The 57,671-nt window shown below is 70.7% G+C and carries 48 protein-coding genes and 1 riboswitch (2 of these 49 running past the window's edge); of the genes, 19 read left to right on the forward strand and 29 right to left on the reverse strand.

Annotated features, from left to right (window positions below; genetic code table 11):
* Positions 1–533 carry the 3' portion of a class II fructose-bisphosphatase gene (glpX, locus tag IEX47_RS09610; protein WP_188783801.1) on the forward strand. Its footprint begins 490 nt before the window's first position, so 533 of the gene's 1,023 nt are visible here — the last part of the coding sequence; its start codon lies off the left edge, out of view; its stop codon occupies positions 531–533.
* An 82-nt stretch (positions 534–615) separates the two neighbouring features.
* Positions 616–1,518, forward strand: a complete 903-nt coding sequence (locus IEX47_RS09615) for an alpha/beta fold hydrolase (RefSeq protein WP_229662765.1) — start codon at positions 616–618, stop codon at positions 1,516–1,518.
* A gap of 119 nt (positions 1,519–1,637) precedes the next feature.
* Here the strand turns inward: IEX47_RS09615 and thiC are convergent, their stop codons facing one another.
* The 12 genes from thiC to IEX47_RS09675 form a co-directional block, all read right to left on the reverse strand.
* Complete coding sequence (gene thiC, locus IEX47_RS09620) at positions 1,638–3,425, reverse strand: phosphomethylpyrimidine synthase ThiC (RefSeq protein WP_188783802.1); 1,788 nt, start codon at positions 3,423–3,425, stop codon at positions 1,638–1,640.
* Positions 3,422–4,282 carry a bifunctional hydroxymethylpyrimidine kinase/phosphomethylpyrimidine kinase gene (thiD, locus tag IEX47_RS09625; protein WP_229662766.1) on the reverse strand — a complete coding sequence of 287 codons (861 nt, stop codon included), beginning with the start codon at positions 4,280–4,282 and terminating at the stop codon, positions 3,422–3,424. Before thiD ends, thiC begins: the two co-directional genes overlap by 4 nt.
* Positions 4,276–4,869 carry a thiamine phosphate synthase gene (locus IEX47_RS09630; protein ID WP_188783803.1) on the reverse strand — a complete coding sequence of 198 codons (594 nt, stop codon included), beginning with the start codon at positions 4,867–4,869 and terminating at the stop codon, positions 4,276–4,278. The genes thiD and IEX47_RS09630 overlap by 7 nt, the downstream gene beginning before the upstream one ends.
* On the reverse strand, positions 4,866–5,645 hold the full coding sequence (locus IEX47_RS09635) for a thiazole synthase (RefSeq protein ID WP_188783804.1): 780 nt from the start codon (positions 5,643–5,645) through the stop codon (positions 4,866–4,868). The genes IEX47_RS09630 and IEX47_RS09635 overlap by 4 nt, the downstream gene beginning before the upstream one ends.
* Before the next feature lie 2 nt (positions 5,646–5,647).
* Positions 5,648–5,851, reverse strand: coding sequence for a sulfur carrier protein ThiS (thiS, locus tag IEX47_RS09640; RefSeq protein ID WP_188783805.1), 204 nt, complete (start codon positions 5,849–5,851; stop codon positions 5,648–5,650).
* Positions 5,848–6,879: an FAD-dependent oxidoreductase gene (locus IEX47_RS09645; protein ID WP_188783806.1), complete on the reverse strand. Its 1,032-nt coding sequence runs from the start codon at positions 6,877–6,879 to the stop codon at positions 5,848–5,850. Before IEX47_RS09645 ends, thiS begins: the two co-directional genes overlap by 4 nt.
* 76 nt (positions 6,880–6,955) lie before the next feature.
* Positions 6,956–7,066, reverse strand: a riboswitch (TPP riboswitch).
* Between the two features lie 54 nt (positions 7,067–7,120).
* Positions 7,121–8,179 (reverse strand): 2,3-butanediol dehydrogenase, encoded by a 1,059-nt coding sequence (locus tag IEX47_RS09650; protein WP_188783807.1) that lies wholly within the window; start codon positions 8,177–8,179, stop codon positions 7,121–7,123.
* Between the two features lie 25 nt (positions 8,180–8,204).
* Complete coding sequence (locus tag IEX47_RS09655) at positions 8,205–9,365, reverse strand: hypothetical protein (RefSeq protein WP_229662767.1); 1,161 nt, start codon at positions 9,363–9,365, stop codon at positions 8,205–8,207.
* Positions 9,366–9,599: 234 nt separating this feature from the next.
* Entirely contained in the window at positions 9,600–10,220 is a 621-nt protein-coding gene (locus tag IEX47_RS09660) for a thiamine phosphate synthase (RefSeq protein WP_229662768.1), read from the reverse strand.
* 22 nt (positions 10,221–10,242) lie between these two features.
* A complete protein-coding gene (locus IEX47_RS09665; protein ID WP_188783808.1) occupies positions 10,243–11,115 on the reverse strand; it encodes an RNA polymerase sigma-70 factor in 873 nt (290 codons plus the stop codon).
* A complete protein-coding gene (locus IEX47_RS09670) occupies positions 11,112–11,714 on the reverse strand; it encodes a carboxymuconolactone decarboxylase family protein (RefSeq protein ID WP_188783809.1) in 603 nt (200 codons plus the stop codon). The genes IEX47_RS09665 and IEX47_RS09670 overlap by 4 nt, the downstream gene beginning before the upstream one ends.
* A gap of 138 nt (positions 11,715–11,852) precedes the next feature.
* Complete coding sequence (locus tag IEX47_RS09675) at positions 11,853–12,866, reverse strand: LacI family DNA-binding transcriptional regulator (RefSeq protein ID WP_188783810.1); 1,014 nt, start codon at positions 12,864–12,866, stop codon at positions 11,853–11,855.
* Positions 12,867–13,001: 135 nt separating this feature from the next.
* Between IEX47_RS09675 and IEX47_RS09680 the strand changes: the two genes are divergently transcribed.
* Genes IEX47_RS09680 through IEX47_RS09695 form a run of 5 tightly spaced genes read left to right on the forward strand, consistent with a single transcriptional unit; the run spans position 13,002 to position 18,161 of the window.
* The gene (locus tag IEX47_RS09680) at positions 13,002–14,291 is read left to right on the forward strand and encodes an extracellular solute-binding protein (protein WP_188783811.1); all 1,290 of its coding nucleotides are present in this window, start codon (positions 13,002–13,004) and stop codon (positions 14,289–14,291) included.
* A complete protein-coding gene (locus IEX47_RS17955; protein WP_229662769.1) occupies positions 14,288–15,295 on the forward strand; it encodes a carbohydrate ABC transporter permease in 1,008 nt (335 codons plus the stop codon). The genes IEX47_RS09680 and IEX47_RS17955 overlap by 4 nt, the downstream gene beginning before the upstream one ends.
* Positions 15,292–16,143, forward strand: coding sequence for a sugar ABC transporter permease (locus IEX47_RS17960; RefSeq protein WP_229662770.1), 852 nt, complete (start codon positions 15,292–15,294; stop codon positions 16,141–16,143). The genes IEX47_RS17955 and IEX47_RS17960 overlap by 4 nt, the downstream gene beginning before the upstream one ends.
* A gap of 7 nt (positions 16,144–16,150) precedes the next feature.
* Positions 16,151–17,245 carry an ABC transporter ATP-binding protein gene (locus IEX47_RS09690; RefSeq protein ID WP_188783812.1) on the forward strand — a complete coding sequence of 365 codons (1,095 nt, stop codon included), beginning with the start codon at positions 16,151–16,153 and terminating at the stop codon, positions 17,243–17,245.
* Between the two features lie 19 nt (positions 17,246–17,264).
* A complete protein-coding gene (locus IEX47_RS09695) occupies positions 17,265–18,161 on the forward strand; it encodes a carbohydrate kinase family protein (protein ID WP_188783813.1) in 897 nt (298 codons plus the stop codon).
* 4 nt (positions 18,162–18,165) lie between these two features.
* Here IEX47_RS09695 and IEX47_RS09700 read toward each other — a convergent pair whose 3' ends face one another.
* From IEX47_RS09700 to pulA, 3 genes are read right to left on the reverse strand one after another with little or no spacing between them, the layout of a single operon-like run.
* Entirely contained in the window at positions 18,166–19,191 is a 1,026-nt protein-coding gene (locus IEX47_RS09700; RefSeq protein ID WP_188783814.1) for a LacI family DNA-binding transcriptional regulator, read from the reverse strand.
* Entirely contained in the window at positions 19,192–20,937 is a 1,746-nt protein-coding gene (locus IEX47_RS09705; RefSeq protein ID WP_188783815.1) for a glycoside hydrolase family 13 protein, read from the reverse strand.
* Entirely contained in the window at positions 20,934–26,369 is a 5,436-nt protein-coding gene (gene pulA / locus IEX47_RS09710) for a pullulanase-type alpha-1,6-glucosidase (protein ID WP_229662772.1), read from the reverse strand. The genes IEX47_RS09705 and pulA overlap by 4 nt, the downstream gene beginning before the upstream one ends.
* Positions 26,370–26,540: 171 nt before the next feature.
* Here pulA and IEX47_RS09715 point away from each other — a divergent pair, with 171 nt between their 5' ends.
* Entirely contained in the window at positions 26,541–28,604 is a 2,064-nt protein-coding gene (locus IEX47_RS09715) for a carbohydrate-binding module family 20 domain-containing protein (RefSeq protein ID WP_188783817.1), read from the forward strand.
* A 49-nt stretch (positions 28,605–28,653) separates the two neighbouring features.
* The gene (locus IEX47_RS09720) at positions 28,654–29,322 is read left to right on the forward strand and encodes a YdeI/OmpD-associated family protein (RefSeq protein ID WP_188783818.1); all 669 of its coding nucleotides are present in this window, start codon (positions 28,654–28,656) and stop codon (positions 29,320–29,322) included.
* A 1-nt stretch (position 29,323) separates the two neighbouring features.
* Here IEX47_RS09720 and IEX47_RS09725 read toward each other — a convergent pair whose 3' ends face one another.
* Positions 29,324–30,379 (reverse strand): NAD(P)-binding domain-containing protein, encoded by a 1,056-nt coding sequence (locus IEX47_RS09725; RefSeq protein WP_229662800.1) that lies wholly within the window; start codon positions 30,377–30,379, stop codon positions 29,324–29,326.
* Positions 30,380–30,491: 112 nt separating this feature from the next.
* On the opposite strand from IEX47_RS09725, the gene IEX47_RS09730 reads away from it, so the two are divergent.
* Together IEX47_RS09730 and IEX47_RS09735 are read left to right on the forward strand one after the other, a co-directional pair.
* Positions 30,492–32,177: a fumarate hydratase gene (locus tag IEX47_RS09730; protein WP_188783820.1), complete on the forward strand. Its 1,686-nt coding sequence runs from the start codon at positions 30,492–30,494 to the stop codon at positions 32,175–32,177.
* Between the two features lie 177 nt (positions 32,178–32,354).
* Positions 32,355–34,172 (forward strand): flagellar hook assembly protein FlgD, encoded by a 1,818-nt coding sequence (locus IEX47_RS09735; RefSeq protein WP_188783821.1) that lies wholly within the window; start codon positions 32,355–32,357, stop codon positions 34,170–34,172.
* On the opposite strand, the gene IEX47_RS09740 is transcribed toward IEX47_RS09735, so the two are convergent.
* The 3 genes from IEX47_RS09740 to IEX47_RS09750 all read right to left on the reverse strand — a co-directional run bounded on the left by IEX47_RS09740 (position 34,157) and on the right by IEX47_RS09750 (position 36,999).
* Complete coding sequence (locus tag IEX47_RS09740) at positions 34,157–35,917, reverse strand: AMP-binding protein (protein ID WP_188783822.1); 1,761 nt, start codon at positions 35,915–35,917, stop codon at positions 34,157–34,159. The two genes, IEX47_RS09735 and IEX47_RS09740, sit on opposite strands and share 16 nt — an antisense overlap.
* Before the next feature lie 112 nt (positions 35,918–36,029).
* The gene (locus IEX47_RS09745; RefSeq protein ID WP_188783823.1) at positions 36,030–36,548 is read right to left on the reverse strand and encodes a DoxX family protein; all 519 of its coding nucleotides are present in this window, start codon (positions 36,546–36,548) and stop codon (positions 36,030–36,032) included.
* Between the two features lie 130 nt (positions 36,549–36,678).
* Positions 36,679–36,999: a hypothetical protein gene (locus IEX47_RS09750; protein WP_188783824.1), complete on the reverse strand. Its 321-nt coding sequence runs from the start codon at positions 36,997–36,999 to the stop codon at positions 36,679–36,681.
* Positions 37,000–37,047: 48 nt separating this feature from the next.
* Here IEX47_RS09750 and IEX47_RS09755 point away from each other — a divergent pair, with 48 nt between their 5' ends.
* On the forward strand, positions 37,048–37,764 hold the full coding sequence (locus tag IEX47_RS09755) for a spermine/spermidine synthase domain-containing protein (protein WP_188783825.1): 717 nt from the start codon (positions 37,048–37,050) through the stop codon (positions 37,762–37,764).
* A gap of 140 nt (positions 37,765–37,904) precedes the next feature.
* Positions 37,905–39,305 (forward strand): class II fumarate hydratase, encoded by a 1,401-nt coding sequence (locus tag IEX47_RS09760; RefSeq protein WP_188783826.1) that lies wholly within the window; start codon positions 37,905–37,907, stop codon positions 39,303–39,305.
* Between the two features lie 210 nt (positions 39,306–39,515).
* Here the strand turns inward: IEX47_RS09760 and IEX47_RS09765 are convergent, their stop codons facing one another.
* From IEX47_RS09765 to IEX47_RS09775, 3 genes are all read right to left on the reverse strand, one after another.
* Entirely contained in the window at positions 39,516–40,166 is a 651-nt protein-coding gene (locus IEX47_RS09765; protein WP_229662773.1) for an aggregation-promoting factor C-terminal-like domain-containing protein, read from the reverse strand.
* A gap of 222 nt (positions 40,167–40,388) precedes the next feature.
* A complete protein-coding gene (gene phoH2 / locus IEX47_RS09770; protein ID WP_188783828.1) occupies positions 40,389–41,765 on the reverse strand; it encodes an RNA 5'-3' helicase PhoH2 in 1,377 nt (458 codons plus the stop codon).
* A 486-nt stretch (positions 41,766–42,251) separates the two neighbouring features.
* Positions 42,252–43,025 (reverse strand): isoprenyl transferase, encoded by a 774-nt coding sequence (locus IEX47_RS09775; RefSeq protein ID WP_188784044.1) that lies wholly within the window; start codon positions 43,023–43,025, stop codon positions 42,252–42,254.
* 59 nt (positions 43,026–43,084) lie between these two features.
* On the opposite strand from IEX47_RS09775, the gene trhA reads away from it, so the two are divergent.
* Together trhA and IEX47_RS09785 are read left to right on the forward strand one after the other, a co-directional pair.
* Complete coding sequence (trhA, locus tag IEX47_RS09780; protein ID WP_188783829.1) at positions 43,085–43,945, forward strand: PAQR family membrane homeostasis protein TrhA; 861 nt, start codon at positions 43,085–43,087, stop codon at positions 43,943–43,945.
* 46 nt (positions 43,946–43,991) lie between these two features.
* A complete protein-coding gene (locus tag IEX47_RS09785) occupies positions 43,992–44,672 on the forward strand; it encodes a hypothetical protein (protein ID WP_188783830.1) in 681 nt (226 codons plus the stop codon).
* On the opposite strand, the gene IEX47_RS09790 is transcribed toward IEX47_RS09785, so the two are convergent.
* A complete protein-coding gene (locus tag IEX47_RS09790) occupies positions 44,650–45,528 on the reverse strand; it encodes a DUF1353 domain-containing protein (RefSeq protein ID WP_188783831.1) in 879 nt (292 codons plus the stop codon). The two genes, IEX47_RS09785 and IEX47_RS09790, sit on opposite strands and share 23 nt — an antisense overlap.
* 68 nt (positions 45,529–45,596) lie before the next feature.
* Between IEX47_RS09790 and IEX47_RS09795 the strand changes: the two genes are divergently transcribed.
* Genes IEX47_RS09795 through IEX47_RS09805 form a run of 3 tightly spaced genes read left to right on the forward strand, consistent with a single transcriptional unit; the run spans position 45,597 to position 47,822 of the window.
* On the forward strand, positions 45,597–46,217 hold the full coding sequence (locus IEX47_RS09795) for a DUF4956 domain-containing protein (RefSeq protein WP_188783832.1): 621 nt from the start codon (positions 45,597–45,599) through the stop codon (positions 46,215–46,217).
* Entirely contained in the window at positions 46,210–46,980 is a 771-nt protein-coding gene (locus tag IEX47_RS09800) for a polyphosphate polymerase domain-containing protein (protein ID WP_188783833.1), read from the forward strand. The genes IEX47_RS09795 and IEX47_RS09800 overlap by 8 nt, the downstream gene beginning before the upstream one ends.
* On the forward strand, positions 46,977–47,822 hold the full coding sequence (locus IEX47_RS09805; protein ID WP_188783834.1) for a phosphatase PAP2 family protein: 846 nt from the start codon (positions 46,977–46,979) through the stop codon (positions 47,820–47,822). Before IEX47_RS09800 ends, IEX47_RS09805 begins: the two co-directional genes overlap by 4 nt.
* 6 nt (positions 47,823–47,828) lie before the next feature.
* On the opposite strand, the gene IEX47_RS09810 is transcribed toward IEX47_RS09805, so the two are convergent.
* Entirely contained in the window at positions 47,829–49,856 is a 2,028-nt protein-coding gene (locus IEX47_RS09810; RefSeq protein WP_188783835.1) for a thioredoxin domain-containing protein, read from the reverse strand.
* Between the two features lie 106 nt (positions 49,857–49,962).
* Between IEX47_RS09810 and IEX47_RS09815 the strand changes: the two genes are divergently transcribed.
* Positions 49,963–51,369 (forward strand): site-specific integrase, encoded by a 1,407-nt coding sequence (locus tag IEX47_RS09815; RefSeq protein WP_188783836.1) that lies wholly within the window; start codon positions 49,963–49,965, stop codon positions 51,367–51,369.
* 6 nt (positions 51,370–51,375) lie between these two features.
* Here the strand turns inward: IEX47_RS09815 and IEX47_RS09820 are convergent, their stop codons facing one another.
* The 5 genes in view from IEX47_RS09820 to IEX47_RS09840 are tightly spaced (each overlapping or abutting the next) and all read right to left on the reverse strand, a layout consistent with a single transcriptional unit that may run on beyond the window.
* Positions 51,376–52,023 (reverse strand): hypothetical protein, encoded by a 648-nt coding sequence (locus IEX47_RS09820; protein ID WP_188783837.1) that lies wholly within the window; start codon positions 52,021–52,023, stop codon positions 51,376–51,378.
* On the reverse strand, positions 52,023–55,079 hold the full coding sequence (locus IEX47_RS09825; RefSeq protein WP_229662774.1) for a type I restriction endonuclease subunit R: 3,057 nt from the start codon (positions 55,077–55,079) through the stop codon (positions 52,023–52,025). Before IEX47_RS09825 ends, IEX47_RS09820 begins: the two co-directional genes overlap by 1 nt.
* On the reverse strand, positions 55,076–56,278 hold the full coding sequence (locus IEX47_RS09830; protein ID WP_188783838.1) for a restriction endonuclease subunit S: 1,203 nt from the start codon (positions 56,276–56,278) through the stop codon (positions 55,076–55,078). The genes IEX47_RS09825 and IEX47_RS09830 overlap by 4 nt, the downstream gene beginning before the upstream one ends.
* The gene (locus tag IEX47_RS09835; RefSeq protein WP_188783839.1) at positions 56,275–57,192 is read right to left on the reverse strand and encodes a restriction endonuclease; all 918 of its coding nucleotides are present in this window, start codon (positions 57,190–57,192) and stop codon (positions 56,275–56,277) included. Before IEX47_RS09835 ends, IEX47_RS09830 begins: the two co-directional genes overlap by 4 nt.
* Positions 57,192–57,671 carry the final stretch of a type I restriction-modification system subunit M gene (locus IEX47_RS09840; protein WP_188783840.1) on the reverse strand. 1,092 nt of this gene lie beyond the right edge of the window, so the window shows 480 of its 1,572 coding nt (coding positions 1,093–1,572); its start codon lies beyond the right edge, outside the window; its stop codon occupies positions 57,192–57,194. Before IEX47_RS09840 ends, IEX47_RS09835 begins: the two co-directional genes overlap by 1 nt.

Here is a 57,671-nt window from a genome sequence, read left to right on the forward strand (position 1 = left end):
AGGGCTCGACCCCGGAGGACGTCACCGTCGTCCTGCTCGACCGCCCGCGCCACGACAAGATCGCCGAGGAGATCCGCGCCGCTGGCGCCCGGATCAAGTTCATCTCCGACGGCGACGTCGCCGGCGCGATCATGGCCGCCCGCCCCGACACCGGCATCGACCTGCTGCTCGGCATCGGCGGCACCCCGGAGGGCATCATCGCCGCCTGCGCGATGAAGTGCACCGGCGGCACCATCCAGGGCCGCCTCTGGCCCAAGGACGACGAGGAGCGCCAGCGCGCCCTCGACGCCGGCCACAACCTCGACCCCGACTTCGTCCTCCACACCGACGACCTGGTCACCGGCGACGACTGCTTCTTCGTCGCGACCGGCATCACCGACGGCGAGCTCATGAAGGGCGTGCGCTACCGCGCCGGCTTCGCCAGCACCGACTCGCTGGTCATGCGCTCCCGCTCGGGCACGATCCGCCGGATCAGCTCCGAGCACCGCATCGGCAAGCTCCGCGCGTACTCCGCCATCGACTTCGAGCACTGATCCCCCACCTCGTCTGCTGAGACGTCGACCACCTTCGGCCCGCGACCCTTTGGTCGCGGGCCGTTGGTGCTTCACTGGGAAGGTGACCGACTCCATCACCGTCTCCGAGGAGCTCTTCGCTCCGGCCGGCCCCGGCCAGGAGCTCTGCTACCAGACGTTCGGCGACCCCAGCGGTGAGCCGCTGCTCCTCGTGATGGGCCTCTCCGGGCCGATGACGTGGTGGCCCGTCGAGTTCTGCGAGGGGCTGGTCCGGGCCGGGTTCTTCGTGATCCGCTACGACAACCGTGACGTCGGCCGGTCGTTCCGGGCGTCGGGTCGCGTGCACCGGGGCGACCTGGTCAAGGCGTTCCTCGGGCGGCCGGTGGACGCGCCGTACACGCTGGCGGACATGGCGGGCGACGGCATGGCCGTGCTCGACCACCTCGGCATCGACCGCGCGGACGTCTGCGGCATGTCGATGGGCGGCATGATCGTGCAGACCATGGCGCTCGAGCACCCCGGGCGCGTGCGCTCGGTGACCTCGGTGATGTCGACCACCGGCAGCCGCCGGGTCGGCTGGCAGCACCCCTCGCTCCTCCCCCGGCTGCTGCGGTCGCCGGGCCGCGGCCGTGAGGCGTACGCCGAGGCGACGGCGACGTTCTGGAGCTACATCGGCTCCCCGGGCTACCCGACCGACCGCGAGGAGGTGCGCCAGCGCGCGCTGGAGACCTACGACCGCGGCATCAGCGCCTCGGGCGTCCTGCGCCAGATGATGGCGATCCTCACGCAGCCGAACCGTACGTCGCGGCTCGCCGCCGTCGAGGCGCCCATGACCGTCATCCACGGTCGCGCGGACAAGATGGTGCACGTGTCGGGTGGTCGCGCCACGGCGAAGGCCGCCGGCGCCGACCTGCTTCTCATCGAGGGCATGGGCCACGACCTCCCGCGCGAGCTGTGGCCCGAGATCACCGACGCGATCCGCAAGACCGCCGACCGCGCGAAGTAGCACCCCCCACCCGCCGAGGCGGCAGATGTGGTGCGCCGAGGCGGCAGATGGTGCGCAACATCTGCCGCCTCGGCGCTCATCTCGTGCCGCCTCGGCACACCACTTGTGCCGTCTCGGCGTCAGGCGTTGGCCTGCGCCGGCTCGACGTAGACGGACTTGCCGAGCTCGACGAACTCCTGGCTCTTCGCCCGCATGCCCGCCTCCGCGGCAGCCGCGTCCGCCACCGCCGCGTCGGCGGAGCCCGGCTGCAGGTCGGCGCCGAAGCGGTCGCGGACGTCCTGGCTGATCTTCATCGAGCAGAACTTCGGGCCGCACATCGAGCAGAAGTGCGCCGTCTTGGCGTTGTCCGCGGGCAGGGTCTCGTCGTGGAACGCCTCGGCCGTGTGCGGGTCGAGCGAGAGCGCGAACTGGTCACGCCAGCGGAACTCGAAACGGGCGTGCGAGAGGGCGTCGTCCCAGTCGCGGGCGTTGGGGTGGCCCTTGGCGACGTCGGCCGCGTGCGCGGAGAGCTTGTAGGTGATGACGCCGGTCTTCACGTCGTCGCGGTTCGGCAGGCCGAGGTGCTCCTTCGGCGTGACGTAGCAGAGCATCGCGGTGCCGTGCATGGCGATGGTCGCGGCGCCGATCGCCGAGGTGATGTGGTCGTAGCCGGGCGCGATGTCGGTGACCAGCGGGCCGAGCGTGTAGAACGGCGCGCCGTGGCACCAGTCCTGCTGCAGGACGACGTTCTCCTCGACGAGGTTGAGCGGCACGTGGCCCGGGCCCTCGACCATGACCTGGACGTCGTACTTCCACGCACGCTCGGTCAGCTCGGCCAGCGTGCGGAGCTCCGACAGCTGTGCCTCGTCGTTGGCGTCGGCGGTCGCACCGGGGCGCAGGCCGTCACCGAGCGAGAAGGCGACGTCGTACTGCTGGAAGATCTCGCAGAGCTCGTCGAAGTGGGTGTAGAGGAAGTTCTCCTGGTGGTGCGCGAGGCACCAGCCGGCCATGATCGAGCCGCCGCGCGACACGATGCCGGTGACGCGGTTGGCGGTCATCGGGACGTAGCGGAGCAGCACCCCGGCGTGGATCGTCATGTAGTCGACGCCCTGCTCGGCCTGCTCGATGACGGTGTCGCGGAAGATCTCCCAGGTCAGCTTGTCGGCCTCGCCGTTGACCTTCTCCAGCGCCTGGTAGATCGGCACGGTGCCGATCGGGACCGGGCTGTTGCGGACGATCCACTCGCGCGTGGTGTGGATGTCGTCGCCGGTCGACAGGTCCATGACCGTGTCAGTGCCCCACTTGATCGCCCAGGTCAGCTTCTCGACCTCCTCGGCGATGGAGGAGGTGACGGCCGAGTTGCCGATGTTGGCGTTGACCTTCACCAGGAACCGCCGGCCGATGATCATCGGCTCGGACTCCGGGTGGTTCACGTTGTTGGGGATGATCGCGCGGCCGGACGCGACCTCGCTGCGGACCAGCTCGACGCTGCAGCCCTCGCGCGCGGCGACGTACTCCATCTCGGGGGTGACGATGCCCTGCTTGGCGTAGTGCATCTGGCTCAGGTTCTTGCCCGGCTTGGCCCGGCGCGGCTTGTACGCGCGGCCCTGCCACTGCTCCCGGTGTACGCCGGAGCGCAGCGCCGCCTTGCCGTTGTCGAGCAGCTGGACCTCGCGGCCGTCGTACTCCTCGGTGTCGTCGCGGTCGAGGATCCACTGCTCGCGCAGCAGCGGCAGGCCGACCTCGGGCTGCGAGCCCGGCCCCTCGGTGGTGTAGCGGTCGAACGTCGCGCCGTTGGTCAGCTCGACGCGCGTCACCGGCACGCCCAGCTCGCCCTTGAGGACGCGCGTGTGCGCCGGGTGGACGGGCTCGTGGAACGGGCTGGACTCGACGCGCTCGATGGTGCGCTCGGCTTCGGTGGCGGTCATGCGATCTCCTCGGTGAGTGGGACAGGGGTTCGTGGGGCGGAGTGGTTCAGGGGACGGGTGGTGGAAGAGGTGTGGGCGACCGGGCCGCGGCCACGGCCGAGCTGCCAGCTCCGGCTCACGGCGAGCTGGGCGGTGACCCAGGCGGCCGCGCCGACCGCGGCGGCCTCGAGGTCGTCGCCCCGGGCGAGGTACGCCGCGAGAGCGCTGGCGTGGGTGCAGCCAGTGCCGTGGTCGTTGGTCGTGGCGACCGCGGGATGCCCGAGTGCGAGAGGCTCCTGGCCCGGCCGGGCGAGCCAGTCGGTGCAGGTCGCGGCCGGGTCCGCCTCCGGACCACCGGTCAGCAGCACGGCCGGACCGCGGAGCAGCCGGGCAAGCCTGACCGCCAGCTCGCGTGCCGGTGTCGCACCGTCGGCCGTGAGCCCCAGCAGCACCCGGGCCTCGGCGGCGTTGGGCGTGACGACCGTGGCCACGGGCAGCAGGGCGGACCGGTAGGCCTCGACCAGCTCCGGCCCGGCGAGCGTGGCACCGGTCGTCGCCCGCAGGACGGGGTCGACGACGAGTGGCAGGCCGGCGCAGCGACGCCCGACGAGCTCCGCGATCTCCGCGGTCCCGAGCATGCCGGTCTTCACGACGGCCGGCGCGAGGTCGGCGAGCACCGCGTCGAGCTGCGCCTGCACCACGGAGAGCGGCACGGCATGGATCGCGTGCACCGCCGTCGTGTCCTGGGCGGTCACCGCAGTGACGACGGAGGCGCCGTGCACCCCGAGGGCGGCGTACGTCGTGAGGTCGGCCGCGATGCCGGCTCCCCCGCCGGCGTCGGTGCCGGCGATGGCGAGGACGACGGGAGGGGTCACCACGGCGCCTCTTCTACGACGTCCAGGAGCGCCCGCACGATGGCAGCCGGGTCGGCGGCGCGCATCACGGAGCCCATGACCGCGAGCCCGTCGGCCCCGGCGCCGATCGCGTCGGCGGCGTTGTCCGGGGTGATCCCGCCGAGCGCGTAGACCGGCACGCCGGCCGCGGCGGCGGCCCGGAACTCCTCGCGCGCGATCGCCGCGTGGCCAGGCTTCGACTCCGTCGCCGCGAACGGCGAGAGCGTCACCCACGACGCGCCCGCCGCCGCGGCCAGGTGCACCTCGGCCGCGGCGTGGCACGAGCGGCCCCACGGCAGGTCGGGCGGCGCGACCGCGGCCGGATCGGCAGGCAGGTGGACGCCCGCGGCGCCGTACAGCGGGGTGTGGGCGGAGATCACGGTCGCGCCGGCCTCGGTCAGTGCGGCCACCAGAGCGGCACGGCCAAGGGGCGTCTCGTCGAGCTCGCGGACGACGACGTGGGTGAGCCCGGCGTCGATGCACTCCTCGACGAGCGCCACCAGCGAACGTCCGAGCGGCAGCTGCGAGCGATCGGTGAGGAGCAGGAGCCGCGGGAGCTCGAGGCCGCTCATGCCACCCCTCCGACCAGGCCGGTCGTCGGCGACGACGCCCGGGCCGTCGCGCGGCGCGGGATCCGGCCGGCGGTGCGGGCGGCGTACCCGGCCTCGACGCCGAGGCGCAGGGCGGTGGCCATCCGGACCGGGTCGTCGGCGCGGGTGATCGCGGTGGCGGCGAGCACGGCGTCGCAGCCGAGCTCGAGCGCGAGCGCCGCGTCGGAGGCCGTGCCGACCCCGGCATCGAGCACCAGCGGCACGGACACGGCCGCGCGGACCGCCGAGATCGCGTAGGGGTTGAGCACGCCGAGCCCCGAGCCGATCGGGGAGCCGAGCGGCATCACCGCGACGCAGCCGGCGTCCTCGAGCCGGCGGGCGAGGACCGGGTCGTCGGTGGTGTACGGCAGCACCTTGAAGCCCTTGCGGACCAGGGTCTCCGCACCCTCGAGCAGCTCGATCGCGTCGGGCATCAGCGACACCTCGTCGCCGATCACCTCGAGCTTCACCCAGTCGGTCTCGAGCGCCTCGCGGGCGAGCTCGGCGGTGAGCACGGCCTCCCGCGCGGTGCGGCACCCGGCCGTGTTGGGCAGGACCTTGATCCCGAGCCGGTGGATCGTCTCGAGCACGCCGCCCTCCGACGTACCGGGGACACGGCGCATGGAGACCGTCACGAGAGCAGGCTGGGCGGCCTCGATCACCGGCTCGAGCAGGGCCGGCCGCGGCAGGCCGCCGGTGCCGAGGAAGAGACGCGAGGAGAGCTTCTCCCCCGCGATCACGAGTGCGTCGGCTGACATGGTCATCCTCCCTGGACGGCGGCGACGACCTCGACGACGTCGCCCTCGGTGAGCGGGGTGGTGGCGTGGTCGGCGCGGAGCACGACGGTGCCGTTGAGCGCGACCGCATGGCCGCGTGGGTCGGCGGGCAGCAGGTCGGCGACGGTGGCGCCGGGCTCGAGGGCCCGGGACTCGCCGTTGACGACGACCGTCATCGGGGCGGTCATGCCGAAGCCTCCTGACGGGCGAAGCGGGACGGGTCGACGGCCGGGTCCGGGGCAGCACCCTCGAGGCCGTCGGCGAGCAGCTGCGCCGTGATCGGCGCCAGCAGTACGCCGTGGCGGAAGTGCCCGGCGGCCAGCCAGGTGTCGTCGGAGGTGGGGCTCGAAGGGACCCGACCGACGAGCGGCAGGTTGTCGCGGGTGCCCGGCCGGTCGCGGGCCGTCACCTCGACGACCTCGGCGCGGTCGAGCGCGGGAAGCAGGATCCGCGCGGACTCGAGCAGGCGGAAGACACCCTCCACCGTCGGCACCGGCGGGGTGTCGTGCTCCTCCGACGTCGCGCCCACGACGATCTCGTCGGAGCCGGCGCGCGGCACGACGTACACCGGCATGCCGTGGACCAGGCCGCGCACGGTGTGCAGCGGCGCCTGGCCCGCACCCGTCGACCGGAGCCGGATGACCTCGCCGCGGACGGGCCGCACGAGATCGGCCCACGGCGAGGGCAGGTGCGCGCCGGTGGCGATCACGGTCGCGTCGGCCGGGGCGCCGGAGGCCACCGCCATGACGGGCACCCGCGCCAGCAGCGCGCGCACCACCGAGCGCGGGTCGACGGAGTGGTCCTCGGGCAGGAAGGCGCCCCCGACCACGCGCCCGAGCCCCGGCTCGCGGGCGGCCAGCTCACGGCGTCCCAGGGCCTGGGCCCGCTCCCCGGCAGCCGCGAGCAGCTCGAGCTGGCGGTCGACCTCCTGCAGGTCACCGGCATCGGCGGCCGCGAGGACCGTGCCCGACGCCGCCAGGGGCACGCCCAGCCGCGCGGCGTACGCGGGCCAGAGGTCGGCCGAGGCGCGGCCGAGCCGGAAGAGGTCCGCCTCGCCGTGCCAGAGCTCGCCGGCCGGGGCGAGCATCCCCGCCGCGGCGTACGACGCACCCGAGCCCGGCGCGGGGTCGACGACCTCCACGTCGTGGCCGCGACGGAGCAGCTCATCGGCACAGGCGAGGCCGATGATCCCGGCCCCGAGGACGCGGACCCTCACGGCGCTGCAGCGGGTGCCGGCCCCACGGGGGCGCGGTCATGGGCGGTCGGATCGACCAGGGGTGAAATGCAGGAATACACCGAAAGCTCCTCGCTTCCTTCGCCGGCATGACCCGGATCAGGTTCAACGGTCGGAGCGGCCTCAGCCCCATCTCAGCCCGCTGCCGCGGACTCCCGTGGTGGATTGCGACGACAATAACAAGTCACACCGGGTCCGCGGCAGGTGGTTCACGCGCCAGCGCTCAGGAGGGCTGCACGAGGATCTTGACGTTCTCCTCCTTGTTCTCGATCAGCTCCTTGAAGCCCTTCTCGACGATGTCGTCCAGGCCGATCCGCCCGGTGATGAACTGGTACGGATCGACCTTGCCGTCCTGGATGAGCCTGATCGTGTCCGCGTGGTCGTTGCAGTAGGCGAGGCTGCCGACGACGCTGACCTCCCGGAAGACCAGGTCGTTCATCGCGACCGAGGCGTTGTGGCCCCAGATCGCCAGGTTCACGACCGTTCCTCCCACCCGGGTCGCCCGGATCGCCGACGAGAGGACAGCGTCGACACCGGCGCACTCGAAGGCGACGTCGGCGCCACGGCCCTTGGTCAGCTCCATGACCGCCTCGACCACGTCGCCGTCGTTCGGGTCGATGACCGCGGTGGCTCCGGCGCCGGGAGCCTTCGCCTTGCGCACTGCTGCCGGCTCGACCACGAAGACCTCCTCGACGCCCACCGCGCGCAGCGACGCGGCGGTGACCAGCCCGATCGGCCCGGCCCCGAAGACGACGCCGGTCTGCCCCGGCCTCACCCCCGACAGCCGTACGCCGTGGTACGCCACCGCCAGCGGCTCCACGAGGGCGCCGACGTCGGTGCCGAGCTCACCGAGGGGATGGATCCACCGGCGCTCCGCGACGACGTACCGGCTGAAGCCACCGCCTCCTCCGGAGAGTCCGACGAAACCGAGCGCGGCGCAGACGTTGTAGCGACCCTGCTGGCAGGCGTCGCAGCGTCCGCACACGATGTACGGCTCGACCACCACGCGGTCGCCGAGCCGCAGGTCGCTCACGCCCTCGCCGAGCTCGACCACCACCCCGGCGAACTCATGACCGAGCTGCATCGGATAGCTCTCACCCGTCAGCGGGTGCGGCGCCTCCGGGGTCGGCGCGAAGATCGGCCCGTCGAGGTACTCGTGGAGGTCGGTGCCGCAGATGCCGCACCACTCGACCTCCACCTTGACGGTGCCCGGGCGGGTCGCCGGCTCGGGGACGTCGTCGATCCGGATGTCGCCGCGGCCGTGGAAACGTGCTGCCTTCATCGTTCTTCTCCTTGCCTGTGCATGGTCAGTTCTGGCCGGCCGCGTGAGCGGTCGGATGGTCGACGGGCAGCGCCTCGGTGGGCTGGTCGGCAGAGGGCGCGTGCAGCCCCCACGACCCGAAGCCGACGATGTAGAGGAGGGCGACGAGGGCCACCCAGTCCATGAATCCGAGCGCGTCGCCGGCAAGCGACGTGTGGGCGATGGCCGGCTCGTGGAGGACGTGCTCCGCGAGCACGAAGTAGTAGGCCACGAACGTGCCGCAGGCGAGGGCGAACGTCACGACGGCGCGGATCGCGAGGCTTGCGGCATCGCCCAGCCCGACCGGCTTGTTGCCGAACACGTTGGCCCACAGGATCATCCAGACCACCCAGCAGACCCCGAGCTCGGCCGGGTAGAGGTTGATGCCGGCGCCGAGCGCGGCGGCGTTCGTGGACCCGACCAGGAGGTGCGCCACCTCGCGCAGGCCGACGTACAGGACCGTGCCGAGGACGACGTTGCCGGCGGTCGCGGCCAGCGCGAGCCGGGCACCGGTGCCTGCCAGGCGCCACGGCCAGTTCTCCCCGACGACGCCGGTCAGCACGATCGCGATGATCAGGGAGTAGTACCAGCCGAGAAGGGTCGGAACGCCCATCACTGCCGACTCGGGATGCGCGACGGCGGGAATGCCCAGGACGGCCCACAGCAGGATCGTCGGCACCATCAGCAGCGCGATCGAGCCGAGCCCGACGTACGGCTGCCCGGTCATGGCACCCGCGACCGGCCACTGACCCCAGTTGACGACGCTCATGATGTACGTCGAGAAGCCGAACAGCACGAAGAGGGCGGCGACGAAGTAGGCGGAGACGCCCAGCGGCCCTGAGGGATCGAAGTCCGGGTTGACGGATCCGAGGCCCCGGGAGAGAAGCCAGGTGACCGCGACGCCGCCGCCGATCGTCGCGGCCGTGAAGGCAATGCCGCAGAGCGGCTGCGGGAGCCGGGAGAACCAGCTCATCTCGAGGTTGAAGCCGAGCCACACGACGAACATCAACGCCCAGAAGAGCGCGGTGTTGAACGGCAACGGATAGATCCCGAGGGGGCTCGTGCGCGGGTCAGCCAGCAGGTACCAGCCGGACAGGGACACGACGGCGATGACCGCGACGTTGAGCAGACCGAAGGTCCACCAGCGCGGCGACGGGGAGGGAGGCATGGCGGGGTCCTTCTCACGGGCGTTCGGGAGGATGGGCCCTGCCAGCAGAGCGCCTGCCCCGACCATGCGGCGACGGTTGCGCGGTGTTGCGGCTGCCGTGGAGGTCGACGATGTCGCGACGCCGCAGCTCCGGCAGCCTGCGCAGCGGCGCACCGGGACCGTCCGGCTCCGGCCTGTCGGAGCCACAGCCGGCCCGCCGGCGGCAAGCTCAGAGATGCCGGACGGAGAGGAGGGTCAGCGCACGACGGCCGCGAGCGCGCGTGCGGCGGCGACGGGGTCGGCCGCACGCCAGATGCCACCGATGACCGCGACCCCGTGCGCTCCCGCGGCCACCACCTCGGCGGCGTTGTCGGCGTCGATGCCGCCGATCGCGAGCACCGGCACTCCCCCGTGCACCACCGCGGCTCCCAGACCCTCCACCCCGAGAGGATCGGGCAGGCCGTCCTTGGAGCTGGTCGCGAAGACCGGCCCCACCCCGGCGTACGCCGCCCCCGCGTCGCCGGCAGCGCGCACGTCGGCCGCGGTGCGGCAGGTGGCGCCGATCAGGAACCGGTCGGAGAGGAAGCCGCGCGCCTGGGCCCGGCCGACCATCGCGGCGACCTCGGCGACCGGCAGGTCGGAGGCGCCGACGTGGACGCCGTCGGCGCCGGTGATGACGGCGACGTCGATGCGGTCGTTGACGATCACCCTGGCGGCGGGGACGAGGTTCATCACGTGGTTGGTCAACGCGATCAGCCCGTCGCGCTCGAGCGTCTTGTCGCGCACCTGGATGGCGTCGACGCCCGCCATCGCAAGGGCGGGGAGCCGGGCGAGATCGTCGCCCGAGGAGACCAGACACATCAGCCGCGGAACCATCGCGGCAACCCTAGGGCATGGCCTAGCGGGCGAGCTCGGTCTCCTCGGCCAGGCGCGCCAGCTTCTCGGGGTTCCGCATCGCGAAGATCCGGGTGATCCGGCCGTCCTGCACCTCGACGCTGACCACCGTCTCGCCCGCCTTCTCGCCGTTGAACCAAGCCGCCGGGGCGCCGTTGACCCAGAGCGTGGCGGTGCGCGCGTCGGGCACGAGCGTGGCGAACTTCGCCAGCAGCCGCGCCACCTTGCGGCCCCCGTTGAGCGGCACCAGCGCCGCCGGGGCGATGCCGCCGCCGTCGGCCACGAGCACGACGTCGGGCGCGAGGACGTCCATCAGCGCCTGGACGTCGCCTCCGGTCACCGCCGCCAGGAACCGCTCCACCACCTGCTGCTGCTCGCTGCGGGTCACCTCCATGCGCGGCCGCCGCGCCTCGACGTGGGCCCGCGAGCGGTGCGCGATCTGGCGCACCGCCGCGGGCGACTTGCCCACGGCCTCGGCGATCTCGTCGTACGGCGCGTCGAAGACCTCGCGGAGCACGAAGACCGCGCGCTCGGTCGGAGCGAGCGACTCGAGCACCGTGAGCATCGCGATCGAGACGCTGTCGGCGAGCTCGACGTCCTCAGCCACGTCGGGGGCGGTGAGGAGCGGCTCGGGCAGCCACTCCCCGACGTACTCCTCGCGGCGACGACTCAGCGTGCGGAGCCGGTTGAGCGCCTGCCGGGTGACCGTGCGGACCAGGTAGGCGCGCGGGTCGCGGACGGTCGCCCGGTCGACCTCCGCCCACCGCAGCCACGACTCCTGCACGACGTCCTCCGCGTCGGCCGCGGAGCCGAGCATCTCGTAGGCGACCGTGAAGAGCAGGCTGCGGTGGGCGACGAAGGGATCGACCTCGCTCATGCCGGCGACGCTACTCCCGCGCGCTGGGCGGCGTCGGGCCGTGCCGCCAGCGGCTTCATGCCGCACGCGTCGGCGAAGCCCTCCGACTCGATGCCCATCGCGACGTTGCCGCGGGTGGTCAGGTTCGCGAAGCCGATCACGCTGGTCAGCTCGACCAGGGCCGCGGCTCCCAGCGCCTCCAGCAGCCGCGCCGAGAGCTCGTCGGTCACGGCGACGGGCGTGGCGCTCATCGCCTCGGCGTACTCCAGGACGTCGCGCTCGAGCGGCGTGAAGACGTCGGACTCGCGCCACCGCGGCACCTGCTGCGCCTTCTCCAGGTCGAGCCCCTCGTGGCGGGCCATGAAGTAGTTGAAGTCCAGGCACCAGCTGCACCCGATGTACGACGCGACCGCCATGTGCGCGAACGCCTTGAGGCCCGGGTCGCAGCGGTCCCACTTCGTCAGCTTCTGGCCGAAGCCCATCGAGGCCTTGAGCACGGGCTGGTTGTGCCACATCACGCCCATCGACTCGGGCACCTTGCCGAACATCCGCTTGCTCATCGTCTTGACGATCGCGCCGAAGAGGCCGTCGATCTCGGCGGCGGGGATACGGGTGGTCATGGCTACTCCCTCATCTCGTCGCGGCCCTCGTGGCCGCGCTCGACATGAAGACACCGCGCACCGGCGCGGTGTGACAGCCGGCGGGGAGATTCCTGGCGCGCCCGCAGGTCGGGCGCCGGCCATGCTCAGGCAGCGCGCTCAGGCAGGCGCCGGTCCGGTCGACTGCCGCAGCACCAGCTCGGGCTTGAAGACGTACTCCCGTGCGGGCACCGGCTCGCCGCCGATCGCGTCGGCGACCGCGGCCACTGCCGCCGAGCAGAGCGCGTGGACCGGCTGGCGCACGGTCGTGAGCGGCGGGTCCAGGAAGCCGATCAGGATCGAGTCGTCGAAGCCGATCACGGAGACGTCACCGGGCACCGAGAGCCCGACGTCGCGGACGCCGCGGACGGCGCCGATCGCCATCATGTCGGAGGCGCAGACGATGCCCGTCGCGCCCCGCTCGACGAGGCTCCGCGCAGCCGACGCGCCTCCCTCGACGCTGAAGAGGCTCTCCTCGACCCAGCTCTCGGCCTCCGCCTCGGAGAGGTCGAGCAGGCGGCGCAGCGCGCCGACGAAGCCGGCCCGCTTCCGCTGCGACGGCGTGAAGCGGCCGGGGCCGGTCGCCAGCCCGATCCGGCGGTGGCCCAGCTGCACGAGGTGCGCGACCGCGATCTCCGTCGCGGCCGCGTCGTCGGTGGAGAAGAACGGCGCCGGGATGTCGTCGACGTAGCCGTTGATGAAGGCGACCGGCATGCCGCGCTGGACCAGTGCGCGGTAGCGCTCGTGGTCGGCGCCCGCGTCCGCGTGGCGGCCGGAGACGAAGAGGATGCCGGCGACGCCGTGGTCGAGCAGCGACTCGACGTACTCGTCCTCGGAGACGCCACCCGGCGACTGCGTGCAGAGCACCGGGGTGAAGCGCCGTTGGGTCAGCGAGTCCTCGATGACCTGCGCGAACGCCGGGAAGATCGGGTTGTCGAGCTCGGGTACGACGAGGCCCACGAGCCCGGCACTGCGCCGCCGCAGCTTCGCGGGTCGCTCGTAGCCCAGGACGTCGAGCGCGGTGAGCACGTTCTGCCGCGCGGAGTCGCTGACTCCGGGCTTGGCGTTGAGCACACGGCTGACCGTGGCCTCGCTGACGCCAGCTTCGTGTGCGATGTCCGCGAGGGTGCCCATGGCCCCATCAAACACCTCTGCAAAAGTTGCCGCAATCTCTTTCAATTCCTTGCAAGTTCTTGCTACGGTCCGTGATGGCCGTCACAAGAGCGGCCGCACACCGGTCCCGAGCCGCTGTCCCCAAGGAGCCCCCACATGCGCCGCACCCTTCCCGGCCTCACCGGCCTCGCCGCCGTCGCCCTCGTCCTCTCCGCCTGTGGCGGCGGAGGCGCGGCGAGCCCGTCGGCCGACAAGACCGACCACGACGCCCTCAAGGCGACCCTCACCTGGTGGGACACCTCGGACCCCACCAACGAGGCCCCCGCGTTCAAGCAGCTGATCAAGAAGTTCAACGCGGAGTACCCGAACGTGAAGATCAACTACCAGTCGGTCCCGTTCGGCGAGGCGCAGAACAAGTTCAAGACCGCCGCCGAGGCCGGCGAGGGTGCGCCCGACATCCTGCGCGCCGAGGTCGCCTGGGTGCCGGAGTTCGCGGCTGCCGGCCACCTGTACGCCCTTGACGGCAGCGACGTCCTCAAGGACAACCACTACCTCGACACGGCGCTCTCCTCCGACGTCTACAACGGCAAGACCTACGGCGTCCCGCAGGTCACCGACACCCTCGGCCTGATGTACAACAAGAAGCTCTTCAAGGAGGCCGGCATCGACGAGGCCCCCACCACCTGGGCCGAGGTGAAGGCCGACGCGAAGCTGCTCAAGCAGAAGGCGCACGTCGACGGCATCTACCTCAACAGCGGGGGCTACTTCCTCCTCCCCTTCATGTACGGCGAGGGCGGCGACCTCGTCGACACGAAGAGCAAGACCATCGAGGTCGCGTCGCAGGCCAACAAGGACGGCATCAAGGTCGCCCAGGACATGGTGAAGTCCGGCGCTGCTCCCAAGCCCGACGCCAACGACTCCTACGGCACGATGATGACGCTCTTCAAGGAGGGCAAGGTCGGCATGGTGATCAACGGCCCGTGGGAGGTCGCCAACGTCTCCAAGGACCCGAAGTTCGGTGGGTTCGACAACCTCGGCATCGCCCCCGTCCCGGCCGGCTCGAAGGGCGCGGGCGCCCCGGTCGGCGGCCACAACTACGTCGTCTACTCCGGCATGGACGAGAAGAAGGCCGACGCCGCCACGGCGTTCCTGGAGTTCATGACCTCGGCGAAGTCCGAGGCGTTCATCGCCGACAAGCTCGGCCTGCTCCCCACCAACGAGGACGCGTACGACCTGGTCAAGGACAACCCGCGCATCACCGCGTGGAAGGCCGCGCTCGACGTGGCCAAGGCCCGTCCGTGGATCCCGGAGGGCGGCCTCTTCTTCGGCCCGCTCGACGAGATGGCGACGAAGGTCCTGGTCCAGGGCGCTGACGTCGACAAGACGCTCGACCAGACCGCGGCCAAGTACAAGTCCGACGTCGTCCCGGCGTACGACCTGCCATGAGCCTGAGCACCGCAGCGGGGTCCGGCGTCACGCCGGGCCCCGCCCGCCGCGGTCGACTGCGGCGGACCTTCGACAAGCACTGGTACGCCTGGGCGATGGTGGCTCCCACCATCTTCGTGCTGGGCGCCCTGGTGCTCTACCCCCTCGTCCGCGGCATCCTCCAGTCGTTCACCAACCTCACGGAGACCAACCAGCGCGCCGAGGTCTGCAGCAAGACCCTCGGCGGCGCCGAGTCATGCACGCCCAACCCGGACCGCTGGCACTGGGTCGGCCTCCACAACTACACCGACCTGCTCACGGGCGAGCGCGGCCACTTCTGGCTCCTGCTCGAGAACACCATCGTGTGGACCCTCGCCTGCGTGCTGCTCCACTACCTGATCGGCCTCGGCCTGGCCGTGCTCCTCAACCGCAACTTCCGCGGGCGGAGCCTCTACCGGGTCCTGCTGATCGTGCCGTGGGCGGTGCCGGCGTTCGTCAGCGCCTTCGCCTGGAAGTTCCTCTTCAACCCGAAGTTCGGCCTGATCAACTCCGTGCTGGTCCACCTGGGCCTGGACCCCGTCGAGTGGTTCAACCACCGCTGGACGGCGATGTTCGCCGCCGTGGTCACCAACGTCTGGCTCGGTGTCCCCTTCATGATGGTCGCCATCCTCGGCGGCCTGCAGTCGATCCCCGCGGAGCTCTACGAGGCGGCGGAGATGGACGGCACCAGCCCGTGGCAGCGGTTCCGCCACGTGACTGTGCCGGGCCTGCGCCCGGTGAGCTCGACGGTGATCCTGCTCGGCACGATCTGGACGTTCAACATGTTCCCGATCATCTACTTCGTCACCGGCGGCCAGCCGGCCGGAGAGACCGAGATCCTGGTGACCGGCTCCTACCGCGCAGCCTTCGAGGGCCTGCGCAACTACTCGCTCGCCGCCACCTACGGCGTCGTCATCCTCGCGCTCCTCGTGGTGTACGCCGCGGCGTACCGGCGCGTGCTCAAGAGCAAGGGAGAGGTCTGGTGACCCGCAAGCCCCGCGGCCGCGACGAGCGGAGCCCGCTGTCGTCGCTCGCCCTCCACGCGACGCTCGTGGTCGCCACGACGATCGCGCTGTTCCCCGTGGTGTGGGTCCTCCTCGCCTCACTGAAGCCGCAGGACGCGATCCAGTCGACGGAGATCCACCTCTTCGACCACCCGACGCTCGAGAACTACCGCCGGGTGCTCTTCGAGACCAGCTTCCCGCACTGGTTCCTCAACTCGGTGGTCGTCGCGATCTTCACGATGGTCATCGGCATCTCGATGTCGGCGACCGCCGGCTACGCCCTGAGCCGCTTCAACTTCCCCGGCAAGCGTGGGGTGATGTGGCTCTTCCTGATCACGCAGATGTTCCCGGTGGCGATCCTGATCGTGCCGATCTACACGATCATGGCGAACCTCGGGCTGATCGACACCAAGGCGTCACTGGTCATCGCGTACTGCTCGGTCGCCGTGCCCTTCTGCACCTGGATGCTGCGCGGCTACTTCGACACGATCCCGCCGGAGCTCGACGACGCCGCGGCCCTCGACGGCCTCGGTCCCTTCAAGACCTTCTGGTACGTCGTGCTGCCGCTTGCCCGGCCGGGCCTCGCGGTGACCGCGTTCTACACGTTCCTCACCGCCTGGGGCGAGGTCGCCTACGCGATCGCGTTCATCCTCAGCGACAAGAACCTGACGCTGGGTGCCGGCCTGCAGCAGTTCGTCCCGCGGTTCAACCCGCAGTGGGACCTGCTCACCGCGGGTGCGGTGCTGATCATGCTGCCCGCCTCGCTCGTCTTCTACTTCGCCCAGAAGCACCTCGTCGCCGGCCTGACCGCCGGTGGAACCAAGGGATAGGAGTCCCATGTCCACCCCCGTCGTCTTCGACGCCGCCACCCGGCTCTACCCCGGCTCGACCGTCCCCGCGGTCGACCGCCTCGACCTCGAGGTGCAGCCCGGTGAGTTCCTCGCGCTCGTCGGCCCCTCGGGCTGCGGCAAGTCCACCAGCCTGCGGATGCTCGCGGGCCTGGAGGACGTCTCCTCCGGCTCGATCCGGATCGGCGACCGCGACGTCACGCACCTGCGTCCCAAGGACCGCGACATCGCGATGGTCTTCCAGAACTACGCGCTCTACCCGCACCTGACGGTCGGGGAGAACATGGGGTTCGCGCTGAAGATCGCCGGCGTCGCGAAGTCGGAGATCAGCACCCGCGTCGCCGATGCCGCCCGGATCCTCGACCTCGAGCGCTTCCTCGACCGCAAGCCGAAGGCGCTCTCCGGAGGCCAGCGGCAGCGGGTCGCCATGGGCCGTGCGATCGTCCGCGAGCCGCAGGTCTTCCTCATGGACGAGCCGCTCTCCAACCTCGACGCCAAGCTGCGCGTCTCGACCCGCACCGAGATCGCCTCCCTCCAGCGGCGCCTCGGCATCACCACGGTCTACGTCACCCACGACCAGGTCGAGGCGATGACGATGGGCGACCGCGTGGCGGTCCTCAAGGACGGCGTCCTGCAGCAGGTCGCCGCCCCGCTCGACCTCTACGACCGGCCGGCCAACGTCTTCGTCGCCGGCTTCATCGGCTCGCCCGCCATGAACCTCGGCACCTTCGCCGTGGAGGACGGCGACGCGCTGGTCGCCGAGGCCCGGATCCGGCTCCCCCGCGCGACGACGGACGCCCTGACGACCGGCGAGGTCGTCCTCGGCTTCCGCCCGGAGTCGCTCGAGCGGGTCCCGGCCGGCACGGAGGGTGCGTTCGCGGTCGAGGTGCTGGTCGTGGAGGAGCTCGGTTCCGAGGCGTTCCTCTACGGCAGCCTCGGCGCGAAGCTGCACAACCCGCAGCTGGTCGCCAAGGTCGAGCCGCGCAGCGTGCCGGCCAAGGGCAGCGTGGTCCACTTCCGGGTCGACCCGGAGCGGCTGCACGCGTTCTCGACCACCACGGGCGAGGCGCTGCCGACGGCCTGACGGCCGCCGGACCACTGCCATGACGGTCCTCGTCCACGGCCCCGCGTCCTGGAACCGGCTCGCGCTGCTCGACCGGCTGCCCGCCCCCGTCCCCCACACTGTCTTCGCCGACCGCTCGTGGGAGACGGTGGGCGGGACGTCGGCGGGCAAGGCGCTCGGCCTCACCGGGCTGGGTCGCCAGGTCGTCCTGGCGGCCCAGCTCGCCGGCGACGAGGACGGACGCCGGGTGCGCGCCCTCCTCGAGGCCGCCGGCGTCGACGTGCGCGTCACGCCGGCGGAGGTGACCGAGCGGCACCTCAACCTGATGACCCCGCGCGGCGAGCGACTGTCGATCTACCTGGCGCAGCCAGCGCCCTCCGCGCAGGAGGGCGCGGAGAGTGCACAGGGTGCGAGCGAGGTGCAGCGCCGCGACGCCGACCTCGGCGAGGCGATGGCCGCCGCCGAGGTGCTCGTGCTCGACCTCTCCCCCGAGTCCCGCCGGCTGCTCCCGCTGGCGCGGGCGACCGGCCGCCCGATCTGGGTCGACCTCCACGACTACGACGGCCGCGCTGCGTTCCACCAGCCGTTCCTCGAGGCGGCGGACGCCGTCTTCCTCAACGACGACGCGACCGACGACGCCGTCGGCCTGCTCCGCGAGTGCCTGCGCTTCGGCGCCTCCTTCGCGGTCTGCACGCTCGGTGCCGACGGGGCGATCGCGCTCGACGCCGCCGGCCGGCGCCACCGCGTGCCGGCCGTGCCGGTGCCGGTCCTCGACACCAACGGGGCCGGCGACGCGTTCTTCGCCGGTGTCCTCCATGCGCATCTCGACGGCGCCGACCTCCCGCAGGCGCTCGCCGCGGGCGCGGCGCACGCGTCCGGCGTACTGGGGAGCAGGCATCTGCACCCGGCGCTCGACGCCCTGCTCGGGACGGCGTGAAGGATCAGGCCGTGCGGCAGCGGTCGGTCGAGCCGCGGAGCACGAGCTCCGGCTGGACCACGAACTCGGTGCGGTGCGCCGGGTTGCCGTTGATCTCGTCGACGAGCGCGTCGACCGCTGCGGTGCCCATCGCCTCGACCGGCTTGCGCAGGGTCGTCAGCGGCGGGTCGGAGAACGCCGTCATCGGGCTGTCGTCGAAGCCCACGACCGAGAGGTCGCGCGGGACGTCGAGGCCGCGCGCCCGCGCCGCCCGGATCGCGCCGAACGCCATGATGTCGCTGGCGCAGATGATCGCGGTGCAGCCCTTGTCGAGGAGCGCGGACGCCGCGGTCTGGCCGCCCTCGAGGGTGAAGAGCGAGTGGGCGACCAGGTCGCTGCCGTCGAGGCCGCGCGCCGCCATGGCCTCGGTGAAGCCGGTGACCTTGCGCGCCGCGGGAACGTAGCGCGCGGGACCGACCGCCAGGCCGATGCGCTCGTGGCCGAGCTGGGCGAGGTGGTCGACGGCCATCCGCATCGCCGCCTCGTCGTCGACGGAGACGAACGGCGCGGAGATCCGGTCGCTGTAGCCGTCGATGAGCACGAACGGAATGCCCCGCGCGCTGATGCGGGCGTAGCGCTCGTGGTCGGCAGTCGTGTCGGCGTGCAGGCCGGAGACAAAGACGATGCCGGTCACGCCACGGTCGATGAAGACCTCGACGAGCTCGTCCTCGGTCGACCCGCCGGGCGTCTGCGTGCCGAGCACCGGGATGTAGTCGTGGCGGGCGAGCACCTGCTCGATCACCTGCGCCATCGCCGGGAAGATCGGGTTGCTCAGCTCCGGGGTGATCAGGCCGATCAGGCCGGCACCGGCCTCGCGCGGACGGCCCGGGCGCTCGTAGCCGAGGACGTCGAGCGCCGCGAGCACCGCCTGGCGGGTGGTCGGCGACGGGCCGGGCTTGCCGTTGAGCACGCGCGACACGGTGGCCTCACTGACCCCGGCGTGCGCAGCGACATCAGCCAGCCGTGGAGTGGCCCGTCGACCTTCCGCCATCTACGAGTTCCACCAGGACGTGCTGTCCGGGGCGAGCACGACGTCGGCACCGTCGACGACGACGTCGGCGGAGCCGAGGAGCAGGCGGCCGGGCAGGGGCATGCGTACATGATCCCCTGACGTGTTCGCGATCACCACCACCGGGTCCCCCGCGCGCGGCGTACGACGGAAGGCGAGGACGCCCTCGGGCGCCTCGAGCCACTCCACGCCGTCACCAGCACCCAGCGCCGGCTGCTCGCGCCGGACCGCGATCGCGGAGCGGTAGAGCTCGAGCGTGGAGCCCGCGACGCCGGTCTGCGCCTCGACGCTCAGGTCGGCCCAGGCCGCCGGCTGCGGCAGCCAGCTCGGCCCGCCCACCTCCGGCCCGAAGCCGTACGGCGCCTCCGCGCCGCCCCAGGGCAGCGGGACGCGGCAGCCGTCGCGGAAGCCGTCCTGGCCGTTGTCGCGGTGGAAGGACGGGTCGGCGCGGACCTCGTCGGGCAGGTCGGTGACGTCGGGCAGGCCGAGCTCCTCGCCCTGGTAGACGTACGCCGAGCCGGGCAGCGCGAGCATCAGCAGCGTGGCCGCGCGGGCCCGGCGCAGGCCGAGCTCGCGGTCTCCGGGCGTGGTCATCTGGATGCCGGAGCCCGGCGGGTTGGCGAAGCGGGTCGCGTGGCGGGTCACGTCGTGGTTGGAGAGCACCCACGTCGGCGGGGCACCGACCTCGCCCATCGCGTCGAGCGTGATGTCGACGATCTCGCGCAGCGCCGCGGCGTCCCAGTCGGTGCACAGGTAGGAGAAGTTGAACGCCTGGTGCATCTCGTCGGAGCGGACGTACTGCGCAGCGCGCTGGAGCGTCGGCGTCCAGGCCTCGGCGACGAGGATCCGCTCGCCGGCGTACTCGGCCAGGACGCGGTGCCAGTCGCGGTAGATCTCGTGGACGCCGTCCTGGTCGAAGAAGGGCATCGGCTCGCTGCCGAGCAGGGTCAGCTGGTCCGCGCGGCCGATGTCGGGCAGACCCGCCGCCTTGACCAGGCCGTGGGCGACGTCGACGCGGAAGCCGTCGACCCCGAGGTCGAGCCAGAACCGCAGGATCGAGCGGAACTCGTCGTGGACCGCGCGGTGCTCCCAGTTGAAGTCGGGCTGCTCGGGGGCGAAGAGGTGGAGGTACCACTCGCCGTCGGCCACCTGCGTCCACGCGGGGCCACCGAAGATCGACTCCCAGTCGTTGGGCGGCAGCTCGCCGTGGGCACCGCGACCCGGCCGGAAGTGGAACCGCTGGCGGGCCGTCGAACCGGGGCCGTCGCGCAGCGCGCGCTGGAACCACTCGTGCTGGTCGGAGCAGTGGTTCGGCACCAGGTCGACGATCACCCGCAGGCCCAGCTCGTGCGCGTCCTCGATCAGCCCGGCGGCGTCGGAGAGGTCGCCGAACATCGGGTCGACGCGGCGGTAGTCGGAGACGTCGTACCCGGCGTCGGCCTGCGGCGAGGCGTAGAACGGCGACAGCCAGACCGCGTCGACGCCGAGGTCACGCAGGTACGGCAGGCGGGCCCGGACGCCCGGGAGGTCGCCGATGCCGTCGCCGTCGGCGTCCGCGAAGCTGCGCGGGTAGACCTGGTAGATCACGCCGTGACGCCACCACGCGGCGGCCTCCTCCGGCAGGGGCGCGGCCTGCACCTCGGTCTGCTCGCTCTGCACGTCGGTCTGCACGTCGGTCTGCACGTCGGTCTGCACGTCGGTCTGCACGTCGGGGATCGTCTGGGTCATCGGTTGCTCTCGTCTCGGGTGAACACGGCGACGGTGCGGGCCGGCACGCTGAGGGTGCCGGTCGCCTTGTCGTAGGTGGAGGTCTTGACCACGGCGTCGGCGCCGTGGGCCTGGATCGGGTGCAGGGCGTACGCCGTCCCAGTGGCGCCGGCGAGGACCTGCTGCTGTCGCTCGGGCGTGGCGTTGAAGACGACGACCAGGTCGCCCAGCGTCATCGTGATGACGCCGGGGGTCTCGTCGGGGCCGGACAGCGGGAAGGCGAGCCGGTCCTGGACCTGGGCGGCGGTGGCCAGCGAGAACGCGGGCTCCGTCTTCCTGATCCGCAGCAGGTCGCGCCAGGCCGCGGAAGCGGCGTCGATGTCGTCGCAGCCGACATGGATCGAGCCAAGCAGGTCGCGCGCCCACTGCCACTTCGACCGGTTGTCGGCCGCGGGCGGCAGGCCCCGGCCGAAGTCGTTGCCGTCGGCGCAGTTCCAGTGGATGGCGTTGAACCAGTCGCCGCTGTCGAAGGAGTTGCGGTCCAGCGACTTCGAGCGCAGCAGGTCGCTGCCGGCCTGCGCCAGTGACGGGCCCTGCGAGAGCGTGGCGGTCGCCATCGCCAGCACCTGCATACGCGCCCGGTCGGCGGCCTTCGTGCCGGTCGGCAGCTTGTAGGCCAGCGCGTCGAAGAGCGACTCGTTGTCGTGGGCGTCGACGTAGGCCAGCGCGTCCCCCGGCGCAGCCGCGTAGCCGGCCGGCTGGCCGTTGTAGTCGACGTCCGCACCCGACACCGAGCGGCCCCGGCTGTCGGTGAAGCGGTACGCCGCGAGGTCGCCGCTGAGCCCGACCTTGATCAGGTCCTGGTCGTGCAGCAGCCGCTGGCGCTGCTCGGCGGTCGTGCCGTTGGCCGGCGAGCTGTTGGGGTCGGTGAAGAGGCCCGAGGCGAAGCCCTGGACGCGCGGGTCGTCGTCGAACGGCCCGCCGCCACGCACCGCGTCGCGGGCCCGGTCGGAGAACGTGGCGATGCCGGTGCCGGCCATGTTCTTCTGCGTGGCCTGCACGAAGCGGGCGTCGTCGGCCACCTCGCCGAAGTTCCACCCCTCGCCGTACAGGATGATCTTCTTGCCGTCGACGCCGTCCTTCGCGGGCGTCAGGGCATCGAGTGCGGCCCGCACCGCGAGGATGTTCGCCTTCGGGTGGTGGCCCATCAGGTCGAAGCGGAAGCCGTCGACCTTGTACTCCTTCGCCCACGTCACGATCGAGTCGACGACGAGCTTGCCCATCATCGCGTTCTCCGGAGCCGTGTTGGCGCAGCAGGTGCTGCTCGCCACCGAGCCGTCGCCGAGCAGCCGCTGGTAGTAGCCGGGCACGACCTTGTCGAGCACGGACGTCTTGTCCTGACCGCTGGCGGACGTGTGGTTGTAGACGACGTCCATGACGACGCGGAGGCCGTCGTGGTTGAGCCCGGCGACCATCCCGCGGAACTCCCGCGTGCGGGCGGTGCCGTCGGGGTCGCTCGCGTAGGAGCCCTCCGGGACGGTGTAGTGGTACGGGTCGTAGCCCCAGTTGTAGGCGTCCTTCGCCGCGGTCTTCGCCACGCACTCCTGCTGCTGGTCGGAGTCGGGCGCGTAGGAGGCGAGGTCGCACGGGGGCGTCGCCTGGCCGGCCCGTCGCTCCGGCACGGTGGCGAAGTCGAAGACCGGCAGCAGGTGCACGTACGACGTGCCCGCGGCCGCCAGCGCCCGCAGGTGCTTCGAGCCGTCTGTGTCGCGGTCCGAGAAGGCCCGGTAGGTGCCCCGGTCCGCAGCGGGAACGGTGGTGTCGGCGACCGAGAAGTCGCGGACGTGGAGCTCCTGGATCTGGGCGTCGCGCAGCGGGACGGCGGCCGGCTTCCGCAGGCTCGACCAGCCGGTCGGCGCCAGCCCGGGGTCGTCGAGGTCGACGACGAGGCTCCGCTCAGAGTCGGCGGTCAGGGCCACCGAGTAGGGGTCGGTCACGAGGTTGGTGACGACCTTCGCGACGGTCGGCGCGAAGACGGTGACGGCGTACCGGTAGGGCTTGCCCTTCCACGAGGCCGGGCCGGTGACCGACCAGACACCCGTCGCGGCATCGCGGCGCATCGGCACCCGGTCGCCGCCGAGGTCGAGCGCGACCGCCTGCGCAGTGGGCGCCCAGACCGACAGGGTCGGGCGGCCGTCGTGGAAGACCGGACCGAGATGGGCCGACCGGGCGGGGGCGAAGAGGTCGTCGAGCGCCCCGGCCAGCTGCACGCCGGTGGCGGCCAGCACCGCGCCGGCGGCGTTGCGCTGGGAGGCGACGACCTGGCCGCGGACCGCCTCGCGGACGCGGTCGCGGTCGCGCGGGTCGACGGTCCACGCGGTCCTGTCGGCGAGGTGCGGGAAGGCGGCCTTCTGGGCGTCGGTCAGCGTGGTGCGCGACAGCCGCAGCCACCGTTCGTCGTCACTGGCCAGCACTCCCCCGTCGGCCTTGAGGGAGCCGTCGTGCGAGGAGACCAGCTGGGTCGAGGCAGCGCCGGCGACGCCGTCCCACACGACCGTGTCACGGTCGATCCAGACCGCCTTGGCGGCGGAGAGGTCGAGCGCGCCGGCACTGCCAGCGGCCTGCGGCAGCAGCGGCTTGTCGACCCCGTTGAGCAGCCAGACCTCGTGGCCGCGCGGCTGGGTGAGGTCGAGCGACTGGTCGGACGGGAGGTCCTTCTCGTCGCCCTTGTGCAGGATGTAGCTGAGGCTGGTCGCACCGGCCGCCAGCGGCACCTCGTAGACCGCGCCGTAGGCGTCCTGGCGCACGGGCTGCAACGGGGCGCCCCAGTCGGTCGGGCTGGCTGCGCCGGTCCACACGTGCAGTCCCCAGCCGTCGTACTGGCCGTCGGCCCGGTGGTAGTGGAGGACCGCCTTCGCGGTGTCCTGCGCCGGGTAGTCGGGGCGCTGCGTCGTGACGTCGGGGCTGCCCTGCTCGAGCCAGACCTCACCGGTCCTGGTGACGTCGATCGAGCGGTCGGAGGCGACGTCCTTGGTGCCCTGGCCGTCGATGACGAGGAAGCCGACGTTGGACGCGCCGGGCTTCAGCTTCACCCAGGCGAAGGCGCCGTAGGCGTCACGGCCGATGAACGGGTGGCCGGTCGGCCACGGCGTCGACTCGCCGTCGGCGATGTCGCCCCACGCGTAGAGGCTCCAGTCGCCGTAGGCGCCGTCCGCGCGGTGGTAGTGGACGACCGCGTAGTCCCGCGACGTCGCGGTGGGGACCTCGGGTGCCGGCGGGGTGCCGGTCTCGCTGCTGGCGGTGGCACTCGCGGTGTGGCCGGCCCCGTCGACGACGACCGCCTTGTACCGCAGCGCCGTGCCGGCGGGCAGGTCCGTGGGCAGCGCCTGCGTGACCTTGTACGGCGCGTGGTCGGCCGAGCCGAGCACCTTCCACGTCCCGTCACCGACCTGTGCGGCGAAGACGACGCGGTCGAGCGCACCTCCCGCCGCAGCGCCGTCGACGTCGGCGCTGACCTCGACGGTGCCGGTGGCGCCCCGGGCGGGGGCCTTCAGGGTGAGCGAGGGAGCGCTCGCCGGCGCGGGCAGGTCGTCGGCCGCCTCGTAGACCACCGCGGAGCGCCCAGGCACGGTCACCGTGACGCGACGGTCGGCGTCGGAGGTGATCCGGTCGATGGCGCCGTGGATGCCGCGGTACTCCATGCCGGCGGCGCCGGTCGCGAAGGTGGCGGTCTGCGCGTCGGCGGCGTTGTTGAGCGCCACGACGTACTCGCGCCCCGAGGAGGCGTCGGTGCGGGTGAAGGCGTAGACGCCGGGGCCGTCGGCGGCGTACCGCTGGACCTGGACGCCGTCGGCGAGGGCGGGGTGCTCGCGCCGCAGCTCGGCGAGGTCCGCGATCTGGCGGTAGAGGGGCGCGGAGGTGTCGAAGGAGTCGCTGGCGTGGGTGCGGTCGGTGCCGATCTCGTCGTCGTCGAGGTAGTCGGCGACCCGGGAGGCGAACATCGTCTGGCGCGCGTCCTTGTCGCCGCCGTTGCCGGTGAAGCCCTGCTCGTCGCCGTAGTAGACGACCGGGTTGCCGCGGCTGAGGAACATCACCTCGTTGGCCAGGCGGGCGCGCTGCAGCAGCTCGGCGTCGCTCGCGCCGGCGTTGTCGGCCTCGAGGAAGTGCCCGATCCGGCCCATGTCGTGGTTGCCGAGGAAGCTGACCTGCTCGTAGGCGTTGGCCTTGTCGGTCGTGTAGCGGTAGTCGTCAGCGAAGACGCCGGCCAGCCGCTGCGCGCTCGCGCCCTGCGAGGCGTAGGCGCGGGCGGCGTCCTGCAGCGGGAAGTCGAGGGTCGCGTCGAGCCGCCCCTGCGTGACGTACGGCGAGGTGACGGCCGTGTCGGCGGAGTAGACCTCGCCGAACATGAAGAAGTCCTTGCGGCCCTGCTTCGCGGCGTACGCGTCGAGGGCGGTGGCCCACTGGGTCCAGAAGTCCATGTCGACGTGCTTGACCGTGTCGATCCGGAAGCCGTCGATGTCGAAGTCGCGGACCCAGCGCTCGTAGATCTTCTCCATGCCCTGCACGACCTCGGGCCGCTCGGTCCACAGGTCGTCGAGCCCCGAGAAGTCGCCGTACGTCGTGGACTCGCCGGCGAAGGTCGAGTCGCCGCGGTTGTGGTACATCGTCGGGTCGTTGAGCCAGGCCGGGACCTTGGCGGCCGACGTCGGCTGCGGCGTGTAGGGGAACGCGTCGCGGTCCACCTTCGGGAACCCGCTCGCGCCGTCGGCGTACGCCGCGTCGTCGAAGGGCCGGCCGTCCTCGTCGAGGTAGGGGAAGGCGCCCTTGGAGAGGTAGTCGTAGGCCTTCTCGCGGTAGTCGATGCCGTCGGCGGTGTGGTTGGTGATGACGTCGAAGAAGACCTTCATCCCCTTGGCGTGGGCCTGGTCGATCAGCTCCTCCAGGTCGGCGTTGGTGCCGAAGTGGGGGTCGACCTGGGTGAAGTCGGTGATCCAGTAGCCGTGGTAGCCGGCCGACGCGGAGTCGCCGGTGCCCTGGACCGGGCGGTTCTTGAAGATCGGCGCCATCCAGATCGCGGTGGTGCCGAGCCCCTTGATGTAGTCGAGGTGCTTCGTGATGCCCGCGAGGTCGCCGCCCTGGTAGAAGCCCTTGTCGGTCGGGTCGTAGCCGGTGACCATGCGCGAGCCGACGAGGCCCCCACGGTCGTTGGCCGGGTCGCCGTCGGCGAACCGGTCCGGCATCACGAAGTAGAACTGCTCGCGCGTCGCGTCGTGGCGGGCCGGCTGCGCGGCCAGCTCCGCGTCGGACGGCGGCGCCGGGACAGCGGCGGGGACGGCGGCGGCACGGGCGGCGCCAGGTGCCGCTGACACCTCCCGGGCCGTCGCAGGAGAGGCCGCGACGAGCACGGCAAGGAGGGCTGCAAGGGCCAGCGAGGCGGGGCGTCCGGTGAACACCGCGTGACCGTAACCCGTCCGCAACCCTGCCTGCAAGCCTTTCGCAAGTTGCAGATTTTTCTTGCAGAAAAGCATTGACCCCGCGGTCTGGACCGCGCGAAGGTCGGCCTGACAGGTGTGGCGCCCATCACGCGGGAGACCACACGCCTCTCAGGACGGAGTCTCTCTGCAATGAGTCGTTTCCTCGCCCTCGCCGCCGCCGGCATCGCCGGCGCGGCCCTCGCCGTGGCAGGCCCGGTCACCCCGGTCCCGGCAGCCCACGCCGACGCCGCCACCAGCAGCGACGTGATCGCCAACCTCTGGGAGTGGAGCTGGCCCTCGGTCGCCCAGGAGTGCACCGACCACCTCGGCCCCGCCGGCTACGGCGCGGTCCAGGTCGCTCCCCCGGCCGAGTCCCTCAAGACCCCCACGCTCGCGTGGTGGGACGTCTACCAGCCGTACTCCTACAGCCTCGACAGCCGCTTCGGCTCGGCCGCGCAGTTCTCCTCGATGGTCGCGACCTGCCATGCCGCCGGCGTGAAGGTGTACGTCGACGCGGTCATCAACCACACCGCGGCCGCCACCGGGTCGGGCTACGCCGGCACGACGCTGAGCACGAAGTACGACACCCCGGACTACGACTACGGCGACTACCACCACCCGGGCGACGGCTACTGCAACGACGCCGACGGCATCATCGACGACTGGAACAACCTCTCCGAGGTGCAGAACTGCGAGCTCCTCGGGCTCGCCGACCTCAAGACCAGCGAGGACAGCGTCCGCACGAAGATCGCGGGCTACCTCAACAAGCTCCTCGCCACCGGCGTCGACGGCTTCCGGGTCGACGCGGTCAAGCACATCGCGGCCACCGACATGGCCGCCATCGAGAGCAAGCTCACCGCCACGAAGAGCGGCACCGCGCCGGACGTCTTCCAGGAGGTCTACCCGGGCAGCACCCCGCAGCCGGGCGACTACTACGGCACCGGCGACGTCCTCGACTTCACCTACGCCAGCAAGCTGAAGTCCGCCTTCCAGGGCAGCGTCTCCGACCTCGGCTCGCTCGGCTCGAGCGGGATCCTGCCGTCGGCCAACGCGGTCGACTTCGTGACCAACCACGACACCGAGCGCAACGGCCTGCACCTCTCCTACAAGGACGGCGCGACCTACGTGCTGGCCAACCTCTTCCAGCTCGCCCACAAGGACGCGACGCCGACGGTCTACTCCAGCTTCACCTGGACCAACAGCGACGACGCCCCGCCCAACTCCGGCGGCTACGTCACGCCGACCGACTGCGCGAGCAGCCAGTGGTACTGCCTCGACCGCAACACCGCCGTCGTCGGCATGGTCGGCTGGCACAACGCCGTGGGCTCGGCCGACGTCACCGACTGGCAGGCCAAGTCGTCCGACGTCATCGGCTTCGGCCGCGCGGGCAAGGGCTTCTTCGCGCTCAACAACGGCGCCAGCCCGGCGACGTACACGTTCGCGACGGGGATGGCCGACGGCAGCTACCAGAACGTGATCGACGGCGGCGCCACCAACGTCACGGTCAGCGGCGGCAGCGCCACGGTCACGATCCCGGCCAAGGGCGCCGTGGCGATCCGGCTCGGCGCGACCTGCACGACCGGCTGCGGCGGCACCGGCGGAGGCGGGACCACGGACCCCGCCACGGTCTCGGCGACCTTCAACGTCAACGCCTCCACGGCCCTCGGCACCAACGTGTACGTCGTCGGCTCGACGCCGTCGCTCGGCAGCTGGAACACCGCCGCGGCCGTGCCGCTCTCCGCTGCCGGCTACCCGATCTGGTCCGGGCAGGTGACGGTGCCGGCAGGCACGACGTTCCAGTACAAGTTCATCAAGAAGGACAGCTCCGGCGCCGTCACCTGGGAGTCGATCGCCAACCGCTCCGCAACCACCACGAGCTCCGCGCTGACGATCAACAACAGCTGGAACCTCGCGAACGCCGACGCCACCGACGTCACCTTCAAGGTCAACGCCACCACCGACCCCGGCACCAATGCGTACGTCGTGGGGTCGATCCCGGCCCTCGGCTCGTGGGACCCGAAGGACGCCATCCCGCTGTCGTCGGCGACCTACCCGGTGTGGGCGAAGGCGGCGATCGTGCCGAAGGGCACCAGCTTCACCTACAAGTACATCAAGAAGAACGCCTCGGGCGTCGTGACGTGGGAGTCGGGCGGTGACCGGTCGTTCACCACCGGCACCGGCACCGGCTACCAGACGAGCGACACCTGGAGCTGATCGCTGTTGCTGCTCGGGGGTGTCCCCGGCCGTCAGTAGGCTCACGCAGGTGAGCAGTCCTGGCAGGCCGGGCGGCACCCCCGAGCGTCCGGCCCTCTTCTTCAGCGCGCCGGAGGAGTTCGCCGCGTGGCTCGCGGCCCACCACGCCACCGCGCCCGACCTCTGGATGGGCCTGCGCAAGAAGCACGTCGCGAAGCGCGGCGAGGACCCCGGCCTGACCTGGGAGGACGCCGTCGTCGAGGCGCTCTGCTGGGGCTGGATCGACTCGCGCGTCGAGCGCATCGACGAGGACTCCGTCCGGCAGCGGTGGACGCCCCGCCGGCCGGGCAGCAGCTGGAGCCGGATCAACCTCACCACCGTCGAGCGGCTGATCGCCGAGGGCCGCATGCAGCCGTCGGGCCTCGCCGTCTACGAGGCGCGCAGGAAGGAGGCCTCGGGCTACACCCATGAGGCGCCCGCCGACGTCGCCGTCCCCGCGGCCTACGCAGCGCTGATGGCGGCCGACCGCAAGGCCTCGGCCTTCTGGGAGGTCGCGACGCCGTCGTACCGCAAGATCTGCATCGTCTGGGTGACCGGCGCCAAGCAGCAGGCGACCAACGACCGCCGCATGGCGCAGCTGCTCGAGGACCACGCCGCCGGGCGGATGATCCCCAGCCAGCGCTACGGCGACCAGCCGAAGTGGGTCGAGCGCGCGGCCGAGGCCGCCCGCAACGCCTGACTCAGGCCGTCTGCTCGTCGGCCGTCGCGAGATACCGCTGGACGGCGTGTGCCGCGGCCCGGCCCGCACGCGTCGCGCCGATCGTGCTCGCCGAGGGTCCGTAGCCGACCAGCTGCACGCGGGCATCCCGCGCAGCCGTCACCGCGGTCTGGACGTCATGGCTGGTGGTGAGCAGCCGGATGCCGCCCTCCGGCCCCCGCAGGTGCAGCGGCGCGAGGTGGTCGACGGCCGGCCGGAAGCCGGTGGCCCAGAGGATGACGTCGACCGGCTCGAAGGAGCCGTCGGCCCAGCGCACGCCGCTCGGCTCGACCCGGGCGAACATCGGCCGGCGGGCGGCGTACGCGCCGAGGCGCTCGGCCTCCCGCTCCTGCTCGCGCAGCGCGAGGCCGGTCACGCTCACGACACTGGCCGGTGGAAGTCCCCGTGCGACCCGCTCCTGGACCAGCGTCACCGCGTCGCGGCCGACACCCTCGTCGAAGCCGTCGCGCCAGACCGGCTCGCGCCGGGTCACCCAGAGGGTCTCCGTGAGCGGCGCGAGCTCGCCGAGGAACTGCACGGCCGAGGCGCCTCCGCCGACGACCAGCACCCGCTTGCCGCGGAAGTGGTCACGGCCCGGGTAGTCGACGGTGTGCAGCTGCTCGCCCCGGAAGGCCTCGGCGCCGGGGTAGTACGGCACGAAGGGACGCGTCCAGGTGCCCGTGGCGTTGACCAGCGTGCGCGTGCGCCAGCTGCGGTCGCCGGCGTCGACGACGAGCAGGTCGCCCTCGCTGGTGACCCGGTCGACGGCGACCGGCCGGACGACGGGCAGCTGGTGCAGTGACTCGTAACGGGCGAACCACGCCGGCACGACGACGTTCGCGCGGTCGGCGGAGCCGCCCGGGGCAGCGGCGTCGGGCAGGTCGGCGACGCGGTGGACGTCGTTCATCGAGAGCGAGTCCCAGCGGTGCTGCCACGCGCCGCCCGCGTGCTCGTCGCGGTCGAGGACGACGTGGTCGATGCCGAGACGCTTCAGGTGGTACGACGCCGAGAGCCCGGCCTGTCCCGCTCCGATCACCACTGCGTCGTACGTGTGCACGGGAGAGGAACGCCGACGGGCCGGCGACGATTCCGCCCGTGCGGGTGAACGGACTCACGCGCGCACAGCGGCGGCGCCGTCGTACGCTTCCGCCGTGGCTGAAGCAGAGTTCAAGTACTCCGACCTCCTCCCCCTCGGCAAGGACGACACTCCTTACCGCCTGATCACGACGGAGGGCGTCGAGACCATCGAGGTGGGCGACCAGACCTTCCTCAAGGTGGCGCCCGAGGCGATCCAGCAGCTGACCGAGGCGGCGATGCACGACATCAGCCACTACCTCCGGCCGGCGCACCTGTCGCAGCTGCGCAAGATCATCGACGACCCCGAGGCGTCGGGCAACGACCGCTTCGTCGCGCTCGACCTGCTGAAGAACGTCAACATCTCCGCCGGCGGCGTGCTGCCGATGTGCCAGGACACCGGCACCGCGATCGTGATGGGCAAGAAGTCCGAGGGCGTCCTCACCGGCGCCGACGACGCGGAGTACGTGTCGAAGGGTGTCTACGACGCCTACACCAAGCTCAACCTCCGCTACTCGCAGCTCGCCCCGCTGACGACGTACGAGGAGAAGAACACCGGCACCAACCTGCCGGCGCAGATCGAGCTCTACTCCACCCCGTCCAAGGACGGGAAGCCGGAGTACAAGTTCCTCTTCATGGCCAAGGGCGGCGGCTCGGCCAACAAGTCCTTCCTCTACCAGGAGACGAAGGCGGTGCTGAACCCCAAGCGCCTGCTCGAGTTCCTCGACGAGAAGATCAAGTCCCTCGGTACGGCGGCCTGCCCGCCGTACCACCTGGCCGTCGTCATCGGCGGTACGTCGGCGGAGTTCGCGCTGAAGACCGCCAAGTACGCCAGCGCGCACTACCTCGACAACCTGCCGACCGAGGGCTCGATGAGCGCCCACGGCTTCCGCGACCTCGAGCTCGAGGAGCAGGTCTTCAAGCTCACGCAGGACTTCGGCATCGGCGCGCAGTTCGGCGGCAAGTACTTCTGCCACGACGTCCGCGTCGTCCGTCTCCCCCGCCACGGCGCCTCGTGCCCCGTCGCGATCGCGGTCTCGTGCTCGGCCGACCGCCAGGCGCTCGGCAAGATCACCGCCGAGGGCGTCTTCCTCGAGCAGCTCGAGACCGACCCGGCGCAGTACCTCCCCGACACCGAGGAGCAGCACCTCATCCAGGGCGGCGAGGTCGTGAAGATCGACCTCACGCAGCCGATGCCGGAGATCCTCGCCGAGCTCTCGAAGCACCCGGTGAAGACCCGCCTCTCGCTGACCGGCCCGCTCGTGGTCGCGCGCGACATCGCCCACGCCAAGATCCAGGAGCGCCTGGACGCCGGCGAGGGCATGCCGGAGTACATGAAGAACCACCCCGTCTACTACGCGGGCCCGGCCAAGACCCCCGACGGCATGGCGTCCGGCTCGTTCGGCCCGACCACCGCCGGTCGCATGGACTCCTACGTCAAGGCGTTCCAGGCCGAGGGCGGCTCGATGGTCATGCTGGCCAAGGGCAACCGCTCCAAGCAGGTCACCGAGGCGTGCAACGAGTTCGGCGGCTTCTACCTCGGCTCGATCGGCGGCCCCGCCGCCCGTCTGGCGCAGGACTGCATCAAGTCGGTCGAGGTGCTGGAGTACCCCGAGCTCGGCATGGAGGCGGTCTGGAAGATCGAGGTCGAGGACTTCCCCGCCTTCATCGTCGTCGACGACAAGGGCAACGACTTCTTCACCGACCCGGGTGGCTCCGTCACCGTCCCGCTCTCCGGCATCCGGGTGCGCTCCGCGGAGTGACGCCCGTACGACGCTGACGAAGGCCCGGTCCGAGCACGGACCGGGCCTTCCTCGCTCACTGGCCCTGCCCCGGAAGCGTCATCGTTCCGTTACCGGACCAAGGGGGCATTCTTCGGCCGCACGACGTAATCTGCGGCGGTGGCGCCACGGGGGTGCCCGGTTTCATCGGGGGAACACATGCGCCGCCTGCTGCTCGCTACCGCACTCATCACCGGTTCGGTCACCGTCTTCGCCGCGACGCCGGCGTACGCCGCTCCGGCTGCGCCCGTCCTGTCAGGGCTCGACACCAGCGTCGCGGGTCACGTGACCGGCACTGTCACTGGTGGCGCCGACGCCCAGTCGGCATGGGTGTGCTGGAGCGGATGCCACATCAACACCGGCCTGACGGGCGCCGGGTGGATCCCGCTCGACCCCACGACGCACAGCGCGACGTTCGACCTTCCGACGTGGGGCTACACCGACGGCGAGGTGAAGACCGTCGTCTGCGCCACGGCCCCCACGACCGGGAGCAACTGCGCGGCGGGCGACGTGTCGCCCTCCGTCTCGTCGGCGACGCTGACCGCGACCGACGTGGTGCCCACCGTCACCTGGCCCACCGACACGACGATCGGCCACAACCCCGACGGCACCGACCAGCAGGCGAGCGTCACCGTCAGCGACTCGGGTGGCGGCACGCTGCTCGTCGACTGGACGTACTCCGAGCCGGAGACGGGCGACAACGACCTGACCACGACGGTCGCCCACGACGGAGAGACCCAGCTCAACCTCGCTGACGGCGTCGGCCATCTCCGGCTCTTCCGCTGCAACGCCTACAACAGCGACCCCTGCACGCACTACGACCTCGACAGTGCGGAGATGACGGTCGCCCGTCAGAGCCAGGTGCTGTACTTCACCGCCCCGGCGATCACGGCGGCGGCCGACCCCAGCCACGCGGTCGTCCCGACCGGCAAGCACGGCACCTTCCAGGCCTCGTGGCACGTCACCGCTGACGGGCAGCCGGTCGCCGGCTCGGACGGCTCGGCGTCCGGCACGCTCGCCGACGACGGGGGCGCCCCGATCGAGGTACCCGGTGCCGGTCTGCCCGAGGCTGAAGGCCTCCGGATCGAAGGCACGATCTCCGTCGACGACCCCGACTTCGGGCCGTCCACCAGCAGCTTCTCGGGCTACCTCGTCGTGGACCGCGAGGGCCCGGCGATCGAGGGCCTCACGGTGACCCGCCCCGCCATCCACCCGACCGCCATCGACGCCCTCGCGTCCTATCGGACGACGACCGTCAAGGTCCACGACGCGACCCAGCTCGACTACAACGACAAGATCGCGATCACCAACGCCTCCGGCGTCCAGGTGCGCCTGCTCGAGCCCGAGATCGACTCCTGGACCGACGAGCACGCCGTCTGGGACGGCCGCAACGAGTCCGGCTCCGTCGTCCCGGCGGGCACCTACACCGTCACCTCCGTGGACACGCACGGCAACACGTCGGCACTCAGCCGAACGGTCACGGTCTCCCACGCGAGCGGCGTGTTGAAGACCTTCAAGAAGACGGTCAGCGTCGGCGGCAGCAAGGTCGACTCGTTCGTCGGCCGCTGCTCGACGCTGAAGAACCCTGCGTCCCGCGGGTGGTCGGGTTCCCGCGGCTACTACGCCAACACGCGCTGCAAGTCCACGCGCACCAACGACACCGTGGTCCTGACCCTGCACGGGCAGCAGCTGCCGACCGCGGTGAAGTACGGCTCCTTCCGGGTCGACACGTACGGCGGCGCCTCGCGCGGCTACCGCGGCAGCCAGGCGGCCATCAGCTACCACCGCGCCAGCGACGGCGAGGCCGTGAACACCCGCACGCTGGGAGGCACCCTGGGCACCCACACGGGCGCCTCCGTGAGCCCCAGCTCCCTGCTCCGCGGCCGGACGGTGTTGTGGTCGGTCGGCACGGCGAAGTTCAACCACTACGACATCAAGAACTTCACCGTCGTCGCGCGGTACTACGCCTGGTCGTAGAGCGCCTCGATCTCGGCGGCGTACTTCACGCTGATCGGGCGCCGGCGCACCTTGAGCGTCGGCGTCAGCTCCTCGCTGCCCGGCACCCACCAGGCCGGGACGATGCTGAACCTCTTGACCTGCTCCACCCGGGAGAGGCGCGCATTGCCGGCGTCGATGCCCGCCTGCACCGCCGCGATCAGCCCCGGGTCCTTCGCCAGCACGGCGGGGTCGGCCGCGACGCCGGCCTTCTCGGCGTACGCCGCGGCGGCGTCCGGGTCGAGGGCGACGAGGGCGACGTTGTAGGGGCGGGCGTCGCCGACCACCGCGATGCACATCGCGAGGGGGCAGGAGACCTTGAGGACGTTCTCGATGTTGGCGGGTGACATGTTCTTGCCGCCGGAGCTGATGATCAGCTCCTTCTTGCGGTCGATGATCGTCACGTAGCCGTCGGCGTCGATGGTGGCGACGTCGCCGGTGTGCAGCCAGCCGTGGGCGTCGACCGCCTCGGCGGTCTGCTCCGGGTTGTCACGGTAGGAGACCATCAGGCCGGGGCCGCGATAGAGCAGCTCGCCGTCGTCGGCGAGGCTCAGCTCGACACCGGGCATCGGCGGGCCGACGGTGCCGACCCGCGCCTTGCCGGGAGGGTTGATGGTGCCCGCGCCACTGGTCTCGGACATGCCCCAGAGCTCGCAGACCTCGACGCCGAGGCCCATGAAGAACCGGAGCGTCTCGGGCGCGATCGCGGCCGCGCCCGACCACGCCCACTTCATCTGGTCCATGCCGATCGCCTCGCGGAGCCTGCCCAGCACCAGCCGGTCGGCGACGGCGTAACGCAGCGCGTCGAGGCGGCCCAGCGGCCGTCCGGCGAGCTGGGCGTCGGCCTTCGCCGCCGCCCGCGCCAGCGCCCACTGGGCGAGCGCCCGCTTCTTCGCGTCGGGCTCGGCCGCGACCTTCGCCTCGATGCCGAGCTTGATCTTCTCCCAGACCCGCGGCACCGCGAACCAGATCGTCGGGCGGCAGTCGGGCAGCGCGGCCGCGATCTCGCGCGGGTTGTCGACGTACGTCACCTGGACGCCCTTGATCGCGGCGAAGTACTGCGAGGAGGCGCGGTCGGCGATGTGGGCCATCGGCAGGAAGGAGGTGATCCGGTCACCGAACTCGACCGGCACCACCTCGAGCGCGGCCGCGGTGTTCGTGACGATGTTGCGGTGGCTGAGCTGGACGCCCTTCGGCGGGCCGGTGGTGCCGGAGGTGTAGATGAGGGTGATCAGGTCGTCGGGCTCGACCGCCCGCCACGCCGCCTCGAAGTCGAACGCCGGGTCCCCCGCCGCCTCGAGCTCCTCCAGCGTGAGCGAAGCGCCCGGCCCGTCGACGCAGACGACGTGCTCGATGCCGCCGGCCGCCGCCTTCACGGCGGGCAGGAAGACCGCCTCGGTGATGACGACCCGGTTGCGGGCGTTGCCGAAGAGGAACTCGAGCTGCTCGGGCGACGAGGTGTTGTAGACCGAGAAGGCGACCGCGCCGAGGTGCATGGCGCCGGCGTCGACGATCGCGGCCTCGGGGCGGTTGGTCAGCATCAGCGCCACCGTGTCGCCCCGGCGTACGCCGAGCGAGGCCAGCCCGGCCGCGACCTTGCGGACCCGCGCGGCGTACTCCGCCCACGTGATGGTGACGGCGTCGCCGGGCGTGCGGAGCGCGACGGCGTCCGGGGCGATCGCGGCAGTGGCCTGGAAGGCCGCGCAGACGGTGGCGGGCTGGCTCATGGACTCCCCTGGGGCACGTGGCGTAGGTCACGCGCACCGTAGCGTCCCGCCGCTCCCGAAGGAACAGGAACAGCACAGGGCAGCCGGCCGGAGCCGACTGCCCTGGGTGAGCTCAGGCGCTGGTGGAGGCCAGCTCCTCGCCGAGGACGTTGTGCGTGGGCGCGGGCTTGGCCGGCTTGAGCTTCGCCTTGCGGGCCCGGCGACGACGCCAGGAGCCGACGAAGAGCGCGTCGAGGCTGAGCGCACCCGCGCCGGTGGCGAAGAGGGCGAGGGCGGCGGCGCCGATCATGGCGACCAGCTCCCACCCGCCCTTGCCGACGAAGATCTCGGTGCCGCGGTGGGCGTACCAGAACGCGCCGGCCATGTTCGCCACCACGGCGAGGGAGGCCAGGGGCGTCAGCAGCCCGAGGAGCAGGAGCACGCCGCCACCGAGCTCGGCAGCGATCGCGAACGCTGCCGCGGGGCCGGCGTGCGGGATGCCCATGTCGGAGAAGTTCGAGCGCGTGGCGTCGACGCCCCAGTCGTTGTACTTCTGCCAGCCGTGCGCGATGAGGACGGCGCCGAGCAGCGCCCGTACGCCGAGCAGCGCGAGATTGCGCCGCGTGCTGTTGATGACCGTCCCGAGTGCCATGAGCCTCTTCCTTGCGTCCGTGCGTTGGGTGATCCTTCAACCAACGTAGGTCGCGCACCGGGCACGGTGGGCGAGGCCGCCCGGCGCGGCGCAGTCGCGTGGCCCACACCACGCCCGCGCGGCGCAGGCGTCACTCCTTGTCGTACTCGTTCGTCTCCGCGTTGTGCGGCGGCACCGCGTTCGGGCCGACGTCCTCGGGAAGGTCGGGCTGGCCGGCGTCCCCGCTGATCGGGTTGCCCGCCACGGCGTCGCCGTCGGAGATCGGCACCGGCCGCTCCTCGTCGGGATAGGCCGAGCCGCCCGCCTCGTCGGCGTAGTACGCCGGCCGGTCCTCGTCCGACGCGGGCTCCGGCTCGGGCCGGTCGGCCGGGTCCTCGGTCGTGCCGACGGCGTCCTCACCGCTGGAGTCGACGGCCATCTGGGTGTCCTGGGGGTTCTGTTGCTCGCTCATGGGCGCTCCGTACCCAGCCCGTGGCTGCGGACACGCGATGATGGCTCCATGCAGGAGACCGAGCTCGCCCGTTCCACCGGCCCGACCGGCGAGCTGGTCCTGCGCCGGCGGCGTGACGAGCGGGGCGAGGACGGCACCGCGATCGAGCTGCGGGCCAACGGCGTCTTCGTCATGGACACCGTCGAGACCGCCTCCGAGCAGGCGATGGCCACCGCCACCCTCGCCGCCTCCCGCCGCTCCGGCCGTACGCCGCGGCGCGTCCTCGTCGGCGGCCTCGGCCTCGGCTTCACGCTGGGCGAGGTGCTCGCCGACGCCTTCGTGGAGCACGTGACGGTCGTCGAGATCGAGGCCGGCCTCGTCGGGTGGATGCGCGACGGCACGATCCCGCACGGCCCGGCGCTGCTGGCCGACGAGCGGGTCGAGCTGGTCACCGCGGACATCGCCGACTTCCTGCGCAGCAGCGATGCCCCGGCCGATGACGTGGCCGATGACGCGGCGTACGACCTGGTGCTGCTCGACGTCGACAACGGGCCGGGCTACCTGGTGCACGAGAGCAACGCGGACCTCTACGAGGCGCCGCTGCTCGGCGTCGTGCGCGACCGGATGACCGAGGGCGGCACGCTGGTGATCTGGTCGGCGTTCGAGGAGCCGGAGCTGCCGCTCGAGATGCAGGACGTCTTCGGCAACTGCCGCGCTCTGGCGATCCCCGTGGACCTGCAGGGGCGCGAGGAGCAGTACTGGCTCTACGCCTCCTCCCGGCTGTGACCTCCGGGAGCCGCCCGTCCGGCTTCGGGCTCGCTCGCTGCGCTCGCTAGCACCCTCAAGTGCCGGACAGGCACCTCCCTGCGGCCACACCCCGCCCGCTGGCCCGAATCACTTCCGACGCGGCGGGTAGCGTCGAGGGCATGAGCGAGGCTGACAGCGAGCAGGCGTTCCGGATCGAGCACGACTCCCTGGGCGACGTACGCGTGCCGAAGGAGGCGCTCTGGCGGGCGCAGACCCAGCGGGCGGTGGAGAACTTCCCGATCAGCGGGCGTGGCCTCGATGCGGCGCACGTGCAGGCGCTGGCACTGGTGAAGGCGGCTGCGGCGAAGGTCAACAGCGAGCTGGGCGTGCTCGACGACGACAAGGCGCAGGCGATCCGGGCTGCCGCGCAGCAGGTCGCGGCCGGCGAGCACCTGGAAGCGTTCCCGATCGACGTCTTCCAGACCGGCTCCGGCACGAGCTCCAACATGAACATCAACGAGGTGCTCGCCTCGCTCGCGGGCCGCGCGGGCACCGACGTGCACCCCAACGACCACGTCAACGCGAGCCAGTCGAGCAACGACGTCTTCCCGACGTCCATCCACGTCGCGGCCACGAAGGCGACGGCCGAGCAGCTGATCCCCGCGCTCGACCACCTCGCGGAGGCGCTGGGCGCCAAGGCGGAGGAGTTCGCCGACGTGGTGAAGGCCGGTCGCACCCACCTCATGGACGCGACACCGGTGACGCTCGGGCAGGAGTTCGGCGGCTACGCCACGCAGGTCCGGCTCGGGATCGAGCGGCTGCAGCAGACGCTCCCCCGGGTGGCCGAGCTGCCGCTCGGCGGCACCGCCGTCGGCACCGGCATCAACACGCCTCCGGGCTTCTCGGCAGCCGTCATCCAGGAGCTCGCCGAGGCCACCGACCTGCCGTTCGTGGAGGCGCGCGACCACTTCGAGGCGCAGGGTGCGCGCGACGCCCTCGTCGAGCTCTCCGGCCAGCTCCGCGTCATCGCGGTCAGCCTCACCAAGATCTGCAACGACCTGCGCTGGATGGGCTCCGGTCCCGCCGCCGGCCTCGCCGAGATCCACCTCCCCGACCTGCAGCCGGGCTCCTCGATCATGCCCGGCAAGGTGAACCCGGTCCTCCCCGAGGCGACCCTCCAGGTCTGTGCCCAGGTCGTCGGCAACGACGCCGCCATCGCCTGGGCCGGCGCCTCCGGCAGCTTCGAGCTCAACGTCATGCTGCCGCTCATCGCCCGCAACCTGCTCGAGTCGATCCGCCTCCTCGCCAACGCCGGCCGTCTGCTCGCCGACCGCTGCATCAGCGGCATCACCGCCAACGAGGCCCGCCTCCGCGCGTACGCCGAGTCCTCCCCCGCCGTCGTCACCCCGCTCAACAAGTACGTCGGCTACGAGCGGGCCGCGAAGATCGCCAAGGCCTCCCTCGCCCAGGGCATCACCGTGCGCCAGGCGGCCGTCGCCGACGGCGTACTCGAGGACGGCTCGCTCACCGAGCAGCAGCTCGACGAGGCCCTCGACGTCACCCGCATGACCCACCCCTGACGAAGCAGAACCCGCGCCTCAACCCGCCAACACCCGGTTCGCAACGCACGAGACCCCGGTGTCGACGTCGTGGGTGGCCGGCGCGCAGTGAGGTGCTGGCCGGGCACTTGAGGGTGTTAGCGAGCGCAGCGAGCGTGCCCGAAGCTCGGCGGGCACCTCACGGAGCGCGGGGCGCCCACGAACCACAGGCCGCGGAGCGGCGTACCGCCGTCAGTACCAGCCGTAGCCCTGCGAGTGACCCCACGCGCCACAGGGGCTGCCGTAGCGGTCCTGGATGTAGCCGAGGCCCCAGGTGATCTGGGTGACCGGGTTGTTGGCCCAGTCGGGGCCGGCGGAGGCCATCTTGGAGCCGGGCAGCGCCTGCGGGATGCCGTACGCCGAGGAGCCGGGGTTGTCGGCGTGGATGTTCCAGCCGGACTCGCGGTTCCACAGCGAGTCGAGGCAGCCGAACTGGTCGCTCGACCAGCCGAAGTCGGAGAGGAGCGCCTTGGCGACCGAACGCGGGTCGAGCTCGCGGACGTCCTCGGTGCGGGTGTAGCCGTTGGCGACGGAGCGGGTCGCGGCCAGCGGAGCGAGCTTCGCCGGAGCGGCGGCGTCACGCTGGTCGGAGCGGGAGACGACGGGGGCGCGCTCGATCTCGGCGCCGTTGATGCCGTTGACGCTCGCGAGGTCGAGATTGGCCTCCGTCGCGGCAGCGGCGGCGGACGCCGGAGAGGCGGAACCGCTCAGCAGGCCAGTGGCGACGGCGGAGCCCGTGGCACCCACCGCGATGGCGGAGAACACGACGGAGTTGCGGAGGATCTTCTTGGGCGCTTCGGTGGCCGGAACGGCGGCACCACGGTGCTTGGGAACGTACTTCACATGCTTCGACACAGTCAGGATCTCTGGCTAGACGTCAGGGCAACGCCTTCGGCCGAGAGAAGCCGCCCGGAGCTGGATCACAGCGCGGGCGGCCCGAAGACGAAGTACCACCATGCAGGAAAGGCCCGTCAGCACCAAGTCGAACGCGCCGGACTGTGAGGGGAGCGACACCGATTCCAGGCGATCGGCGCCACTCCCCTCACATGAGTCACACGGGTCCCGTCACATGGTCACGTGCTCGAGCATCTCCGTCACGAGGGCCGCGATCGGCGAGCGCTCGGACCGGGTCAGCGTCACGTGGGCGAAGAGCGGGTGGCCCTTCAGCTTCTCGACGACGGCGACGATGCCGTCGTGGCGGCCCACCCGCAGGTTGTCGCGCTGGGCGACGTCGTGGGTGAGGACCACCTTCGAGTTGGCGCCGATGCGGGAGAGCACCGTGAGCAGCACGTTGCGCTCCAGCGACTGCGCCTCGTCGACGATCACGTAGGCGTCGTGGAGCGAGCGGCCGCGGATGTGGGTCAGCGGGAGCACCTCGAGCATGCCGCGGTCGAGGATCTCGTCGACCACGTCCTGCGAGGTGATCGCGCCGAGCGTGTCGAAGACCGCCTGGCCCCACGGGCCCATCTTCTCCTCGGCGCTGCCGGGCAGGTAGCCGAGCTCCTGGCCGCCGACCGCGAAGAGCGGGCGGAAGACGACGACCTTCTTGTGCTGGCGGCGCTCCATCACGGCCTCCAGGCCCGCACAGAGGGCGAGCGCCGACTTGCCGGTGCCGGCCCGACCCCCGAGGGAGACGATGCCGACCTCGGGGTCGAGCAGCATCTCCAGCGCGATCCGCTGCTCCGCCGACCGGCCGTGCAGGCCGAACGCCTCGCGGTCGCCGCGGACCAGGTGGACCTGCTTGTCGGCACCCACACGGCCCAGCGCGGTGCCGCGGTCGGAGAGCATGACCAGGCCCGTGTGGCAGGGCATGTCCTTGGCGGCGTCGAGGTCGACCACGCCGTCGTCGTACAGCTCGTCGAGGGCGTCGGCACCGACCTCGATCTCCGCCATGCCGGAGTAGCCGGTGTCGGACTCGTGGATCTGCTCGCTGCGGTACTCCTGCGCGTCGAGGCCGACCGAGCTGGCCTTGATGCGGAGCGGAAGGTCCTTCGAGACGAGGGTGACGTCGCAGCCCTCGTCGCTGAGGTTCTTCGCCACGGCGAGGATCCGGGTGTCGTTGTCACCGAGCCGGAAGCCGGACGGGAGCGACTCGGGGTTCGTGTGGTTGAGCTCCACCCGCAGCGTGCCGCCGTCGTCGCCGATCGGCACCGCCTGGTCGAGCCGGCCGTGCTTGACCCGCAGGTCGTCGAGGGAGCGCAGGGCCGAGCGCGCGAAGTAGCCGAGCTCGGGGTGGTGCCGCTTCCCCTCCAGCTCGGTGATCACGACGACCGGGATCACGACCTCGTGCTCCTCGAAGCGCTTCAGCGCCCCGGGGTCGGCCAGCAGGACGCTGGTGTCGAGCACGTAGGTGCGGACGGCCTGCTTCTTCGTCGTACGCCGCGTGGTGGCGGTCTCCGACGACGTGGACTTGGCGCTGGTGCGGGTGCTGCTCGTGGCCACGACTACCCCTCGTCAACCAGCGTGCGCACTCCGCGCCGGTCCTAGCTCAGCTGGATGGACCGGGCGGTCTGCAGGCCGGAGTGCCGGCCCCTTTCCACACGGCAGCACCAGCGGTGCTGTCGGGCAGTCAGTCCGTGATCACTCACGTTGCGGGCCTTCCGGTGAGGCGAGCTTCCCCACTCGCCATTGAGGTGAACGTACGTCCGGTACCCCAGCCGGTTGTGGCGACACGCCCGCGTGCGCGGGTCGTTCATCGGGCCGTCACGCAGGCCTGTGACGCGTGGTGCGGGAGGTGCCTGCCGGACGGGACCTCCGCCGGCCCCCAACCCGGCTTCGGGCTCGCTCGCTGCGCTCGCCAACACCCTCAAGTGCCGGGCAGGAGCCCGCCTGCGGTCCTTCCCGCACGCCCCATCACCACCCTCGGAGGCCACGCCACCGGGCAGGCCCTCCCGGAGGCAGCGCCGCCGGGCGGCCTGCAGCAGAGCCTCAGGCGCCGAAGCGGCGCTCGCGGGCGGCGTACGCACGGAGGGCGCGGATGAAGTCGACGCGGCGGAACTCCGGCCACAGCGCCTCGCAGAAGTAGAACTCGCTCTTGGCGCTCTGCCAGAGCAGGAAACCACCGAGCCGCTGCTCACCCGACGTGCGGATCACGAGGTCGGGGTCGGGCTGACCCTTGGTGTAGAGGTGCTCGGCGATGTGCTCGACGTCGAGGGTCTGGGCGACCTCGTCGATGGAGAGGCCGCGGGCGGAGGCGTCGACGAGCATCGACTTCACCGCGTCGGCGATCTCCTGGCGGCCGCCGTAGCCGACGGCGACGTTGACGAGCATGCCGTCGACGTCGCGGGTCGCCTCCTCGGCCTCCTTGAGGCGCTGCGCCGTGCGCGCGGGGAGCAGGTCGAGCGCGCCCACCGGGTGGATCCGCCAGCGACGCTGGTCGACGAGGGAGGCGACGGCCTCCTCGATGATGCCGAGGAGCGGGACGAGCTCCTGCTCGGGACGGTTGAGGTTGTCGGTCGAGAGCAGCCACAGGGTGACCACCTCGATGCCGAACTCCTCGCACCAGCCGAGCAGCGGCTCGATGTTGGCGGCACCCGCACGGTGCCCGTGGGCGGTGTCGCGACCGACCGCCTTGGCCCAGCGACGGTTGCCGTCGAGCATCACGCCGACGTGCTTGGGGAGGGCCTCGTCGGGCAGGAAACGGGTGATCCGCGCCTCGTACGCCGGGTAGAGCAGGCGCTTGACGCGCTGGCGCGCGCGCATGACCCGATCGTTGGTGGCTCCCACGCAGATGATGCTACCGGCGTCGCTACCCTTGCCCCGTGAACCAGACGACCCGCCCAGACCACGACGACGCTCCGCAGAGCCGTCGCGGCGCCGCCAAGGAGCGGGCCGAAGCGGTCGTCGACCGGGCCGTCGACCGGGCCGGCAACGCCCGCGACCGCGCCGTCGGTGTCGCGAGCAACGCGCGTGACAAGGCGAGCGAGGCCCGCGACCGCGCCATCGAGGCCGTCTCCGACAAGCTCGACGAGCTCAAGCCACACCTGCGGGGCTGGCTCCACGCAGGCATGATCCCGCTGCTCACCGCGGCGTTCGCCGTCCTGATCGTGCTGTCGCCGACGACCATCACCAAGGTCGGCTCCTCGATCTACGCCGCGAGCGCGCTGCTCCTCTTCGGCGTCTCGGGCATCTACCACCGCGGCACCTGGGCGCCGCGGATGTGGGCCTTCTGGCGACGGTTCGACCACGCCAACATCTACGTCTTCATCGCCGGCACCTACACGCCCATCGCCTTCCTCTACCTCCACGGCGGACCGCGCTGGACGATGATCGGCGTCGCCTGGGGATGCGCCCTCGCCGGCCTGATCTTCAAGATCGGCTGGCCCCACGCTCCCCGCTGGGTCTCGATGCTGTACGTCGTCATGGGCTGGCTGGCGGTCTTCTTCATCCCGCAGTTCCACCAGGGCGCCCACCAGTTCCCGACGTGGGTCAACGTCTCGACCTTCACGCTCATCGCCGCCGGCGGCGTGATCTACTCCCTCGGCGCCGTGGTCTACGCCACCAAGCGGCCCAACCCGTCTCCCACGTGGTTCGGCTTCCACGAGGTCTTCCACCTGATGACCGTGCTGGCGTTCGTCTGCCACTACATCGCGGTCTCGATCGCGACCTACTCGCTGCGCTGACGCTTCCCGCGCGGAACCACGGCGCGCGACCGGGCGTCGTACCGGCATGCGCGCGCTGATCACCCTGCTCCTTCTCGCTCCGCTGGCTGGCTGCTCGGAGGGGTCGACGCGGCCGCTGGCGAACCCCACCGCGCCGGTCGCCTCCTCGCACACGGCCGGCCCGCTGCCGACCGGGGTGACCTGCCCCGACGGCGAGCCGACGGTGCTGCAGCTGGACGACAGCGGTGACCGGTCCTTCACGGAGCTGCTGACCGCCTGGTCGAAGCAGCTCGGCAGGCCGGTGGTCGACCGGTCGAGGCGGCAGGTCTGGTTCGTCCGCGACGGCGGCTCGGCACACACGCGGCTGGAGTGGACGCGGATGCGCCGGCCGGTGGCCGGGCGCGCGTGGTTCGTCGACGGGCTCGAGCAGTGCGAGGACCACGAGCGCTGGCGCACCGTCGCGACGCCGTCCGTGCCCGTGACGCTGACGGTGGGGCACTGCTGGGTCGAGCCCGTGCCGGTGGGCGGCCGGCGGTGGGACGTCGTGCGCGAGGACCAGTTCGGCTGGGGTGGCCCGGTGCCGCGGCGCCTCGCCCTTCCGCGGCCGGGCACGACCGGCACGGCGGAGCTCACCGGGACGGTCGCCGTCGCGGGCGACACGGCCGTCTACGTCGACGACTCGGGCGCGCGGCTGACCCTCGTGCCGGCCGGCGACCCGTGGGCGCTCACCCGGCGCGGCTGCGACTGACGCCAGGTGAGTGCGGGACGAAGAGAGCGGCCACCTTCTCGGTGAGCCAGTAGAGCCCGGTGAGCAGCACGAGCGCGATCGTGACGTGGAGCAGGAGCGCCAGGCCGATGCACATGATCCAGCCGGCGATGCGGAACCGCCCCCAGAGCAGCCCGAGCAGCGCCGGCAGCACGACGGCGACGGCCGCCCCGCGCGCCAGCTCCGCCAGGAAGGGGCCGTGACCCATCCACGGCACGACGGCGATGACGTCGAAGAGGTCGAGCGTGGAGAGCACGCCGAGCACCGCGATCAGGCCGAGCGTGCCGACGACGGCCAGCCGGTAGCGCCACCGCTGCGCGGGCGACCAGCCGTTGTTGCGCCCCAGCCACAGCGTGTTGGTGGTGACGGCCGCCCACACCAGCCAGCGGCGTACGAGCGGGGTGCCGGTGTCGGCCATCCCGTCGCGGAAGACACGGTCGGCGTCGACGCGGGTCAGCGTCACCGGGTGGCCCTCGGCCGACACGTAGGCGCCCTGCCGGACCAGGCCGTCGTGGAGCAGCGCCGCCGGGAGGTGCGCACCGGTCTTGGGGACCAGCCAGGTGAAGACCGCCGGCACGGAGGCGAGGTCGGTCAGGAAGTCGGCGCGCGCGGGGACGAGCAGCGGCCCGAAGACGCGGTCGAGGTAGCCGATGCGGCGGAGCATGAGGAACCGCTCGCGGCCCTGCGGGTCGAGGTGCCGCTCGAGGACGATCCGCGGGTCGGCCAGGTCGTCCGGCGGGACCTCGGGCTGGTCCGCCGTCGGCGCCACCCCGCCGTCGAAGAACCGGCGCGGCTGGTGCGGGATCGGTGACTGCTGGCTCCGTGCCTCGGGCTCCATGCCTCCAGTGTGCCCACCCCCGCGCGGCGTTCATGCTCCGTTCACGGAGCGTTTCCTACGGTCGGCGGATGGACCTCTCCCACGTGCTCCCCCTGGGCGTCCGACTCGGCGTCGACGTCCTGTGCCTGCTCGTGACCGCCGGCCTGCTCTACCGGCGCCGGGTCTCCGCTCCCGAGATGCCGCTCGTCTTCGCCGCGCTCAACCTCGGGCTCTTCTCGACCGTCGTCGTCATCGCGGGGCAGGACATCCCGGCGGGCGTGGGCTTCGGGCTCTTCGGCCTGCTCAGCCTGGTCCGGCTGCGGTCGGAGGCGTTCACGCTGCAGGACATGGCGTACACGTTCGTGGCGCTCGTCCTCGGCCTGGTCAACGGCCTGCTCGCCGCACCCCTGAGCGTCGTCCTCGTCGTCGACGTTCTCCTCGTGGCCGTGCTCGCCGTCGCCGACGAGTCCCGCACGCGGCCGCACACGCGCGTCATGCGGGTGACGCTGGACCGTGCCTATCTCGACGGCTCCCTCATCCGCGACGACGCGGCGCACCAGCTCCCGGCCGGGATCATCGACCTGGTCGTGGAGGACGTCGACCACGTCCGCGACACCACACGGGTCTCCGTCCGCTACCGCCTCGACCCCGGCGACCCGTGGACACCTGAGGACATCGACCGGCCCGGGAAGAGCGTCGACCATGCCTGACGACCTCGGCCTCACCCTGCTGCGCCGGGCCTCCCTCGACGAGGTGATGGCGTGCGCCGCCCTCCTCGAGCGCACCGACCGCAAGTACGTCGTGCCCCGCCCCGTCGTGCACCGGCTGGTCGAGCAGCTCGCAGCCACCCACCACGTGCTGAGCGTCGCCGGCCGGACCAGCACGACGTACCGCACGCAGTACGTCGACACCGGGGACCTGCTCTGCGTGCGCGACCACATCCAGCGCCGCCGGCGCCGCTTCAAGGCCCGCTCGCGGCTGTACGTCGAGGACGGCCTCTGCCGCTTCGAGGTGAAGACCAAGGAGCCGCGCGGCGGCACGGTGAAGGTGCAGACGACGGTCGGACCGGACCGCTTCGGCCGCTTCGGCGACGAGGAGGCGGCGTTCCTCGAGCAGGCGCTGCGCGAGGCGGCCGTGCCGGGCGTGCCGTCCCTCGAGCCGACGGTCGAGATGACCTACGAGCGCGCAACCCTGGTCGACCTGGCCGGCGGCAGCCGCGTGACGCTCGACGCGCACCTGGTCGCCACAGGCCCGGCCGGGCGCGTGCGGCTCGATCCGGGCTTCGTGCTCGTGGAGACCAAGTCGGGCGCCTCGCCGTCGCTGGCCGACCTCGTGCTGCGCCGGCTGGGCCAGCGCCCCCGCTCCTTCAGCAAGTACGCCGCGACCGCCTCGCTGCTGCACGACCACGTGCCCGCCAACGACGTGCACCGGCTGACCGGCACCGCCCTCCACCTCGAACGGATCAGCGCATGAGGCTCCCCCGCCGCCGCTACCTCGTCGTCGCAGTCGTCGCGATCGTCGCGCTGGCCGTGTGCGCGCTCCTGCCCCTGCTGACCGGGGCGGGCAGCCTCTCGGCCAAGGACACGATCGAGGCGGACCCCGCCCCGCGGCTCTTCGCCGACCGCGCCCTCGCTCCGGTCGACCCGCTCGTCGTACCTCAGGCCGCGCGCGCCCACGAGGCGATGGCGGACTGGTGGCGCGGGCACGGCCGGAAGGCCGACGACACCGGCTTCCAGAAGTGGCTGCTGACGGCGTTCCCCGCACCGCCGAAGGACCGGGCGAAGGAGCTGCCCGGCGAGGAACGGCTGGCCCACGAGCGCACGGCGGCCGGTGTGAAGGCCGCGACGTGGCTCGAGGCGCACGGCAAGAAGGACGTCTGGAAGCTCTACGCCCACGACCAGCGCGAGTGGCTGACGGCGTCCGCGGGCCACCAGCGCAAGGCCGACGAGAAGCTGCTGCTGAAGCTCTCCAAGAAGGCCGCCGACACGCTCGGCACGCGGTTCGGCGTCTCGGCGCCGTACGTGCTGGAGCCGTCGCTCCGCCCGGACCACCAGGTCAAGGCGGGGCAGACCTGCCCCTGCTCGTACCCGTCGCGCCACGCGAGTGCGGCCGCCGCCTCACGCACCTACCTGGCGCACTTCGCCCCGCACATGGACGCGGAGTACCGCTGGATGGAGGACGAGATCGACTGGTCGCGCATCTACATGGCCGGTCACGTGCCCAGCGACATCGAGGGCGGCGCGCTGCTCGGCGACATGCTCGCGGAGTACGTGCTGGTCACCCGCGACCACGTCGACCCCGCGACGCTGGGCTGAGGCCGGTCAGGCGAGGTCCGCCGGGTCGGTGACCGGCTGCTCGCAGACCATCCCCCGACAGACGTACGCCGTCGCGCGGCCCCCGACCGTCGGCCGGTGGCGCAGCAGGTCGAGAGCAGCCTCGGGCCCGGTCTCCGCGGGCGTCGCCACGAGGACGACCGCACCCGGCCGCCGGCGGGCGGCGAGGGCCAGGGCATCGCGGTCGGGGCCGGGCTCGCCGACCACCACGATCTCCTCGGGGCCAGCGAACATCGTCTCGGCTGCGGCCAGCGCCCAGCCGGCGAAGCGCGGGGCACGGGTGGCCAGCGGGCCGAGCACGGCCAGCGTCTCCTCGGCGGCCGTCCGGTAGCGCCCCTCCCCCGTGATCGCAGCGAAGGTGGAGAGCGCGTGCACCATCGCCGACTGACCGCAGGGGCTCGCGTTGTCGGCGTACTCGCGCGGGCGGGTGACCAGTGCCTCGGCGTCGGCGGCGGTGTCGAAGAAGCCGCCGTCCTCGGCCCGGAACCGCTCGAGCGCGGTGTCGAGCAGCCCGCGCGCGTGACCGAGCCAGGCCGGGTCACCGGTCGCCTGGAGCAGGTCGAGGAAGCCCTGCGCCACGCAGGCGTGGTCCTCGAGAACGCCCGCGTGGGCGCCGACCGCGCCGTCGCGGGAGACGCGGCGGAGGCGGCCGTCGACCAGGTGCACCTCGAGCAGGAGCCGGGCGGCACCGACGGCCGCGTCGACGTAGTCGGGCCGGTCGAGCATCGTGCCGGCGGCGCAGAAGCCACTGATCGCGAGGCCGTTCCAGGCAGCGACGACCTTGTCGTCGCGGTGCGGGCGGGGGCGGAGCTCGCGGGCGTCGAGGAGCCGCGCCTTCACCTCGGAGAGGCGGGCCAGCTCGCCCGAGGTGGTCGGCGCGTGACGCAGCTGGAGGGTCGACGTGCCCTTCTCGAAGGTCCCGTCCTCGGTCACCCCGAAGAGCTCCGCGGCCCAGGCGCCCCGGTCGTGGCCGAGGGCCTCGACGAGCTGCGCGGGGGTCCACGCGTAGAAGGCGCCCTCCTCCAGGTGACCCTCGGCGTCCAGCGAGTCGGCGTCGAGCGCGGAGGCGAACCCGCCCTCGGGCGTGAGCAGCTCGCGGAGCAGGAAGTCGGCGGTCTCCTGCGCGACGCGGCGGCTCAGGTCGCTGTCTCGCCGCGCATAGACGCCGAGCAGCTGGGCGTTGTCGTAGAGCATCTTCTCGAAGTGCGGCACGACCCAGCCGCGGTCGACGGCGTACCGCGCGAAGCCACCGCCGATCTGGTCGTACATGCCGGAGCCGGCCATCGCGTGCAGCGTGCGCACGAGCATGTGGCGGGCCTGGCGGACCAGCTCGTCGTCGGCAGCTGCCGAGGCGGAGCCACGCGCGTCGACGTACCGGCGGAGGAACTCGAGGACCATCGAGGGCGGGAACTTCGGCGCGCCGCCGAAGCCGCCGGCCTGCGGGTCGAACTCGGAGGCCAGGCCGCGTACGGCGAGGTCGAGGTCCTCCGGGCCGAGGGTCGCGGAGGCCGAGACGGCTGCCTGCTGCAGGTGCGCCGCGACCGAGGCGGCGGCCTGGGCGACGTCGTCCGGCTTCTTGAACCAGGCGTCGGCCAGCGACGTGAGCACCTGCCGGAACGCCGGCTGCCCGTGCCGCGGCTGGTCGGGGAAGTAGGTGCCGGCGAAGAAGGGCCGGCCCTCGTGGTCGAGCACGCAGGTCATCGGCCAGCCGCCGTGGCCGGTCATCGCCTGCGTCGCGGCCATGTAGACCGCGTCGACGTCGGGACGCTCCTCGCGGTCGACCTTGATGTTGACGAAGAACTCGTTCATCAGCGCCGCGGTCGCCTCGTCCTCGAAGGACTCGTGCGCCATCACGTGGCACCAGTGACAGGCGGCGTAGCCGATTGACAGGAGAACTGGTGCATCACGGCGTCTTGCTTCAGCGAAGGCTTCGGGTCCCCACTCCCACCAATCCACTGGATTCTCCGCGTGTTGGAGCAAATAGGGGCTCGTTGCCGAGGCGAGGCGATTGGCCATTCCTGTGACTCCTTATGAGTGGCACGTGCATCATTTTTCCTTGAGTGATGCACGAGAGTGATGCACGAAACCAGCGTACGATGGTTCTTCCAGCGTAGGAGGTCTCGTGGCAACGCGTTCTCAGCCGAAGCTGCTCGCGCAGGGCAAGCCGCGCACCCTCGGCGGCAGCACCCGGCCGTGGCGGGTGCGGCTCTACGCCCCCGGCGCGGGCAGCAACAAGTTCCAGGTGTTCTTCCGTGCTCCCGCCGGCGAGGGCGAGCCGTGGAAGCGGGTGCTGCGCCGCGCTGCCTCCGAAGATGAGGCCCGCAAGATCTTCGCCCAGGCCGAGGCGGCACTCGACACCGAGCAGGCGACGCCCGTCGGCGCTGATGTGCGCGCGTCGCGAACGATCCGGATGCTCGGGGAGGAGTACCTGCGCGACAGTCGTGAGCGAGGCAAGCAGCCGCGCACTCTGGAAGGTCGCGAGTCGCGACTCAACGCCCACATCCTGCCGACCATCGGCGATGTGCCGGTGACGAAGTGGCGCGTCGAGCACAGCCGCAAGGTGATGGAGAAGGGCAGCAAGACGCTCTTCTCCCAGCGTGGCCGCGAGGACCTCCGCGGCCAACTCGCCGCGATGCGGAAACTCGCGTGGCGCCTTGGCTGGCTCGACCGGAGCATCGACCCACTGGACGGTTTGGAGATCGGGCGCGCCCATGTGCTGCACGGGGCAACGGCGCAGTACGTCGACCCCCGCCTGCGCCCGGAGACCCGCCAGGTGAAGGCGATGGCCGATGCCGCCGACAAGCTGTGTGGTCCTGACGGGACCGACCCGCTGATGACCCGCCTCCCGTTGCTCGGGACGAAGATCCGCGTGGCCGGGTTCGGCGGCCTGCGCCTCGGGGAGCAGAACGCGCTCCGCGCGATCGACGTGTTCTTCGACCGCGGCTACGTCCATGTCAACGGCTCGTGGATCACCCCACGCAAAGCAGTCGGATTCCGCGGCCCGGTCAAGAACCACAGCCTCCACGAGGTCCCGTTGCCCAAGTCGCTCATGCACGACGAGCTCCTCCCCCGCGCTAAGGAGCTGCTCGGCCTGCCTGCCAAGTCGTCGCTCCAGCAGGTCATCAATGCGCAGGAGGTCGAGCGTCAGCGCCGCGCCTCGCTGGCGACTCGCGAGAAGGACAAGAACCTCGCCTGGTGGAACTACCCGGTCCCGCCCGAGGACGAGCTGTGGCTCTTCGTCGACACCGTCACCGGCCTGCCCGCGAAGCCCGAGATGCACAACGAACGCTGGCACCGCGTGCGCGCGTGGGTAGAGACGAACGATCCCGACAACGCCTGGCCGCGGACGATCGTCTACCGCAACCTCCGCCACCACGCCGCGACCAAGTGGTTCCACGACGAGCTCGGCGAGCCCTGGGAGGTCGTCGCCCAGTACCTCGGCGACAAGCTCACCACCGTCCTCAACCACTACGTCCGAGCCGGCGAGGACGCCCTCCGCGACTCGGTCAACAAGCTGGCTGAACGCTAGTTCAGATCATCCGAGGCGCGCGGGGCCCACCGCTCTTCCGACGGGGACTACAAGGGAGCGAAATGTTCCTGCGGCGCTGGCGTCGACGCGGGAGTAGTCCGTCCAGTGCAGCAGGTAGCCATCTCGCAGCCTGATTGGGTTCGGCCGCTGGGCTTGGGTTCCACCGAGATTCCGCCAATTCAGTTCGCCTGCCACTGCGCGGCCCTGGTGGAGCCGGAAGGCATCCGCATTGGTCGCACGGCCGTGGGACGCGGGATTCCAGTAGGTCGCAAGATTGGTGATCATGACGGCCAGCCCGTCCCATCCCGGAGCCGCATCAACGAAGGTCTCGACGCGCTCAACGTCCTTGAGGAAGTCGTAACCGCCGATGTCGTTGGCGCCCTGGTCCTTGAGCGCGAAGTGCTCACCCTCCACGTCCCCGACCCACAGCCGCGTCTTGTACTTCAGCTCGATTGCCGTGCGACGCCCGTCTGGCCAGTTCAACTGAACGTCGAGGTTCACCAGAGGACGAGGGTGAGTCTCCAACCTGACCTCGACGTCGTGGATGGCACGAACCTGCCAGGCGAAGGCAAACTGGAAGTCCGCTTCCGAGTGGAACACTGGTCGCTTGGCAGCTAGGGCAGCAAGAACAGAGCTGATGTCCAGCGACGACATCAAGTCAGTCCAAAGTAGCGGTCGAAGAAGGCAGCGAGCTTGTCGAGCACGCTCTGCTTCTTCAGCGCATGGTTGCCGCCGGCGGCGAACCTGGAGACGGGCGGCAGGATCTTCGTGATGGCGGTGCCCGCAGTGGGGATCGCACCGTCCCGGAAGGCTTCCGCGACGAAGGCACGGGTCTCGTCGGGCTTTAGCCCCTCGGCCACGATGAGCGCTTCGAGCTCCTCGGTCTTCTTGGCCTCGACGAACCGGCGCCAGTCCTCGCTGGTGTCGTCGCTGACGTTGACCGAGTCCACGAACGCGAGGATGAGGTCGCGCTTGTTGCGCAGCGTGATGCTGGAGTCGATGGCGCGCTGGATGTTCATCAGCGCCGTCATCTCGACGTCGGAGCCGTTGCCGCGGGCCTGACGCCACTGCTCGACGAGAAGCAGGATGTAGTCGACGTTGACCTCGACCTGTTTGATGAGCTCGATCTCGAAGACGACGTCGTCGTTGATCGACTCCTTCTCGGCCGCGTCCTGGCTGCGGAACTCGGCGTACAGGTTGAGGTAGATGCTGCGGTAGTCCTGGAACTCCCGCTCGGACAGCAGCTCGTGGCCGGCGAAGTCGTCGAACGAGACGAGGATGTTCCTCAGCCGCAGGATCGCCCCGAAGAGCGCGATGAACTGCTTCTGCGCAGCCTCGCCGACGATCGGCAAGTCCAGCGGGAACAGCGCGATGAGATCCGCGACGAGCTTGGAGTACTCGCCGTAGTAATCGGCGTAGGGCTTGAGCAGGACGACGCCGCGGGCGTCCTTGTTGCCGAACAGTGAGAGCGCGTCGTTGGTGGCCTGCTCCAGGTCGCGGAAGCTGACGATGTTGCCGTAGGTCTTGACCGAGTTCAGGATCCGGTTGGTGCGCGAGTAGGCCTGGATCAGGCCGTGGGAGCGCAGGTTCTTGTCGACCCACAGCGTGTTGAGGGTGGTGGCGTCGAAGCCGGTGAGGAACATGTTGACGACGATGAGGAGGTCGAGTTCCCGGTTCTTCAGCCGCTGCGACAGATCCTTGTAGTAGTTCTGGAAGCGGTCGGCCGAGGTGTCGAAGCTGGTGCCGAACATGCCGTTGTAGTCCTGGACCGCATCTTCGAGGAAGTCGCGCGAGCTTTGGTCGAGGTCGTGAGTCTCGAACTCCTCCTCGCCAAGGAGGCCGCCATCAAGGTCCTCGTTTGCGGCGTAGCTGAAGATCAGTCCGACCTTGAGCGGCTGGTACGCCGGGTTGGCGATCTCCCGCTCGCGCTGCTGTTCCTCGAACTCCTTGTAGTAGCGCTTGGCCGCGTCGATCGAGGCGGTGGCGAACATGGAGTTGAAGCCGGCGACCCGCTTCTCCCCCAGCCTGTAGGTCGAGTTGCGGCGGGTCTTCTGGTCGAAATGATCGAGGATGTACGACGTCACGGCCCCGACGCGCTCCGGGCTGAGGAGCGCCGCCTCGGTGTTGATGGCCGCGACCTGCTTGTCCGTCAGCGTGTCCGGGATCTTGAGGGTGTTGACGTAGTCGATGCGGAACGGAAGGACGTTCTTGTCGCTGATCGCGTCGACGATCGTGTAGGTGTGCAGCTTGTCGCCGAAAGCCTGCTCGGTGGTGCGCAGTTGCGGGTTGCCGCTCGAGCCGGCGTTCTCGGCGAAGATCGGTGTTCCGGTGAACCCGAACAGGTTGTACTTCTTGAACGCCTTGGTGATCGCCACGTGCATGTCGCCGAACTGGCTGCGGTGGCACTCGTCGAAGATCACGACCAGGTGCCCGCTGTAGATCTCGTGCTTGGCGTTGGCCTTGATGAAGCGGTCGAGCTTCTGGATCGTGGTGACGATGATCCGCGAAGCCGGGTCCTCGAGCCGCCGCTTGAGGTGGGAGGTGTTGGTGGTGCCGTCGACGGCGCCCTTCTCGAACCGGTCGTACTCGCGCTGGGTCTGGTAGTCGAGGTCCTTGCGGTCCACGACGAACAGCACCTTGTCGACGGACGTCAGCTTGCTCGCCAATTGCGCGGCCTTGAACGACGTTAGCGTCTTGCCGGATCCGGTCGTGTGCCAGACGTAGCCGCCGGCAGCGACAGTGCCGAGCTGCCTGTAGTTGGTGGAGGTCTCGATCCGCTGGAGGATCCGCTCGGCCGCGACGATCTGGTATGGCCGCATCACCAGCAGGTTCCGGTCGACGTCGAACACGCAGTACTTCGTCAGGATGTTGAGCAGCGTGTGCTTGGCGAAGAACGTCTTGGTGAACCCGGTCAGGTCAGCGATCGCTCGGTTGTTGGCGTCCGCCCACCAACTCGTGAACTCGAACGTATTGGACGACTGCTTCTTCCCGCGCCTGCCACCGACCGTCTCGTTGACGTGCCGGTCGCGGGTGGTGTTGGAGTAATACTTCGTCAGCGTGCCGTTGCTGATCACGAACAGTTGGACGTACTGGAACAGCCCAGAGTCGGCCCAGAAGCTCTCGCGCTGGTAGCGGTTGATCTGGTTGAACGCCTCCCGGATGTCGACCCCGCGACGCTTGAGCTCGATGTGCACCATCGGCAGCCCGTTGACCAGCACGGTCACGTCGTAGCGGTTGCTCCGGGCGCCGTCGACCTCGTATTGGTTGATCACCTGGAGCCGGTTGTTGTGGACGTTGGCCTTATCGATCAAGTAGATGTTCTTGGCCGTGCCGTCGTCGCGCTTGAGCACCTGGATGTGATCGGCCTGGATGCGCATGGTCTTCTCGACGATCCCGTCGTTCTTGCCGGCGATCGACTCGGCGAACAGCCGCTGCCATTCGGCATCGGAGAACTCGATCTTGTTCAACGCCGCCAGTTGGGTGCGGAGGTTCGCCTCCAGCGCTGAGGCGCTGGTGACCGGGAGGTACTCGTACGCCTGCCCCTGCAGGAGCCTGACGAGCTCGGCCTCCAGCTCGGCCTCGCTCTGGTAGCCAGACCCATCTGCAGCGTCGGGCGAGAACTCGGCGACGACCGTGCTCTCGTCGCTCACCGAGATCGGCTCGAAGTGCGTGGCGCTGCCGGCGGCGCCCAGCTCGGGGAACTCGGTCACGCGGCTTCCTCGAACGTCAGCAACCTGTCGCGGTAGTACTCGTATTGCTTGCGGCGCGCCTCGATCTCGGCGGGGAGACCAATCGACAGGTCGCTGACGAGCGCATCAAACCGGTCCAGGATCGCGACGATCCTGGCCTGCTCTTTGAGCGATGGAAACGGAAAGCGCGCGTGCTCGAAGGTCGCCAGATTGATGTTCTCTTGCGCGCTGCCTTGTCCCCTCGACGCCAAGGTCGACTTGAACGATTGGAGTAGATACTCCACGTACTCAGGGGTGGTCGTCAAAGGGTCAGGAACCAACCCTACAACGCTATCCGGGAAGCAGGCGTCAAAGTCCAAGACTGCTGTTTCAGCGATATTCGCAGCAATCGTGATGCACACGGTTCCCCGCGGCCAGAGTTTACTCTGGGCCAAGCCCAGCTCGCTGTACGTCTGCGAATGCGCGGTCACCCGGTGACTGCTGTTCCTGATGTCCCCGGTCTGTATGAACGGGTAGGGCCCCCCATAAAGTTTGGCATCGTTTCGCGGTCGATGCTTCGACTTGCCTCGCCCAAATTCGGCTGCGACTTCATAGAGAGTTCGCCACTGACAGGCGGAGTTGCCAGAATTCAAGAGTGAATCGCGGTAATACGCATACTGGCTGGAGCGTTGTTCAAGTTCGGCTTCAAGTTCGGCTTCAAGCTCGACTTTCAGCGTCTCCATTTGATCGAGGATGGCAGCAATTTCACGCTGGACCGCCAGTGGCGGCACCGGAATTTTGGTGGCCTTCAGATCGCGCGACGACAAATGCTTAACAGTTGATTGCTCGGTTCTGTCTTGGATCGTTTGAACAACAACCTTGGCGAGGTGGTGGAGGTAGGACGGCTCTATATCGAGCGAAAGCTCCTGGAGCCGGCAGACCCGCTGGTTCAACAAGGCTGGACCCCGCTGCCACCGAACCGCCCGAAAGTCGCCATCCATACCTATAAGCAAGTCGCCGGTCGAAACGAGATAGCGCTCGTCGTATTCACCCGAATAGAACGTCCCGGAATCGCCCGAGTTCACATCGCGGATGCGGATCAGCGGGAGCCCTACGCCTTTATCGTTGAAAAGGCTCGACCTAAAGGCGAACCCACTAAAGACATCACAAACGTCGCCAAGGGCTCGGAACTCGACGCCGCCAGGACAATGCTCAGCGATGAGGTCGTCGATACGGCTCATTCGAAGAAGTCCTCGTCGATCTCGACGACACGGTAGGTGTCCTTGACCTGGATTCCGACGCCGTAGCGAATCATCAGGCGGACCAGGCGAGACCCGTCAATGAGGATCAGCCGAGCCGGGATCTCGCGTGCGTACGCCTCTGCACCGACCGAGAACCTGGCTGTCGTGATGAAGACGCCGGAGTCGGCCTTTCCGCTGAGAGCTCCGACGAACGCCTGTAGGTCTGGCCGCCCGACGGAGCTGTCGAGCGCGTACCGCTTGGCTTGGATGTAGACGCGGCTCAGTCCGAGGGCATCTTGGTCGATGACCCCGTCGATGCCACCGTCGCCCGACTGCTTCGTAACGTTGGCCGCGCCGCCGGCTCCGCCGTATCCCATGGCGACCAGCAGCTTGACGACGGCGTGCTCGAAGAACGTCGGCGAGTTGCCCAGGAGACGTGCGAGAAGCTCCGACGCGACCGCATCGTCGATCCGCGCGATCCCCTGCTCGACCTGCTCGGTCGGGTCCAGGTCGACCTGGTCGGGGCCGACCGAGGAAGCGGTCGATTCGGTCTTGGTGCTTGCGATGTACTCGGTGATGCCGGAGTTCGGGTCAGCAGCCATCATCTTGAAGTCACGCTCCCGAAGATCACCTACATGCGTCGTAAGCACGTTCCTGCCGGCGTCGGTGATCGTGTAGTGGCCACGCGACGGACGCGTCAAGGCCCCCACGTTCGTCAGAAACGACAAGGCCCAGCCGATGCGGTTGGCGTACTTGGGCTGACCCGAGCCCAGCACCTCGCTGGTCTGCACCTCAGTGAGCGCAGCGCGAGCGACGACCGCAGCGTTGATGTCGCTTCGTCCGCGCACGACACCGTCGCTCAGCACATCAAGCACCGGCGCCATGAAGCCTTCCCAGTTCGGCATCGAGTCCATCAGTTGGCCCCTTCCAGGTCGGCCACGATCGCGTCGATCTGGGCGCGGAGCTTAGACTGATTCTCGACGATCCGGGCGATCTCGGCGTTGAGCTCGGTTATGTCGACGGCGACGCGGGTGTCCTCAGCTTCGACGTAGGAGCTGACGGCGATGTTGTAGCCGTTGTCGGCGATCACCGCGTGGTCGACCAGGGTCGCGAAGTGCGGCACGTCCTCGCGGTGGGCGAACGCGTCGAGGATAGTCTGCTGGTGCTCGGTCGTGAGCTTGTTCTTGTTGCCCTGTCGGCTGAACAACGCGGAGCCGTCGATGAACAGGATCCTGTTGTCGGACTTGGACTTCTTGAGCACGATCACGCAGGTCGCGATCGTCGTACCGAAGAAGAGGTCCGGCGGGAGCTGGATGACTGCGTCGACGAAGTTGTTGTCGACGAGGTACTTGCGGATCTTCTGCTCGGCGCCGCCGCGATAGAGGACGCCGGG

This window comes from Nocardioides phosphati, assembly GCF_014646375.1.
Taxonomy (GTDB): domain Bacteria; phylum Actinomycetota; class Actinomycetes; order Propionibacteriales; family Nocardioidaceae; genus Nocardioides; species Nocardioides phosphati.

Excerpts from the sequence above, each read along its gene's own strand:
- thiC (WP_188783802.1), bottom strand. The coding sequence starts at position 3,425 with ATGACCGCCACCGAAGCCGAGCGCACCATCGAGCGCGTCGAGTCCAGC.
- IEX47_RS09630 (WP_188783803.1), bottom strand. The coding sequence starts at position 4,869 with ATGAGCGGCCTCGAGCTCCCGCGGCTCCTGCTCCTCACCGATCGCTCG.
- IEX47_RS09635 (WP_188783804.1), bottom strand. The coding sequence starts at position 5,645 with ATGTCAGCCGACGCACTCGTGATCGCGGGGGAGAAGCTCTCCTCGCGT.
- thiS (WP_188783805.1), bottom strand. The coding sequence starts at position 5,851 with ATGACCGCCCCGATGACGGTCGTCGTCAACGGCGAGTCCCGGGCCCTC.
- IEX47_RS09650 (WP_188783807.1), bottom strand. The coding sequence starts at position 8,179 with ATGAAGGCAGCACGTTTCCACGGCCGCGGCGACATCCGGATCGACGAC.
- IEX47_RS09655 (WP_229662767.1), bottom strand. The coding sequence starts at position 9,365 with ATGCCTCCCTCCCCGTCGCCGCGCTGGTGGACCTTCGGTCTGCTCAAC.
- IEX47_RS09660 (WP_229662768.1), bottom strand. The coding sequence starts at position 10,220 with ATGGTTCCGCGGCTGATGTGTCTGGTCTCCTCGGGCGACGATCTCGCC.
- IEX47_RS09665 (WP_188783808.1), bottom strand. The coding sequence starts at position 11,115 with ATGAGCGAGGTCGATCCCTTCGTCGCCCACCGCAGCCTGCTCTTCACG.
- IEX47_RS09670 (WP_188783809.1), bottom strand. The coding sequence starts at position 11,714 with ATGACCACCCGTATCCCCGCCGCCGAGATCGACGGCCTCTTCGGCGCG.
- IEX47_RS09675 (WP_188783810.1), bottom strand. The coding sequence starts at position 12,866 with ATGGGCACCCTCGCGGACATCGCACACGAAGCTGGCGTCAGCGAGGCC.
- IEX47_RS09680 (WP_188783811.1), top strand. The coding sequence starts at position 13,002 with ATGCGCCGCACCCTTCCCGGCCTCACCGGCCTCGCCGCCGTCGCCCTC.
- IEX47_RS17955 (WP_229662769.1), top strand. The coding sequence starts at position 14,288 with ATGAGCCTGAGCACCGCAGCGGGGTCCGGCGTCACGCCGGGCCCCGCC.
- IEX47_RS09690 (WP_188783812.1), top strand. The coding sequence starts at position 16,151 with ATGTCCACCCCCGTCGTCTTCGACGCCGCCACCCGGCTCTACCCCGGC.
- IEX47_RS09695 (WP_188783813.1), top strand. The coding sequence starts at position 17,265 with ATGACGGTCCTCGTCCACGGCCCCGCGTCCTGGAACCGGCTCGCGCTG.
- IEX47_RS09700 (WP_188783814.1), bottom strand. The coding sequence starts at position 19,191 with ATGGCGGAAGGTCGACGGGCCACTCCACGGCTGGCTGATGTCGCTGCG.
- IEX47_RS09705 (WP_188783815.1), bottom strand. The coding sequence starts at position 20,937 with ATGACCCAGACGATCCCCGACGTGCAGACCGACGTGCAGACCGACGTG.
- IEX47_RS09715 (WP_188783817.1), top strand. The coding sequence starts at position 26,541 with ATGAGTCGTTTCCTCGCCCTCGCCGCCGCCGGCATCGCCGGCGCGGCC.
- IEX47_RS09735 (WP_188783821.1), top strand. The coding sequence starts at position 32,355 with ATGCGCCGCCTGCTGCTCGCTACCGCACTCATCACCGGTTCGGTCACC.
- IEX47_RS09740 (WP_188783822.1), bottom strand. The coding sequence starts at position 35,917 with ATGAGCCAGCCCGCCACCGTCTGCGCGGCCTTCCAGGCCACTGCCGCG.
- IEX47_RS09745 (WP_188783823.1), bottom strand. The coding sequence starts at position 36,548 with ATGGCACTCGGGACGGTCATCAACAGCACGCGGCGCAATCTCGCGCTG.
- IEX47_RS09750 (WP_188783824.1), bottom strand. The coding sequence starts at position 36,999 with ATGAGCGAGCAACAGAACCCCCAGGACACCCAGATGGCCGTCGACTCC.
- IEX47_RS09755 (WP_188783825.1), top strand. The coding sequence starts at position 37,048 with ATGCAGGAGACCGAGCTCGCCCGTTCCACCGGCCCGACCGGCGAGCTG.
- IEX47_RS09760 (WP_188783826.1), top strand. The coding sequence starts at position 37,905 with ATGAGCGAGGCTGACAGCGAGCAGGCGTTCCGGATCGAGCACGACTCC.
- IEX47_RS09775 (WP_188784044.1), bottom strand. The coding sequence starts at position 43,025 with ATGCGCGCGCGCCAGCGCGTCAAGCGCCTGCTCTACCCGGCGTACGAG.
- IEX47_RS09785 (WP_188783830.1), top strand. The coding sequence starts at position 43,992 with ATGCGCGCGCTGATCACCCTGCTCCTTCTCGCTCCGCTGGCTGGCTGC.
- IEX47_RS09790 (WP_188783831.1), bottom strand. The coding sequence starts at position 45,528 with ATGGAGCCCGAGGCACGGAGCCAGCAGTCACCGATCCCGCACCAGCCG.
- IEX47_RS09795 (WP_188783832.1), top strand. The coding sequence starts at position 45,597 with ATGGACCTCTCCCACGTGCTCCCCCTGGGCGTCCGACTCGGCGTCGAC.
- IEX47_RS09800 (WP_188783833.1), top strand. The coding sequence starts at position 46,210 with ATGCCTGACGACCTCGGCCTCACCCTGCTGCGCCGGGCCTCCCTCGAC.
- IEX47_RS09805 (WP_188783834.1), top strand. The coding sequence starts at position 46,977 with ATGAGGCTCCCCCGCCGCCGCTACCTCGTCGTCGCAGTCGTCGCGATC.
- IEX47_RS09810 (WP_188783835.1), bottom strand. The coding sequence starts at position 49,856 with ATGGCCAATCGCCTCGCCTCGGCAACGAGCCCCTATTTGCTCCAACAC.
- IEX47_RS09820 (WP_188783837.1), bottom strand. The coding sequence starts at position 52,023 with ATGTCGTCGCTGGACATCAGCTCTGTTCTTGCTGCCCTAGCTGCCAAG.
- IEX47_RS09830 (WP_188783838.1), bottom strand. The coding sequence starts at position 56,278 with ATGAGCCGTATCGACGACCTCATCGCTGAGCATTGTCCTGGCGGCGTC.
- IEX47_RS09835 (WP_188783839.1), bottom strand. The coding sequence starts at position 57,192 with ATGGACTCGATGCCGAACTGGGAAGGCTTCATGGCGCCGGTGCTTGAT.